General features: G+C 58.3%; 48 protein-coding genes (1 of these 48 running past the window's edge). 23 read left to right on the plus strand and 25 right to left on the minus strand.

All coding sequences use genetic code 11. The features are described from left to right. Window positions 1-298: 298 nt before the first annotated feature. From WCA10_RS20130 to cpaB, 7 genes are all read right to left on the minus strand, one after another. Complete coding sequence (locus WCA10_RS20130; RefSeq protein WP_472824312.1) at window positions 299-493, minus strand: Flp family type IVb pilin; 195 nt, start codon at window positions 491-493, stop codon at window positions 299-301. A gap of 269 nt (window positions 494-762) precedes the next feature. Then, the gene (locus WCA10_RS20135; RefSeq protein WP_472824313.1) at window positions 763-1701 is read right to left on the minus strand and encodes a phosphatase PAP2 family protein; all 939 of its coding nucleotides are present in this window, start codon (window positions 1699-1701) and stop codon (window positions 763-765) included. Window positions 1702-1795: 94 nt separating this feature from the next. Then, a complete protein-coding gene (locus WCA10_RS20140) occupies window positions 1796-3151 on the minus strand; it encodes a glycosyltransferase family 87 protein (RefSeq protein WP_472824314.1) in 1356 nt (451 codons plus the stop codon). A 54-nt stretch (window positions 3152-3205) separates the two neighbouring features. Beyond that, the gene (locus WCA10_RS20145) at window positions 3206-4354 is read right to left on the minus strand and encodes a glycosyltransferase family 87 protein (RefSeq protein WP_472824315.1); all 1149 of its coding nucleotides are present in this window, start codon (window positions 4352-4354) and stop codon (window positions 3206-3208) included. Window positions 4355-4445: 91 nt separating this feature from the next. After that, entirely contained in the window at window positions 4446-4868 is a 423-nt protein-coding gene (locus tag WCA10_RS20150) for a DUF192 domain-containing protein (RefSeq protein WP_472824316.1), read from the minus strand. A 185-nt stretch (window positions 4869-5053) separates the two neighbouring features. After that, a complete protein-coding gene (locus WCA10_RS20155) occupies window positions 5054-6601 on the minus strand; it encodes a type II and III secretion system protein family protein (RefSeq protein ID WP_472824317.1) in 1548 nt (515 codons plus the stop codon). Continuing rightward, the gene (gene cpaB / locus WCA10_RS20160; RefSeq protein ID WP_472824318.1) at window positions 6598-7464 is read right to left on the minus strand and encodes a Flp pilus assembly protein CpaB; all 867 of its coding nucleotides are present in this window, start codon (window positions 7462-7464) and stop codon (window positions 6598-6600) included. The genes WCA10_RS20155 and cpaB overlap by 4 nt, the downstream gene beginning before the upstream one ends. 616 nt (window positions 7465-8080) lie before the next feature. Between cpaB and WCA10_RS20165 the strand changes: the two genes are divergently transcribed. Next, a complete protein-coding gene (locus tag WCA10_RS20165; protein WP_472824319.1) occupies window positions 8081-9589 on the plus strand; it encodes a hypothetical protein in 1509 nt (502 codons plus the stop codon). Window positions 9590-9727: 138 nt separating this feature from the next. Here WCA10_RS20165 and WCA10_RS20170 read toward each other — a convergent pair whose 3' ends face one another. The 6 genes from WCA10_RS20170 to WCA10_RS20195 all read right to left on the minus strand — a co-directional run bounded on the left by WCA10_RS20170 (window position 9728) and on the right by WCA10_RS20195 (window position 16207). After that, window positions 9728-10690: a PilZ domain-containing protein gene (locus WCA10_RS20170; RefSeq protein ID WP_472824320.1), complete on the minus strand. Its 963-nt coding sequence runs from the start codon at window positions 10688-10690 to the stop codon at window positions 9728-9730. Between the two features lie 455 nt (window positions 10691-11145). Continuing rightward, entirely contained in the window at window positions 11146-12057 is a 912-nt protein-coding gene (locus WCA10_RS20175; protein WP_472824321.1) for a type II secretion system F family protein, read from the minus strand. 9 nt (window positions 12058-12066) lie between these two features. Continuing rightward, window positions 12067-13038, minus strand: coding sequence for a type II secretion system F family protein (locus WCA10_RS20180; protein ID WP_472824322.1), 972 nt, complete (start codon window positions 13036-13038; stop codon window positions 12067-12069). Between the two features lie 24 nt (window positions 13039-13062). Further along, a complete protein-coding gene (locus WCA10_RS20185) occupies window positions 13063-14334 on the minus strand; it encodes a CpaF family protein (protein ID WP_472824360.1) in 1272 nt (423 codons plus the stop codon). Window positions 14335-14386: 52 nt separating this feature from the next. Next, complete coding sequence (locus tag WCA10_RS20190; RefSeq protein ID WP_472824323.1) at window positions 14387-15586, minus strand: AAA family ATPase; 1200 nt, start codon at window positions 15584-15586, stop codon at window positions 14387-14389. A gap of 93 nt (window positions 15587-15679) precedes the next feature. Next, entirely contained in the window at window positions 15680-16207 is a 528-nt protein-coding gene (locus WCA10_RS20195; RefSeq protein ID WP_472824324.1) for an A24 family peptidase, read from the minus strand. Window positions 16208-16663: 456 nt separating this feature from the next. Between WCA10_RS20195 and WCA10_RS20200 the strand changes: the two genes are divergently transcribed. The 13 genes from WCA10_RS20200 (at window position 16664) to WCA10_RS20260 (ending at window position 29069) form a co-directional block, all read left to right on the plus strand. Beyond that, on the plus strand, window positions 16664-17593 hold the full coding sequence (locus WCA10_RS20200) for a hypothetical protein (protein ID WP_472824325.1): 930 nt from the start codon (window positions 16664-16666) through the stop codon (window positions 17591-17593). A 127-nt stretch (window positions 17594-17720) separates the two neighbouring features. Further along, on the plus strand, window positions 17721-18623 hold the full coding sequence (locus WCA10_RS20205; protein WP_472824326.1) for an ABC transporter ATP-binding protein: 903 nt from the start codon (window positions 17721-17723) through the stop codon (window positions 18621-18623). Beyond that, window positions 18616-19863 carry an ABC transporter permease gene (locus WCA10_RS20210; protein ID WP_472824327.1) on the plus strand — a complete coding sequence of 416 codons (1248 nt, stop codon included), beginning with the start codon at window positions 18616-18618 and terminating at the stop codon, window positions 19861-19863. The genes WCA10_RS20205 and WCA10_RS20210 overlap by 8 nt, the downstream gene beginning before the upstream one ends. Before the next feature lie 449 nt (window positions 19864-20312). After that, window positions 20313-21008: a lysophospholipid acyltransferase family protein gene (locus WCA10_RS20215; protein WP_472824328.1), complete on the plus strand. Its 696-nt coding sequence runs from the start codon at window positions 20313-20315 to the stop codon at window positions 21006-21008. Further along, the gene (gene queA, locus WCA10_RS20220; protein WP_472824329.1) at window positions 21005-22081 is read left to right on the plus strand and encodes a tRNA preQ1(34) S-adenosylmethionine ribosyltransferase-isomerase QueA; all 1077 of its coding nucleotides are present in this window, start codon (window positions 21005-21007) and stop codon (window positions 22079-22081) included. Before WCA10_RS20215 ends, queA begins: the two co-directional genes overlap by 4 nt. Before the next feature lie 207 nt (window positions 22082-22288). Continuing rightward, window positions 22289-23377, plus strand: coding sequence for a dTDP-glucose 4,6-dehydratase (gene rfbB / locus WCA10_RS20225; RefSeq protein ID WP_472824330.1), 1089 nt, complete (start codon window positions 22289-22291; stop codon window positions 23375-23377). Further along, window positions 23374-24270 (plus strand): glucose-1-phosphate thymidylyltransferase RfbA, encoded by an 897-nt coding sequence (gene rfbA / locus WCA10_RS20230; protein WP_472824331.1) that lies wholly within the window; start codon window positions 23374-23376, stop codon window positions 24268-24270. The genes rfbB and rfbA overlap by 4 nt, the downstream gene beginning before the upstream one ends. Next, the gene (gene rfbC, locus WCA10_RS20235) at window positions 24267-24812 is read left to right on the plus strand and encodes a dTDP-4-dehydrorhamnose 3,5-epimerase (protein WP_472824332.1); all 546 of its coding nucleotides are present in this window, start codon (window positions 24267-24269) and stop codon (window positions 24810-24812) included. The genes rfbA and rfbC overlap by 4 nt, the downstream gene beginning before the upstream one ends. Continuing rightward, entirely contained in the window at window positions 24809-25720 is a 912-nt protein-coding gene (gene rfbD / locus WCA10_RS20240) for a dTDP-4-dehydrorhamnose reductase (protein ID WP_472824333.1), read from the plus strand. The genes rfbC and rfbD overlap by 4 nt, the downstream gene beginning before the upstream one ends. Before the next feature lie 61 nt (window positions 25721-25781). Next, window positions 25782-26684 carry a Nif3-like dinuclear metal center hexameric protein gene (locus WCA10_RS20245; RefSeq protein WP_472824334.1) on the plus strand — a complete coding sequence of 301 codons (903 nt, stop codon included), beginning with the start codon at window positions 25782-25784 and terminating at the stop codon, window positions 26682-26684. A gap of 91 nt (window positions 26685-26775) precedes the next feature. After that, complete coding sequence (locus WCA10_RS20250) at window positions 26776-28356, plus strand: hypothetical protein (protein ID WP_472824335.1); 1581 nt, start codon at window positions 26776-26778, stop codon at window positions 28354-28356. Then, window positions 28337-28549 carry a hypothetical protein gene (locus WCA10_RS20255; RefSeq protein ID WP_472824336.1) on the plus strand — a complete coding sequence of 71 codons (213 nt, stop codon included), beginning with the start codon at window positions 28337-28339 and terminating at the stop codon, window positions 28547-28549. The genes WCA10_RS20250 and WCA10_RS20255 overlap by 20 nt, the downstream gene beginning before the upstream one ends. 76 nt (window positions 28550-28625) lie before the next feature. Next, window positions 28626-29069 (plus strand): Crp/Fnr family transcriptional regulator, encoded by a 444-nt coding sequence (locus WCA10_RS20260; protein WP_472824337.1) that lies wholly within the window; start codon window positions 28626-28628, stop codon window positions 29067-29069. A gap of 20 nt (window positions 29070-29089) precedes the next feature. Here the strand turns inward: WCA10_RS20260 and WCA10_RS20265 are convergent, their stop codons facing one another. Continuing rightward, entirely contained in the window at window positions 29090-29806 is a 717-nt protein-coding gene (locus WCA10_RS20265) for a DNA alkylation repair protein (RefSeq protein WP_472824338.1), read from the minus strand. A gap of 122 nt (window positions 29807-29928) precedes the next feature. Between WCA10_RS20265 and recG the strand changes: the two genes are divergently transcribed. Continuing rightward, window positions 29929-32244 (plus strand): ATP-dependent DNA helicase RecG, encoded by a 2316-nt coding sequence (recG, locus tag WCA10_RS20270; protein WP_472824339.1) that lies wholly within the window; start codon window positions 29929-29931, stop codon window positions 32242-32244. A gap of 5 nt (window positions 32245-32249) precedes the next feature. On the opposite strand, the gene WCA10_RS20275 is transcribed toward recG, so the two are convergent. Further along, on the minus strand, window positions 32250-32654 hold the full coding sequence (locus WCA10_RS20275) for a hypothetical protein (RefSeq protein ID WP_472824340.1): 405 nt from the start codon (window positions 32652-32654) through the stop codon (window positions 32250-32252). Window positions 32655-32796: 142 nt separating this feature from the next. Between WCA10_RS20275 and acpS the strand changes: the two genes are divergently transcribed. From acpS to WCA10_RS20290, 3 genes are all read left to right on the plus strand, one after another. Further along, window positions 32797-33192 carry a holo-ACP synthase gene (gene acpS, locus WCA10_RS20280; protein ID WP_472824341.1) on the plus strand — a complete coding sequence of 132 codons (396 nt, stop codon included), beginning with the start codon at window positions 32797-32799 and terminating at the stop codon, window positions 33190-33192. Between the two features lie 214 nt (window positions 33193-33406). Further along, window positions 33407-34483, plus strand: a complete 1077-nt coding sequence (locus WCA10_RS20285) for an MlaD family protein (RefSeq protein WP_472824342.1) — start codon at window positions 33407-33409, stop codon at window positions 34481-34483. A gap of 81 nt (window positions 34484-34564) precedes the next feature. Then, window positions 34565-35203 (plus strand): cytochrome P460 family protein, encoded by a 639-nt coding sequence (locus WCA10_RS20290; protein ID WP_472824343.1) that lies wholly within the window; start codon window positions 34565-34567, stop codon window positions 35201-35203. A 55-nt stretch (window positions 35204-35258) separates the two neighbouring features. Here the strand turns inward: WCA10_RS20290 and WCA10_RS20295 are convergent, their stop codons facing one another. From WCA10_RS20295 to WCA10_RS20315, 5 genes are all read right to left on the minus strand, one after another. Then, window positions 35259-36173 (minus strand): hypothetical protein, encoded by a 915-nt coding sequence (locus WCA10_RS20295; protein WP_472824344.1) that lies wholly within the window; start codon window positions 36171-36173, stop codon window positions 35259-35261. Window positions 36174-36189: 16 nt separating this feature from the next. Beyond that, window positions 36190-38745: a leucine--tRNA ligase gene (gene leuS, locus WCA10_RS20300; protein ID WP_472824345.1), complete on the minus strand. Its 2556-nt coding sequence runs from the start codon at window positions 38743-38745 to the stop codon at window positions 36190-36192. 57 nt (window positions 38746-38802) lie between these two features. Then, on the minus strand, window positions 38803-39663 hold the full coding sequence (locus WCA10_RS20305) for a deoxyribonuclease IV (RefSeq protein ID WP_472824346.1): 861 nt from the start codon (window positions 39661-39663) through the stop codon (window positions 38803-38805). 107 nt (window positions 39664-39770) lie between these two features. Further along, window positions 39771-41039, minus strand: coding sequence for a Gfo/Idh/MocA family protein (locus WCA10_RS20310; protein WP_472824347.1), 1269 nt, complete (start codon window positions 41037-41039; stop codon window positions 39771-39773). A gap of 222 nt (window positions 41040-41261) precedes the next feature. Further along, entirely contained in the window at window positions 41262-44090 is a 2829-nt protein-coding gene (locus tag WCA10_RS20315; RefSeq protein WP_472824348.1) for a beta-propeller fold lactonase family protein, read from the minus strand. A gap of 119 nt (window positions 44091-44209) precedes the next feature. Here WCA10_RS20315 and nagA point away from each other — a divergent pair, with 119 nt between their 5' ends. Further along, window positions 44210-45367 (plus strand): N-acetylglucosamine-6-phosphate deacetylase, encoded by a 1158-nt coding sequence (nagA, locus tag WCA10_RS20320; RefSeq protein WP_472824349.1) that lies wholly within the window; start codon window positions 44210-44212, stop codon window positions 45365-45367. Window positions 45368-45393: 26 nt separating this feature from the next. Here nagA and WCA10_RS20325 read toward each other — a convergent pair whose 3' ends face one another. From WCA10_RS20325 to WCA10_RS20335, 3 genes are read right to left on the minus strand one after another with little or no spacing between them, the layout of a single operon-like run. After that, window positions 45394-47274: a VWA domain-containing protein gene (locus WCA10_RS20325; RefSeq protein ID WP_472824350.1), complete on the minus strand. Its 1881-nt coding sequence runs from the start codon at window positions 47272-47274 to the stop codon at window positions 45394-45396. A 59-nt stretch (window positions 47275-47333) separates the two neighbouring features. Continuing rightward, window positions 47334-48251: an N-acetylglucosamine kinase gene (locus WCA10_RS20330; RefSeq protein WP_472824351.1), complete on the minus strand. Its 918-nt coding sequence runs from the start codon at window positions 48249-48251 to the stop codon at window positions 47334-47336. Between the two features lie 7 nt (window positions 48252-48258). Further along, window positions 48259-49608 (minus strand): alkaline phosphatase family protein, encoded by a 1350-nt coding sequence (locus tag WCA10_RS20335; protein ID WP_472824352.1) that lies wholly within the window; start codon window positions 49606-49608, stop codon window positions 48259-48261. Window positions 49609-49691: 83 nt separating this feature from the next. Here WCA10_RS20335 and WCA10_RS20340 point away from each other — a divergent pair, with 83 nt between their 5' ends. Continuing rightward, on the plus strand, window positions 49692-50129 hold the full coding sequence (locus WCA10_RS20340; protein ID WP_472824353.1) for a VOC family protein: 438 nt from the start codon (window positions 49692-49694) through the stop codon (window positions 50127-50129). Window positions 50130-50195: 66 nt separating this feature from the next. Here the strand turns inward: WCA10_RS20340 and WCA10_RS20345 are convergent, their stop codons facing one another. Further along, window positions 50196-50714, minus strand: coding sequence for a c-type cytochrome (locus tag WCA10_RS20345; protein WP_472824354.1), 519 nt, complete (start codon window positions 50712-50714; stop codon window positions 50196-50198). Between the two features lie 187 nt (window positions 50715-50901). Here WCA10_RS20345 and WCA10_RS20350 point away from each other — a divergent pair, with 187 nt between their 5' ends. Both WCA10_RS20350 and WCA10_RS20355 read left to right on the plus strand, forming a co-directional pair. Further along, entirely contained in the window at window positions 50902-52278 is a 1377-nt protein-coding gene (locus WCA10_RS20350; protein WP_472824355.1) for a glycoside hydrolase family 27 protein, read from the plus strand. 215 nt (window positions 52279-52493) lie between these two features. Continuing rightward, window positions 52494-53420, plus strand: coding sequence for a proline dehydrogenase family protein (locus WCA10_RS20355; RefSeq protein ID WP_472824356.1), 927 nt, complete (start codon window positions 52494-52496; stop codon window positions 53418-53420). Between the two features lie 790 nt (window positions 53421-54210). Here WCA10_RS20355 and WCA10_RS20360 read toward each other — a convergent pair. Then, the gene (locus WCA10_RS20360) at window positions 54211-56226 is read right to left on the minus strand and encodes a PP2C family protein-serine/threonine phosphatase (protein ID WP_472824357.1); all 2016 of its coding nucleotides are present in this window, start codon (window positions 56224-56226) and stop codon (window positions 54211-54213) included. A gap of 333 nt (window positions 56227-56559) precedes the next feature. Between WCA10_RS20360 and WCA10_RS20365 the strand changes: the two genes are divergently transcribed. Beyond that, window positions 56560-57671, plus strand: the 5' portion of a protein-coding gene (locus WCA10_RS20365; RefSeq protein ID WP_472824358.1) for an ankyrin repeat domain-containing protein. 352 nt of this gene lie beyond the right edge of the window; 1112 of the gene's 1464 nt are visible here — the first part of the coding sequence; the start codon lies at window positions 56560-56562; its stop codon lies beyond the right edge, outside the window.

Consider the following 57671-nt stretch of genomic DNA (forward strand, 5'->3'; position numbering starts at 1 on the left):
CAGGAGGGGATGAGATGGACATGAGAGCGATACCGAGATTATAGGAGAAGTGTCCGGAAAAGTTCACTTTTGCAATTTCAGCAGTCGTGCAACAGGTTGTGACAGTCGAAACGATGAAAATTGATGAGTAAAGAGGAATTTCTTTTAACCGACTGAGCTAGAATCGGATGCGGTCACCCTCTTCGTCTCTCCGCGAAAACAAAACTCGTAAACAGAGTGCTTTTCGCGCCCTGTTTACGAGTTTAGCTTCGTATCTGATTTGACAGGATCCCTCAGACTGACGAGAGATCACCCCGAACTAGATGTTGGCGCTGAGGGTAACTGCGATGTTAGAGAACGCGTTGTTGAGGCCTTTGGCAAGAAAACCCATGCCGGTGATCGCACCGAAGGCAATCAGAGCAACGACGAGCGCATACTCGACGAGGTCCTGACCTTCTTCACGCTCGATCAACATCTTTGCGGATACATACATCTTGATCATCAGATCGTTCATTCGTGATTCTCCATTTCCTGGGTTGGGTTCCAGTCAGTGACTGGTGGTAGTGCATAGTGAGCAGGTGTTGTGCCATTGTTTTTAGCACTTGGATTCATTAGAAGTCAATCACTTGTAAAAGTGCATACCACGAAAGACGTAACCTTTGGTACCTCCCGGGCGCTTGACAAAAACTTGCCCATCCCTGTAACACGAAAGTGCTATTCACAAATCTGCGATGGTAGGAAATTGATTAACTCCTAGGCGAAAATGCTCAATTCCGTTCTCATTTACAGGGGAAAACGGAACCTGCCGCCGATAATCGCTTCCGCGAGAACCGTACATACAGCCATCATGAGAAGCCCGGCAATCACATCAACGCCATAATGCCAACCGGTCGTCATGGTCGAAATCGTGATTAGAGCGGCCACCAACGCGGCAGGATAGCGCAGAAAGCGGAATGAGTACAGGGCGTGGGCAGAGACTACCGCCCAAAACACGTGAAACGAAGGCAGACAAACGATACCGCCAAAACTGTTTTTGATGGTCAGCGACCCCTGTCGCAGGGCGTAGATGGTTGCTTCACAGGACTGTTGCAATTTGTCGGGCGGAAAACTCCAGCCAACCCAAGGTCCGACCGCCGGCAGAAACAGCATGAGGGGCAAAGCCAGAACAAAGCCAAATGCATTCACCAGCACGAATCTCTGCGCAACTTCCCTCTTGCCGAACAGTACGGGAAGGAATATTGCACACAATATAAGCGGGTCTAAGCTAAATGCATACGCATCGAAGAGGAGAGTTTTAGCGGCCGGATAACGTGCGGCGAGGGCCATGATGGCCGGAATGTTGATTCCAAGATGCCCGTCGAGACTTCGCCAAAGACCATCCTTTAAAGGAAACGCGAACGTAGCCGTAGTGAGCGCCGCTTGCACGATGAGGAGAGCTATCACGAGGACCCAGGGAAGCGTCAAAATGGCATCCCGACGATCCCATTTCTTCCGTTCATGTAACATCGCAGCCGGAACCAGCAGTGGCCCTGTCAACAGCGCCGCGGTCAGAAGGAGAGGGAGTGCCTCCTTCATGGCGCCCTTTGGCGCAGCTAGAACGCAGAAGGCAAGCAAAGCCGCACTGCAGCAGACCAAGGCGGTATGCACGCGCATTGACGAAGAACTGGCAGACTCGACTGCCGCCTTGCCGACAATGGATTCTGCGATGGCCGCGGGATGCATGGATGCTTTCTCAATATAACAAAGAGGCAACCCAGCCGTGAACATGCATGGATTTGACAGGTTACCTTGGTGCCGCATCCTGGTCTGAAGGGATCTATTTCAACTGGGGCACTGAGTCGGGCGTTTCAAAGCCAGGCGTAACGGCGGCGTCGGCTCGCTTATCTCTCAAATACCTGACGTAAGCCCATAGGTAAAAGATACTCGTAGCCAGCAGGACCAGTGCCGCTGGCCGGGTCGTCAAGACCAAGAGTAGTTCACCCTTGATCCCGGTCGCCGCCGGGAGCGCAGATTGATGCATTCTCAACAGTGCCAGAGGTAGGTCTGATGTTACCAGTATTCCCGCACCGGTAAACGCAAGTGCCATCCATGCGATGGATCCTCCTTCGGCCCATAATGCAGCACATGCCGGCAGGGTGAGCAGCAGGATCTTCGCATCATGAGGTCGATGGTAGAGCGGCAACAGTGAGAGCGCGGCAATTGCCGCCAATCCCAGCCATGTTCCCTTTTGCGTTCTCCGGTTACGCACGGTTACGAACACCCAGACAAGAAAGAGCGGCGCACAGATTGCATACGCAGCGAAATTGTAGAAGCGCGCATCGCCTCGAAAGACTGCTATCACCGCTTGCAGGTTAACCATCATACCGGCGGTGCTCCCTGCCGGGTCGTTGGTGGATCCATTCGTTGAATATCTAACCAGATTTGCGCGCATTTCCTGAATCCAGTGCGGCGACACCTGCGAGATCCAGGCGACCGCAGCGATTCCCAAGATCGCAACGACCATGAGGGACTGGATGGCACGCTTTCGAATCGCACCGCCGACAAGAAACAGATAGAGCCAGACGAGACCGCTATCGTGAGGCTTGATTGCCAGACTGGCAGCCATGCAAAGCATCCCGATGGTGAGGTATCGCTCATGGAAGATGCACCAGACGCTGATAACACAGAGGCTCACTGCAATGCCAGCAGGATTGGCACCGGAAAACAAAATGCCGCTGTTGATGAGTACGATGCACGCCAGATAGAACGGCAGATCGCATGCGTACGGCCGCGCAGCGTCCCACATCAGAAAGGCCGCGAGCGTCATCAAACCGCAGGTCAGACTGGCCCAAAGAGCGTAAGCAGACCGCCAAGGCAGCAGTGCGAAAGGTGCGAAAAATAATTCGGCCGTGGGAGGATAGATTTGCTGGGCAGCCACATAATGAAGGCTACGTCCGTCTTGCGCCGAGGGGACACGCACTCCTCCTTCCGCCACGTAGACACTCATCACGTCTGCTTCGCTATAGAGATCGCAGTGTCGAATTAGACAACGGGCGCCTATATACACTATCCGGTAGTCGAGAATGATGCCGCGAGCAGAGTGCGCCTGGACAAGGCCCCCAAAAAGCGCGATTCCGCTTACGAACGTGAGCATAAGAAGAATCGAGAAGTGGCGTTTGGTCGTCTCCAGCATCGGCGCGCCCACAGATAGAATGATCCTGATTATTCTATGACGCACTAACCTCAATCATGCTCTCGATACGCTGTTGGAGATTGTCGCAGGCTCACGCAGTCTCGGTTTCAGGGCAAAGAAGAAAGTAATGAGCCACCCGCTTCCTGTCCATGCCAGAAACATGTAGTTGAAGCCCAAACGTCCTGCGATATTGAAAAGGTAGAGCGCATAACCGAGGTTGGTTGCGATAAAACACAGCAGGAATACGCGTCGATTCCCCGTCGCATACGCTGCTATCAATGCTGGGAGTACCAGTATTTCATCGTAAGGAAAACTGTAATAGCTGCATACAACGGAAACGATCAATACAGTCATGCCCTCCTTTTTCCAGTCCCAGGCGGAACGATGCTTTCGCCAGAAGAGGAGGAGCCATACCAGCCCGATAAACATGGGCAGAAATCCAAGGATGTGTGACCCCTGAATACAATCGATGATTCCCCCAAGATTTGAATAACGCTGCGTCTCGCGCCCATACTCTCTAGTTCGCTCCAGGAACTCGGCAAAGATATGCGGATTGATCGCCAAAACAGAGATGGAAGAAGCCGCAGTTGCCAACAGGCTTGACCACAAGATCGTCCATCTCCGGGATCGGACTATCCACAAAGCCATGGCAAGAAGAAACAGGACTACAACGTGTGGCTTCGTCAGGATCAGTAACGTTGATGCGCCAGCCGCCCAATCCTGCCTCCTCTCAGCCATAACGAGGAAGAGGGTGATTCCAACCAACACCAGTGCGTCGAGCTGACCCAGCATGAGCAGCACAATCGTTGGACCAAAACACAAGGGCAAGAACAAAGCCGCCGATGAAGGAGGAGAGTAAAGGTTCCAAATAGCACGCGCACAGACCAAAATCGCGACCACTTCGAAAACCAGCCACAACGCAAACGCGATTTCGTAATTGAACGGGGAAAGAGGAAGAAGGAAAAGAAGAGTCCATGGCGGATTCTTGATGATTGCGGGATCGGCGGTGAAAATACCGCGAGACCTATCAAAGGCCGTAACAAGCGGGAGAGAATATGGATTCCTCGAAGCTAGGTGTGCTGCAGACCAAAACCCCGTAAAGTCCTGCTTCGGTAGTGCGAGAGAAGCAAGATACGCGGCAAAGAAGAGCGTTCCACCTACAAAAGCCAACAAAGCAATGGTTGAGGTCTTCTTCGCGATCATTAGAATCTGGCACCAGGCACGATTGATTCTCCTATTTGAAATGGGAGTACGTCCAAGCGTTCGTTATTCTGCCCATCCACAACATTTGTGTTTATATCCGGTTTGTTATCTCCAGAGTGTCGCCGCACTCAGTCTGCGTGTTTCGGATGGTCCCGGCAGGAAGTTCGATCACCGAATGAGCGGTCAGGCAAGCCGAAATTCGCCAGGGACGAACGCTATCTCTTATTTTTTTGATCCTGAGTTTACGGTCGAGATAGACTAGATCGATTGAAAACTGCATGAAAAATGTGTGCACCGCCTCGCAAGGGATGATCCACATACCCTCTCCGCGCCCGAGACCTGCGCGGCCCAGCAGGCCTTTCGAGCGATTCGGTCCGCTGTGCGCCAACTCCGCGTGATCGGCGAGTTCCGTCGACCGCGTCCGATTACGAATCACGATACGTGGTTGTTTTGAGGATTTGAGCGCGCCATCCAATGCACTCATCGCGGTTCCCGACGGACTAGAAGAATTCATTTCTGCTCAAGCTGTCTCAACAGACCCTATTAGCGTCGCGGTTCGTATCCCTTGCGTCGGATTGACAATTGAACCAACTTTGAACTTGGTTCAGTATCCCCTTACCCTGGCGCCCCAGCGTGCGTTGCACACTGGGGGCTTGCCCTGAACTCGACATACTTCGAGTTGACGAGTCCCGCTCTAAACTACTGCGGGGCTGGTTGACTTGAAGCAGAACTGCCACCACCACCGCCACCAACACCCATTCCACCTGAAACGACAAGCGGTACCTCTGGTTTCTGACTCTCGATCAGCTTCTCCACGGGAATTGTTGCCGGCGGAGGTGGAGGCGCGGTTCCAGCAACCTTGGTGTCCGGTGTGTGCATTGGAATCGGCGAATTGGGAGGCAGGAATCCTTCCGGATACTTCAACTCAGGAAGAGGCGTACTGGCGTCGATCGGATTCACGATTTCGGGAGTAACAATGACAATGAGCTCCGAATTCGATTTGGTCCTTTGCATTGTTTGAAAGAACCTGCCCAAAATCGGGATATCGCCAAGGAATGGAATCTTCTCAAAATTGTCTGTTTCGCGATTATCGAGCAGACCACCGATCACAAAACTCTGTCCATCGGCGAGTTCGACCTCCGTATTCACACGGCGAATCGTGAGAGCCGGGACACTGGCGCCGCCAATGTTAACCGAGTTTGCATAATCAAGAGCGCTCACTTCCGGTGCAACCTGGAGCCGGATCGTGCCGCGATTTGTAATCGTTGGTAAAAAGGCGAGCACAATGCCGTATTGCTTGTATTGAATGGTAATCGGTGCAGCGGCGCCGCCTGTGGCTCCCGTTTGCGCGACCGGATAGGGATATTCACCGCCAGCCAGGAAGCTGGCCTGATGTCCATTCTTGGCAAGAACATTTGGCTCGGCAAGAACCTCCGCCAGACCCTTCTGCTCGAGGGCTTGGATTGTCGCACCGAGATTGATCCCAGGGTAAAACGCAAACAGGTTCAACGGGTTGACAGAACCAACAGTTCCGGTGCTCCCACTGATTGTTGGAATTGTCGGAGCGTACTGGTTGGTCGAAGCCGAGAAAATCGTGTTGCCGAATCCTGTACTGAAAATGTTGATACCGAGCTGCTTCTCCTTTGTTCGGTCGATACTGGCAAAGCGGACCTTGAGAAGTATCTGCGGCTCGGCTGCCGGCACATTCACGTTGAGCAGGTTCACGACCTTGCCTGCAGTCGAAGCAATCATCACAGCACGTTCGGAACTATTCAGATTGGTTACCGTACCGCGCAGGAAAATTACTCCGTTATCCTGAGAGACCCTGACGTTCTGGCCTGGCAACTCCGCCCTCAACTCCCGGCGGAGACCCTCCAGCGTGTCATTTGAAGCAAAATTGCTTGGCCGTACCGAAACGTTGAAGAATTGCCTGCCGCCGCTTTGATCCCAAATGATCAGGCTGGTTTCACCGGGGGCTTTCCCACTGAGCAGAATCTGCGTCGGACTCACGGCCTGCGCCATGGCATAATCACCCAAACCAACAACGATGCGCGTAACAGGCCGAGCGAGATCAAGCACAACGGATTTACCCACCGCGAGCGACAAGTCGTTTGTCGAATCTTGACTGTTCGATGCCGCCGGCTGGGCTCCCGGCGGGGGCGCCTGGGCCAAGATGGCCGCTTCGGCACAGAATACGAGTGTCAAAGCGCTGACACTGGCGATAAAGATCCCAGCTTTAGCTTTCACTGTTTCCCCCCAGGCGCTGCAAATTTATCTTCGGTTTTGGTGGTCCCATTGATGACGGTAACCGTAAACGTCTCCTCCGCCGCTTTCTTGCGGGGCGCAACGCGGCCAGTCAGCTTGGGTTTGGTTGCCGGTGCATTCTGATCCAGAAACAGATTCGTCATAGCCGTTCCCTCTACGGGGGCAACTTTCGTGTCGAGGGGATTGCGGAGCACAAGCTGAATGCGGGTCTCATTGCTGGCGAGCGCCAGCACCTGCGCCTGCTCAGGTGTTACGAGCAAATTCACAACCTGCACTTGCTGGGGCTTACCTTCGGCGTCTTTCTGAATATCCGTGCCTGCCGAAAGAACTTCGATATTCTGCAGCACGGTTCTTACTTGGGTGTTGTTGCCTCCTCCCCCTCCTCCCGCGCTGGCGGTCGGAGGAACACCGGAGATGAGAACATCGACACGCATTCCCGGAAGCACGAATCCGGCGACGCCAACAACCTGGTCGACTCGAACTGCGATTGCGCGCATACCGTCTTTGATGGTTGCGGCCAGGCCGCCTCCGGAGCCCATGGGAGCGAGGCGATCATCCAGTATCGGTTCGCCGGCATAGATGGACGAAGTTACGCCACGCCCGATTGCGTTTTTTGCATCCAGAATCGCGCTCTTCGGCACCGTGCCCATGATTTGAATCGTGGTCAAATCGGGAGCGCTCAAGACCGTGCCGATTTTGATGTCTCTGGCGGCGGCAACCACGCGAGTGGATGGTTGCGGTTTAGCTGCAGCAATGCGCAGGCCGACCAACCGGTAGACGAGCACAGAGCACAGTGCCGCTACAACAAATGCAGCAAGGAGGATGGTTACCAGTCTTCGGTTCATCAGAATCCTGTCTTCGCGAGGTGAAAAGTGCTGATTTCTACTTCCTATGCCATCGACTGCAAAAGCACAAAAAGAACCGGCCTCTTCACACAGAGTTAGTGGTCGAAATGGTGAACTTCCTGCACGGGTGAATGCCGCTAGAGTATAGCATTATGTGGCATTTCGAGTGCATCGAAATTAGTCCCTCCAAACCGAAGTACCTAGTAAGCTACTTAACGAAATGACAGCGCAAGGCTTGGGCTTGCGCTGTTCGGTTGATTCGGTTTGGTCACCGTATCTCCTCATGGCTGGGGATTGCTGTCAACGGTACCAATGTGTTCCAAAAACGATTTGTAAAACGGTCCAGTTTGACAGCATGATCAGGAGGATTTCCCAACTTACGAAAGTGTTTCTTTTAATCGAAATGACCTTGTCGAGTGAATCATCTACGCGCATACTTGGAACTACGTTTGCCCTGCCGATCATAAGCCCAGACGGCTGTAATCATTCTGCGTGTAACTTCGCCGCTCTGTAGGTCAGGAGTGCCTCGAGGATCAACACTCAACCAGAAACTTGCACCTGTTCCCCGTGTAAAGTACGAGCAGATCATCAAAAGGAGAGGGGATCACCCCGGCGGATGAGGTCTTCGCGCACGATTACCCTATTTTCGCTGCAGCCGGAACCCCGCCGAAGTCCCTCGGCGCTGGTGGCGTCTGTCGTCGTGCACGGCGCGGCGATCTCCCTGATACTCTCTGCCTTTCTCTTCACTCCCCAGTTCCGGCTCAATACGCCAAACGTCTACATGATGCAGCACGTCGCTCTCGATATGCCGTATCCGCCGATTCCGAAAGCCGGCGGAAGCGGGAGCACGAACCCAAAGTCTTCCTCTTCGGCTGCGGAATCGTCAGCTCATGAAGAGCTTGCTGCCCCGGCGTCGAGCCGAGTCCGATTCATGCGCCGCAAACTGGCTGCCCAAACACTCATCGATCCCGATGTCGACCCGAACAAAATGCTGCCGAAGGAGACCCCGCTTCCTGCGATGTTGCTCTGGTCTGGCCATCGGCCCAAGGTCCAGGTTCTCACTCCTCCGAAGCCGCAGCCGCCATCGGTTACGCTTGACAAGCCAAAGCTGAACTTCCCCAACAAGGAAGTCCAGATTGCCGACCTGAACGTATCATCGACCAGCTTTCAGTCGAAGCTCCCGATGCCTATGCCGGCTAATTCGTCTCCTGTCGTACTGAAACGTGAACTGGAGGTGCAGCGAGTTCCAGAGACGAGTTCCGTATCTTCGATCGATCCCACACCAGCCGCAATACTTTCCGCTTCCGACCTTCATATGAACCAGGGCACTGTCACCATGCCCGGCGCAAACCAATCCGCCGAAGGTTCAGACCAGGGCGGACTGGGAACCGGCAAGACACCGAATGCCCTCCAAAATGGCTCAGGAAACGCCGCCACGAACGGCACGGCAAAGGGCTCCGGAAATGGACAAAGCGCAAGTGGTGGCAAGTCCACCGGGCCAGGCAACGGTAGCGCCCAAAAAGGCGCCGGAAACGGCACTGCGGGAAACGGTTTGCAGGCGGGCGATGGGGGCGGCAAAGGCACGGGCCACAACCCCGGTGCAGGCGCAGGATCATCGATTGGCCATGGTTCAGGGGACAGCGACAATGGTGCAGTCACCCGCATCAGCGTGCCTAAGAACGGCCAATTCGGAGTCGTTGTGGTCGGATCGTCTCTTGACGAGCAATACCCCGAAACCCAGGATGTCTGGAAGGGGCGACTAGCCTACTCGGTCTACTTGCATGTCGGGCTGGAGAAGAGTTGGATCCTTCAGTATTCGCTTCCGCGTGCCTCCGACTCTGCCAGCGCGGGAAGCGCTCGCCTTGCAGCCCCGTGGCCGTACTACATTGTCCGCCCGAACTTGAATCCCGACGATGCCGACTCGGATGCGGTGATGGTTCACGGGTTCGTGGATGAGTCCGGTCACTTTGAAAAGCTGTCGATCGTGTTTCCGACAGATCTCGGCTATGCCCGCGAGCAACTCGTTCTGGGTGCGCTTCAGCAATGGCATTTCCGCGCCGGCACCAATGACGGCCAGGTTGCTAAACTCGAAGTGCTTTTAATCATTCCGGAAATCAATCAGTAGCCGTGCAAACGGCCATCGACGTGATTGCCGCGGAATCCTGATAAGCGGAATCCTGATAACTCGCCTGTGGCTGGGATAAGCCGCGAGAACACCGCAAGCTCTCAAGCTCTGGAAGACTTCCTCGTTGAAGCCGTTGGCTCAGGATGGTTCCTGTACGCGCTGAATGAAGCGGTGCAGCGCCTTTCTGCCCACTCCTGTTTCAGGCAAGGGCTCTCCGCTGTTCAGATCGACAGTATTCGACGGAACAAAGGAAAGGCCAACTCCGTCTGTACCCCAGCGGATCACCTTGGTCAGAACCGAGATGAAATCATCAGGATCATCGCCATCGGTATTGGTCCGCTGCAGCGTCATGAGGATCATTGTTCCCGGAAACCATCGTTCGTCGGTCAGAAGGTATAAACCGTTCATGCTGATGTCCGAGATATGAAAGGCCTGCGGAGCGCCGCCTGTCCAATAGTAGGCAACCAGGCCAGGCAACGGATGGCGTTTGGAACCGCGCCGATCTGTCGAAAGCCAGCGAAGAAACCGAATGAACCACGATGCTTTTTGGACTGCATCGGCGTCGGCGCTGTCCTTTTGCGCGAGGCGCCGCTGGGCACTCTGCAGTTCAGCTGCCTGGTCGATCTCTGCAGACGGTTCCTCTACAGCCGCTGTTGAAAACTTTGCCGATGCGGAGCCCGAGGCCATGGCATTGAAACCTGCACCGTTTGAGGAGCGAGCCAGGCGCTCTTCCATCTCATCCGCGGCGCAGATAAGGAGCACATCGCCTGGTTGCGTCTGGGTTGAAAAAATAGTGTGCCCTGCAAGCACAAGGGCGCTTGCAGGCTGCTCCCGCGCCGGCTCGATCGCATGATTCGGAAAGGATTCGATCGCCTGAATGACCCGGTTGTCATCGTCAAGGTAGATCAGATCGACAGGGGTGAGACCCTTCGTCGCCGGAACCCCCCTGAAAGGCGTCAGCCACAAGCCCGCGTCGGCTTGGATGGAGAGGCTGTCCATGAGAACCTTCAGTTGCTTGGCCGCGGTATCTGCAACACTTACGCCCAAACTCAGGAAGCTCTCGCGCGTTTGGTTGTACACACAATACTTGCGGGTTTGCATGATCTGCGCCTCTTCAGAAAGCTGCCTGGATAGAGGTCGGCACAAATGTGGACCAATTCGCACCGAACTCCAAAATTTGCCAGGAGACGCCGCGGATTCGCCTCCGTCAATGTCACCCCGAATGAGATCCACTCAATTGACCAACAGCATTCGATCGCTCGAAGAGGAAAAGCCAGTTGAAGCCTATCATTGGAATCTGTCGGCGCAGACGATACAGCCTTAGCCTCGCCGCAACACCACGGCGCTCTGCGAGGCAAGGGTGCCGGCATGAAAAGACGGAGTTCGCCTACCACGTCTTGTGCCGGCACCCTAGAAGCGGACCAGGTTACTTAACCCGTGTGCGACGACGCTGAATCAGAATGACCAGCACGATAACAAAAAGCACTCCGGCTACGACCCGGATAATCGTGGTTGAGTCCATATCGATTCTCTCCCTTCATGGAATGGTTTAATAACTAATGACCAAAAAACTCTTTGAACGAATCCATCATGACCAGCATTGCCGGTCCCAACACGACCACGAACAGGGATGGGAAGATGAACAAAACCAGGGGAAACAGGAGTTTCACCGAAAGCTTTGCCGCTTTTTCCTCAATCTCCTGAATGCGTTTCGTGCGCAGTGTATCGGAGTGGACGCGAAGCGTCTTGCCGATGCTGGTTCCGAATTGCTCGGCCTGCACCAGCATCGAAACCAGGTTACGGATCACGTCAACGTCAGTGCGTTCCGCCATGTGCTTCCACGAGTCAGACCGCGCCCGCCCTGCGCGTTGTTCGAGCGCAACAATTCCAAGCTCATCGCTGAGCGCAGGTTGTGCTCTGCTCAATTCAGCCGCCGTACGCGCCGTCGCCTGGTCAAGGCTGAGTCCCGCCTCAACACAGATTACGAGCAGATCGAGAACGTCGGGCAAACCCTTTCTGATTTCCGCCTGCCGGTTTGAGATCTTGCGCCCCAGCCAGAAGTCCGGTGCCAGGAACCCGAGAACCGCCGCGAGGGTCAGAATGAAGAACGGGCTGAAGTGCATCAAACCGGTGACCCACGACAGCAGGATCAGGAAGAGGGGCGTCATCACTTTGGCGCCATAGAACATTTTCAGAGCGTTGTCAGAACGCAATCCCGCGCGAACCAGCCGCTGCTGCACGACCGAAATCTCGGCCTGGCTGCGGGGAAGGATCTTCTCGAAATGTTCAACCACGCCGCCAATCACATGGCGCGTTTCTTCCAGCGTGGTGGTCATCGTTTTCTTACTGGCGCGCGGATAGAGCGCGGACGAGATGCGCTCCTGGATCGTGTCGCGATAGAAGATCAACAGGCCGCCGCTGGCAATCAGAAGAAACGCGATGATGAATGAAACGACTGCAAATGTCATATGTCCTCGCTAGACGTCCATGTTCACGATCTTGCGAATGATCAAACCGCCGATGACGATCATCGACCCAGCCGCATAGAGGAGTTTGATTCCAAGATCCTTCTTCCATAGGTTACTCATCAATTCGGGATTGACGAGATAAAGCAGGAATCCCAGAACCACCGGAAGCAACGTCAGAATCCATCCCGTCAAACGTCCCTGTGCCGTATGGGTTGCAACCTGCCGCCTCAAGCGGAATCGCTCGCGGATCACCTGTGCCGTCTTATCCAGCACCTCGGCAAGGTTACCGCCGCTTTCGCGCTGGATCAGAACTGCCGTCGTAACAATCTTCACATCCTGCAGAGGCACGCGCGTAGTCAGGTTGTCCAGCGCCGATTTCAACTCCAGACCGTAGTTCATCTCATCAAAAGTGAGCCTGAATTCCCCGGCAACAGGTTCCGCGCACTCACGCGACACCAGGCCCATGGCGGCGTTGAGACTGTGGCCGACCCGCAGAGCGCTCACAATAAGGTCAATCGCTTCGGGCAACCCCTGCTCAAACTTGCCCAGACGCATCTTGCGTTTCTGGTAAACCCAGAACACAGGCCCCGCTCCGGTCACCAGCCCAATCACAAAACTGAGGATCACCACTCCGGTGCGCCAGTAAACCAGGTAAGCCGGCACAATGAAGCAAACGGCACATAACAGACTCAGTCCGCCAACCGTCCACTTCACATTCGCCTGGTACAGGAAGCGGCGAATACGAGGTGCGAGTTCGAGCTTTGAGAGGTAGCGATCGAGCCAGGGAATCGAACTCATCAATTCGTTCTTGCGAACGTCAACGACGAGGTCTGCCATATCAGGCTTGCCGACGGCGATCGCCGACTCAAGCCTGGTCATCATTGCACGGGTCTGCTCTGTCGCTCCGGACCCACTCGCGGCCGCGATCAGAACAACTACCCCGAAAACTCCCAGGAACACGAGTACGACAATAATTCCCATATTTACCTCCGCGAACGCTTCGGCTCAGTTCACTTCCGTTACTTTCTCAAACAAGCTGGGTGGCAGGAAGATGCCGGCAGTACGTAGCTGTTCGAGGAACTTTGGACGGATGCGACTGGGCACGAATGCGCCCTGCACTCTGCCGTTTGGCCCTATGCCCTTCTTTTGGAACGAGAAGATTTCCTGCATACTGATGACGTTCTCTTCCATGCCCGTGATTTCATGAATGCTCACGCACTTGCGCGAGCCGTCGCTCAAACGCGATGCCTGCACCACAATGGTGAGAGCCGAAGCGATCTGCGCCCGAACCGTCTTTTCAGGCAGATTCAGGTTGGTCATCGCCACCATCGATTCCAGACGGGTCAACGCATCGCGCGCCGTGTTGGCGTGGACTGTGGTCATCGACCCTTCGTGACCGGTGTTCATCGCCTGGAGCATGTCAAACGCTTCCTCGCCACGGCACTCACCGATGATGATGCGGTCGGGACGCATACGAAGACAGTTGATAAGCAGTTGCCTCTGTCGAATCGCGCCCTGTCCTTCAACGTTGGGCGGCCGCGTTTCCAGGCGAACAATGTTCTCCTGCGCAAGCTGCAATTCCGCGGCGTCCTCGATCGTGATGACGCGCTCATTTTGCGGAATGTATTGCGACAGAATATTCAGGAAGGTCGTTTTGCCGGCGCCCGTTCCGCCCGAGATCAGAATGCTGAGGCGAGCCCGGACAGCGGCCGACAGCAGCTCCATCATCTCCGCGGAAATACTCTTCAACTGGACCAGTTGATTGGCCGCCAGCGGACCGGTGCCGAATCGGCGGATCGACATCGAAGGGCCGTCAAGCGCGAGCGGAGGAATGATCGCATTAACACGCGAACCGTCAGGCAAGCGCGCGTCCACCATCGGCGAGGACTCGTCAACGCGGCGTCCTACACGCGACACGATGCGGTCAATGATCTGCAGCAGGTGCCGGTCGTCGCGGAACGAAGCATCCGCGCGCGTCAGCAGGCCGCCCTTTTCAATGAACACATGGTCCTTGTCATTGACCATGATGTCGGAGATCTTCTGGTCCTTGAGCAGCGGTTCCAGAGGCCCGAGACCGAACACTTCATCCAGCAGATCGGTCTGGATTTTCTCCTGCTCATCGAAACTTAACGGCACCCGCCGATCGCTGATGATCTCGCTGATAATGCTCGAGACTGCCTGCCGCGCTTGACTGGAGTTGATGCGCGAGAGCTTCTCCAGATCGAGCTTCGACAGCAGCGTACGGTGTACCTCTGCTTTGAAGTTTTCCAGATTCATTGATTCCACGATGCGCCGTCCTCAATTGCGAATTCCGTCAAATAACGGGGGATCATTTGAAAAGGCTGAAGCCTTTTCGCTTTTCCGGCTTGGGTGGCATCCCGCAAGCCGCTCGGGCCATGTCCTGGAGTACTCTTGCAATGGTTGAATCTTCGAGGGCCAGCGGCACTGCCTCGTTTTGCATCCGCCGGACGTTGTAGTAGTCGCTGGGAATTTTCCACGCGATAGGTTTGGTGAGCGCCTTCTCGATATGTTCTTCATCCACTCCCATGGAGCTCTTCATATATCGATTCAGCACGATTTCGAGTTTGGGAGTCCCTGACTTGAAAAATTCCGATATCAGCCGGTGCGAATTGCGCAGTTCGGGAATGCCCGCCTGCATCACCAGGTAAGCTGTATCGGCCTGTTCGAACCACGTTGCGTCCGTCAGGTCGAATCGCGACCCGGCATCGATCACCACAAAGGAGAATTCCTGCCGGGCCACGGTCAGCATCTTGTCGATCGCGTCGTTGCTCGCCTGGACCTGCGGAAACCTCCCCGGCGCCGCCAATACCGGGAGACCGGAGGTGTGGGTTGTAAGGAGCTTGGTAAAGAAGTTCGTGTCCATGCGGTCCGCGTTCTGCAACGCATCCGCCGTGGAGAACTGCGTGGTCAGTCCGAGACTGAGGGCAGCGTCGCCCAGGGGCAGATCGAGGTCGATCAGGACTGCGGTCTGCTGGCATTCCTGCACCAGCGCGACGGCAAAATTGCAGGCCACCGTCGTGACGCCGGAGCCGCCTTTTCCGCCAAGGAATACCAGGATCTTTCCGCCCGTCTTCTTTGAGGACTTGCCACCCTGGCGGCGACCGGACGCCCGGATCAGCGCATCCGAGAGAGCGCCCGAGTCGATCGGATCCGATAGAAATTCGCGAGCCCCGGCACGCATCGAGCGAACCATCAGGTTCGGATCCAGCCGAGACGTATACACCATCACCGTGGTCGTCGTGCTTGAAGCAACAAACTCCACCAGTTCCAGGGCATATTCAACGTCAGATTCAAGGTCAATGATGACCGCGTCAAACGCTTTTTCGCCCAGCATCCTGGGCATCTCTTTCAGCGTCGGGGGATAAGAGGAGTATTCCCGCACAATCGCGGCATGCGAGTTATTCAATGCACTCGCAATTGTCCTCCTGCGCTGCTCACTGGGGCAGACCAGCGCGATGGACAGTATATTGCCGCCCAGGGGATCGGAGTCGTGCGTGTTGTCAGTCACAGAATCAAAACTCCCAAGTTCTTGCGCCAGAGTTGCACATCGATCGGATTCGGAGCGTTGTCAGCATACTCTAGTCGTTTTTCAAACTCGCTCTCAATGAGAAAAGAAGGAAAGAAGAGTACCAATAGCAATCGCCGGAGCATAAGGCATCTTCCGTGCCTTTGGATTGGAGAGCTTCAAGTCTTCAGGCGCATGCAAACCGCGCTTCTTCCAACCGAAAAGCAAATCCCCCGCCCCTGTAAACATTTCTCCCATGAAGCCCCCGACGAGCGCCCATCCAAGGGCCATGATTCCGCCGGCTACTGCGATGAATACCAATGCGAAAACCAGTTGCTTCCACCAAATCCAGGCTCCGATTGCGGCGCAAAGCTTTACATCGCCCATCCCCATGCCGCCCATCATCGCCAGTAATCCGTAAATCAGGCCCCCGAGCAGCATCCCCCCAAGACTCTGTCCCAGGCCATGCCACCCTGCGACCCATGTCGATACCACCAGCCCGCCTAACAAAAACGGAAATACCAGCCAGTTTGGAATCCGCCGGCTGCGAATGTCAGTAACGGTCGCCACAACAACCACGGCCAGGGTCGGCCACCAGGCATACGGGTGCTGCAAATGCTGCAAACTTCCTCCTTCTCCGCTTCCCGCTGAGATGGCTTTCCGATAGAGCAATTCTGCCCCCATTTTCGCGCATGTCAACTCTCGCTGAATTCAATGCGTTACGTTGGGGGTATCGAGGCAAGTGTACACGGAAGTGCACATCGGGAGTACCCCTGTGCAATAACGGGTATACACCGGAGTAATGCCTACTTGCGGTTATGTGCAAGGCAAGAAAACAGGTTGGTCCCATTCTTTCATTTCCCGGCGTTCGTTCCCTGTGAGCCGGAACCCCTGCAACCGGGCAGGCTGAGATCATTCGACTACTCTCTCCGGGCAACGATTGGCCCGCTTTGACCGCTCCAGCGGGGACCAATTGGGATCGATCGACCGGCGGCACTTCGTCGGCTTCCTGTTTGCTATCTGCATTCGAACTCAACGGTAACCGGCAGTTTCTCCCTGGACCGTTGTATTCTTCTTCTAATGTTCAGGCGACTCGCTTTTCTTTTTCTGATCCTGGCGTGCGGACTGTCGCCTGCTTTCAGTCACGCCCAGTCTGATTCCGATTCAGCACCACGGCCAGTCACTGCCACGCCGAAACCGGCGCAGGCTGCACCAAGAGCCAGTACCGGAGGCCCCTCCAAGCCCGCCTCCGCGGGACTCACCCAATCCACGCCCAGCGCCCCGGACCCCGACCAACCTACGTCCGGCGCCCCTCCCCAGATTGTCGTTACTTCTCCGACAACGCAGCCTTCCGCCTGGACCTGGCACGATAAGGTGCTCTGGGGAGCGCTGCTTGTACTGGTGATTCTGGGCTACATCGGCGTTGTTCTGGCTTTCAAGATCCTTCAGAACATTCAGCGGCAGACCGAATTCGGGGTGGCCGCGGCGCAGGCAGCGCTGCAATGTGCAAATGCCGCACTCGAGAGCTCCCAGGCAATCGTCGACTCCGGTCGGCCCTGGATCGTCATCACCATCGAACCTTTTCTCACGGTCGAACACGGTTTCAAGGTCATGGCTACGAATCGCGGCCGCACGCCGGCTCGCATCCTGGCCAAGGCCGACTGCGTCAAGATCGCGACCGATGAGACAAAACTGCCTTCCACTCCTGACTACGACAGCGGAAAATCGGCCACCCCGTTTGAACCCATCATCCTGCTCCCCGGAGAGTCCGCGGGTATCCGCCCCTTCCGCCGCGCAGACGTTCGATCCTATTGCGCCTCCGATGACCAGTTCAAACGCGTTGAAAAATGGGAGGAAAAGGTCTTTATCTATGGCCGTGTAATCTACCGCGACCTGATTTCTCCCCTTGACCAGCCAAACCATGAGACCGATTGGTGCTGCTGGTACGTATACAGAGACAAAGATGCACTCGTGATAGCCGGTCCCCCGGAATACAACAAGCACAACTAGGACCCGTTCCGTTGAACCAACGTCTCCTGCAATCCGTAAAGCAATGAAGTCGTGGCAAAGCTACGTTCGGTACACTTCAGGGGGACCCGCCCCGGGGTCCCGCGAAACCCAAACTCCAGGAGTAGGAATGCCAGTCGTCGAACTCGCAGGAGTCACCAAGGCCTACGAGAGCAAGGTTGCGGTGCGCAATCTGAGCCTCTCCATCGATGCGGGACAGATGTTCGGGCTCCTGGGACCGAACGGCGCCGGCAAAACCAGTTCCATCCGCATGATGATGGGCATCACCATGCCCGACTCAGGAACGATTAGCCTATTTGGCAAGCCATTTGAGCGTGCGAGCCTGGAGCGCGTCGGCTACCTGCCCGAAGAACGCGGCCTCTACAAGAAAATGAAGGTCATCGAGCAGCTTGTCTTCTTCGGCGAGTTGCATGGGCTTGCCGCTGCCGAAGCACGCAAGCGCGCAACCGACTGGGCAAAACGCCTCGACATTGACGAGGCACTCCCCAAGAAGACCGAGGAGCTATCCAAAGGAATGCAGCAGAAGATCCAATTCATCGGTTCCCTGCTCCACGATCCCGGCCTGATCGTGATGGACGAACCCTTCAGCGGCCTCGATCCCGTCAATGCGAAATTGCTGGAACAGACCCTTCTGCAATTGAAGGACGAGGGCAAAGCGATCATCTTCTCGACCCACCGGATGGATCAGGTAGAAAAGCTCTGCGACTCCATCTGCCTTATCAACAAAGGCGAGTCCGTACTTTCCGGCCGTGTGCGCGAGATCAAATCGCGCTACGAGCGCAATCACATCATCGTAGAGTTTGAGGGAAGTGCCGACTTTCTCAAAAGCACGGAGATCGCCGAAGCCAAAAACTTCTCAGGACACGCCGAGATCCGCCTCAGGGAGCATGGCGACGCCCAAAAGCTGTTGCGCGAAGCCTCGGCAAACGCGCGGATCTACCGCTTTGAAATGGTCGAGCCTTCGCTCGAAGAAATTTTCATTCAGACAGTTGGAGGCAAGGTCGATGCGTAACATCTGGCTGGTTGCGAGACGCGAGTACCTGGAACAAGTGCGTGGGCGCGCCTTCAAAATGACCACATTCGGCGTGCCTGCGATTTTTGCCGTGCTCATCGGAATCGGTTACCTCTCCAATCTCGGCCTTGGATCAGGAAGGCATCTTGCGGTCGCTTCGAACGACCCGGTCCTCGCAAACGAAATCAAGTCTCAATTGCTGGGCGACAAGGACGCAAAAACCCGGGTTGATATCGTGGCGCCGGCTTCCGCTGCCGAACACGACGCACTTGTCAGCGAAGTCCACGCCAAGACGATCGACGGCTTTCTTTGGGTCGAGACGCCTGCGGGACAGACGCCTACCGCGACCTATACATCCTCCTCTTCCGGCGATTTCATCACCGGCGGACGCCTTCACGACGCGGTCAATCATGCCATTCTCGATGCCCGGCTCACTTCAGCGGGAACCCCACACGATGCCGCCGACAAACTTGTGGATGGGGTGCATCTTGAGACCTACCAGGTGAAGAAAGACGGCAGCGTAGTCAAAAGCAATGCCGCCGCTTCTTTTTGGAAGGGCTACGTCATGGCGATCTTGCTGTCGATGACGACCATGATTTACGGCATGAATGTCGCCCGGTCCATTATCCAGGAAAAGACGTCGCGCATCTTTGAAGTCATGCTTGCGATCGCCAAGCCTACTGACATGCTCGCAGGAAAGCTGATAGGTGTGGGTGCCGTCGGACTCACGCAGGTCGGGATCTGGCTGGTTGCGGGCGCAATCCTTCTCGGTACCCCCATTGCCGCCACCGTACTTTCCGGCGACTACGCGGTGCACGTCTCCGCCTTCGAAGCGATCCTGTTTCCCGTTTATTTCGTGCTGGGTTACCTGCTCTACAGTTCGCTCTTTGCGGGCCTCGCCGCTTCCTGCGAAACGGAACAGGAACTCCAGATGTACATGCCCCTGGCAGCGGCGCCCACCTGGCTAAGCTTCTCATTGATCGTGGTGGTCATGAATGACTCGAATTCGGTATGGGCGATTGCCGGCTCGCTTTTCCCGCCAACCGCGCCGATCATCATGTTCCTGCGCATGGCTTCGCAGGTTCCGCCGATGTGGCAATTCGCGGTCTCCATCGGGCTTCTGCTTGTCAGCATCTGGGTGGTTCTATGGATATCGGCAAAGCTCTACCGCGTCGGCATCCTGATGTATGGCAAGCGCGCCACGCTGCCCGAGCTGGTCCGCTGGCTGCGCTATAGCTGAGAATTCCTCCTGCTCAATTTGCGCGCGGGTCGACCAGTACGGCTGGCACATTTCCCTCCGCTTGACGAGTGTCCATTTTCCTCACGTCGAAGTAATTCTCGAGCGCAATAGTCACCGTCTGGGGAAAGCTCTCACCCCATTCGTTTTTGCCACTAACCCCTTCGTGTGATTGAATCTGCGGCCCAGAACTCTATGATGGCCATGACTTAGGTAATGGCTGCCGATTGCGGATTTGGTCTTCGCATTGGACTTTAGTTAGCACTGTCTCGACGTTAGCTGCCGGGCCAGAAGTAAGGGGCGGCTATCCTACAGGTTGCGTGAAATCCTCCAGAGGGCTCGCAACCTGTAGCTTAATTTTCCACACTGTCCTGATAGCCGGGTTTTGAGCATACTCCAGTGCTCAGGCTTATGGCCGCGAAGTAGAACGTAGGGCGCGTAGAATCAGGGCAATGAGCCATCAGGACAGGACCAAATTCACCGTGGGCCAGCGGATTGTGCTGGCGGTTGTTCCGCGGATCGTTTGGGCGGTCCTGTGGCTCGTGGGTCTGACCTGGCGCTTCGAAGTAATCGCGGAAGAGGGCGTAACCCCGGTCGTCTTCGGCCAGAAGGCAGGGCCGGAAATTTACTGCTTCTGGCATCAATGCGTTCTGCCTTGCACCATGTATTTCCGCCACTCCCGAGCCGTGATTCTCATCAGCCGCAGCTTTGACGGCGAGCTGATTACGCGGGTTCTTCGGCTGTTTGGCTTCGACGCGGTGCGTGGATCAAGTTCGCGAGGCGCGCGCGAGGGGTTGCTGGGCCTGAAGAGCGTGATCGAAGCGGGGCGCACGGCGATTTTTACAGCCGATGGTCCGCGCGGGCCGATCTATGAAACCAAACTCGGACCGATCAAACTGGCGCAAGCCACTGGCGCACCGATCGGCGCATTCCACCTGCAGCCCGAACATGCCTGGACTCTGAATTCGTGGGATCGATTTCTCATTCCCAAGCCGTTCACGCGCATCGTCGTGAGCTGGGCCCAGTGGACCCGCGTGCCCGCCAATCTTCCTGCCGCGCAATTTCAAGTCATGCGCCGGGAACTGAACGCCGCCATCGAGCGCGCACGGCTGCGGGCGCTCGCGCACCTGGGGCAGAATGCATCATGACGGATCTGCGCGTCTCCGATTTCGATTTTGTGCTTCCCGAAGAATTGATTGCCCAGCAACCGCCTGCCGAACGCGGCCAGAGCCGGATGTTGACAATGGACCGCATCAGCGGCCAGCTGCACGACAGCCACTTCAGCGACTTCCCTTCCCTGTTGCGCGAAGGCGATCTTCTCGTACTCAACGACAGCCACGTGATCCCAGCGCGACTCTATGCACGGCGAACCCTGCGCCGCGAAAAGGAGAAGCCCACCGGCCGCATCGAAGTGATGCTCACCGAACCCATGGGCGACAACCGGTGGCACGCACTGGTGCGCCCCGGCCGCAAGATCGCCATCGGCGAGCGCCTCGTCTTTCCCGACCCGGACGGCCAGATTGCGCTCGAAGCCGAAGTGCTGGAGCGGGGAGAATTCGGCGACCGCCTGATCGAATTTGCCCCCGTCCAGGACTTCTTCTTAATCCTCGACCGCATCGGGCACGTCCCCCTGCCGCCCTACATCCATCGCGAAGACCAGTCGACCGATCACGACCGCTACCAGACCGTTTTTTCGCGCGAGCGCGGCTCCGTTGCCGCGCCCACGGCCGGGCTGCACTTTACGCCGCAGATGCTCGAACGCATCGCCGCGGATGGAGTTGAGATTGCCCGCGTGACGCTGCACGTCGGCCTCGGCACATTTGCGCCGTTGCGCGTCGAACGCGTCGACGATGTCCGCCTCCATCGCGAGCGTTACAGCATCTCCGCCGAGACGGCCGAGGCCGTGAATCGTGCACGGCGCGAACAGCGCCGCATCGTCGCGGTCGGCACAACCGTAGTGCGCACCCTGGAGGCTGCAGCCCGTCGAGCCGGATCGGCGTTACTCGCCGCTCACTCCGCGGAGACGAATATCTTCATTGCGCCAGGCTTCGAATTTCAATTGGCCGGTGCTTTATTGACGAACTTCCATCTCCCGCAGTCAAGCCTGCTGATGCTGGTGAGCGCGTTTGCAGGCAGGGAGAACGTGCTGGCCGCCTATCGCCACGCTGTGGAAAGTCGCTACCGATTTTTCAGCTATGGCGACTGTATGTTCCTCGCCTAGGTGCATCCAACTCTATGCAGGAATAACCGCTGGAAGCGCCTTTTCACAACGTAGTTTTGCTGGAATCTCGAAAAAAACCTATCCTACGAAATACGATAGACTTACGCGGTGTAGTGGCACGGGCCCAAACATGGAACGGCCGGTCATGTCTGCCAAAGCCCGATAGGCCGTCCGCTCACTCCCTCACACTAAAGGAACGCTTCGTTGATGACTGACACTCAAAACACGATTCTCGTGACAGGCGGCGCCGGATTCATTGGTTCAAATTTTGTGCTGCGCTGGATCGAGACGGTGGGCACGCCGGTCGTGAATCTCGATCTGCTGACCTACGCCGGCAACCTCGAAAATCTCGCAGCGCTCGAAGACGACAAGCGCTACCAACTGGTGCGCGCCGACATCTGCGATGCCGAGGCGGTTGCTGCCGCGCTCAATAGGCATCGACCACGCGCCATCGTACACTTTGCTGCTGAAAGCCATGTCGATCGTTCCATCGTCGACCCCGGCGCCTTCATCCACACCAACGTGCAAGGTACCTACACGCTGCTCGAACAGGCGCGCCGCTACTGGACTGCACTCGACGATGCGGCAAAAGCGGATTTCCGCTTTCTGCATGTTTCCACCGACGAAGTTTACGGAACGCTTTCCCCTGAGGCTCCAGCGTTTTCCGAGACGACTCCGTATGCACCCAACAGCCCCTATGCGGCTTCCAAGGCAGCTTCCGATCACCTCGCACGCGCCTACTTCCATACGTTCAAGCTTCCCGTGCTCACCACCAACTGCTCCAACAACTATGGCCCTTTCCAGTTTCCCGAAAAGCTCATCCCGCTCATGATCATGAACGCACTCGAAGGCAAGGCGCTGCCGGTTTACGGCGATGGGCAGAACGTACGCGACTGGCTCTTCGTTGACGATCACTGCTCTGCTATCCGCGCCGTGCTCGCGCGCGGCAAGCCGGGCGAAACCTATAACGTGGGCGGCAACAGCGAACGCAACAATCTGCACGTCGTGAATACGATCTGCGACCTTGTCGACGAGCTGCGCCCCAACGCAAACCTCGGTCCGCGCCGCAGTCTCATCAAGTTTGTCGCAGACCGGCCCGGTCACGATCGCCGCTATGCGATCGATGCGCGCAAAATCGAGCGCGAACTCGGTTGGACGCCCTCTGTTGATTTCGAGCACGGTCTGCGCAACACCGTCGAGTGGTATCTCCATCACGCATCCTGGATCGAGAATGTGCGCAGCGGCGCCTATCTCACGTGGATCAAGCAGAACTACGAGGAGAGGATTGCGCAATGAAGGGGATCATTCTTGCCGGCGGCTCGGGAACACGTCTCTATCCGGTTACGCACGTAGTTTCAAAGCAACTCTTGCCTGTTTACGACAAGCCGATGATCTACTACCCGCTGAGCACATTGATGCTCGCCGGCCTGCGCGACATCTTGATCATTTCCACGCCCGAGGATACCCATCGCTTCGCTGATCTGCTCGGCGACGGCAAGCGCTGGGGCATCAACCTTAGCTACGCTGTGCAGCCCAGCCCCGACGGCCTCGCCCAGGCCTTCACCATCGGACGCGAATTCATCGGCAACGATACGTGTTCGCTCATCCTCGGCGACAACATCTTCTACGGACAATCGTTCTCGCGCGACCTTCAGCGTGCAGCGCAGTTGAAAACCGGCGCACTGGTCTTCGCATATCCGGTGCACGATCCCGAGCGTTACGGCGTTGTTGAATTCGATGACGCGGGCAAGGCCATTAGCATTGAAGAGAAGCCCAAACAGCCGAAGTCGCGCTACGCAGTAACGGGACTGTATTTCTACGACAACGACGTTGCGAAACTCGCCACCGGCCTCAAGCCCTCGGCGCGCGGCGAACTCGAAATCACCGACCTCAACCGCATCTATCTCGAAGCCGGCAAGCTCAAGGTGCAGGTGATGAGCCGCGGCATGGCGTGGCTCGACACCGGCACGCACGATTCGCTCTTCGAGGCCGGCCTCTACATTCAAACCATCGAACGGAGGCAGGGGCTCATGATCGCCTGCCCGGAAGAGATTGCCTATCACTTCGGTTACATCAATGCCGACCAACTCGAAGAGCTTGCCAAGCCCGTAGCAAAAAGCGGATACGGACAGTACCTCCTCGCGCTGCGCAACGAGCGGCAAATTCCCGCAGGAATCAGCGAGTTATGAAGATTGAAGAAACCTCCCTCCCTGGCGTGCTGCTGATTATGCCGAGGATTCACAGCGACAATCGCGGCACCTTCTGGGAAACCTGGAATCACAAGGCATTCGAGTCGACAGGCCTGCCATGCACCTGGGTGCAGGACAATTTTTCCGTCTCGAAGAAAAATGTCATCCGCGGGATTCACTACCAGACCATCAACCCACAGGGGAAGCTGGTCCGCACCACGCACGGCGCCGTGCTCGATGTTGCCGTCGATCTGCGCCGCCATTCGCCCTGTTTTGGCGATCATGTCGCCGTCGAATTGACCGGCGAAAACGGCCGCATGCTCTGGATCCCCGAGGGCTTTGGGCATGCGTTCCTGGTGCTCAGCGACGTTGCCGGGTTTGCCTATAAGGTCACCGATTCTTACAACCCCCAAGGCGAGCGCACCATTGTGTGGAACGATCCGGAACTCGCGATCGCCTGGCCGGTTGTGCCGGAGGAAGCGATCGTGTCAGAGAAGGACGCGAATGGGGCAACGCTCGAAACCGCGGAGGTATTCGCGTGAGCATCTGGCCACGCGTTCTCATCACCGGTGCCGACGGCCAGGTAGGGCGGGCGCTGCTCACCAGCTTTGCCGGATCAGCTGAAGTGATCGGTTGCAACCGCGCCTCTCTCGATCTCGCCAACGCCGACCAGATCCGCAAAAAAGTGCGCGCAGTTGCTCCCGATATCATCGTCAATGCCGGCGCTTATACCGCGGTCGATCACGCCGAAAGCGAGCGTGATCTCTCCTTCGCTATCAATGGCCGCGCTCCCGGCATCCTCGCGGAAGAAGCGCAGCGCGCCAGCGCCCTCCTCATCCACTACTCCACCGATTACGTCTTTAACGGTTCCAAGAAAGGGCCGTGGGTGGAAGACGACGCGACCGATCCGCTCAGCGTTTATGGCGCCAGCAAGCTCGCGGGCGAAGAAGCGATTCGCAATGTAGGCGGGCGGCATCTGATCTTCCGCACCAGTTGGGTCTATGCGCCTGAAGGAAAGAACTTCGTCCTCACCATGCTGCGCCTCGGCCGCGAACGCGACTCCCTGAATGTAGTCGACGATCAGGTGGGCGCTCCCACAACAGCCGGGGAATTGGCACGGGCAACTCATGCCATCGCCACAGGGATACTTGAAAAGAAATTTGGTGCCGATCGCACCTTGTCCGGCGTTTACCACATGACCTGCTCCGGCAGCGTGTCGTGGTGCGGCTTCGCCCGCGCTATCTTCAAGCGCGCACACAAGCTTCTTGGCGACAAGACTCCCAAAGTCAATCCGATCGCGACCAGTGACTATCCCACCCTCGCAAAGCGCCCCCACAATTCGGTGCTCTCTAACGACAAGCTGCAGCGCACCTTCAACATGCGCCTTGCTCCCTGGCAATCCGCGCTCGATGAAGTTCTGGCAGCGATCGCCGCATATCCGAGGCCTTGATCACAGCCCCTCGCGCGCAGGCCATGTAGACTTCCTCCGAACGAAATTCCTTGGAGGCGTTGTGACCCGAATCGGAAAACTTCACACTCCGTTTGTGGTTTCGCTGATGTTTCTTCTGCCCGCCTGCCTCGGGTCGCAAACCCCCGCCAAGGGCCTCACTGCGGCCGAAGTGATGCAGCGCGTCATCGCAGCAACCGGGGCAACGCCGCCGGCCGATACCGTTGACACGCTCAAGGCCGGCGACCCAAGCACCGTGGTCACCGGCATCGTCACCACGTTCATGGATACATATCCTGTACTCGAAAAAACCGTGGCCAACGGCAAGAACCTCATCATCACGCACGAGCCCACCTTCTATAACCATCTCGACCAGCAGTCGCAGTTCGCCACTGATCCCGTGTACCAGCAAAAGCTCGCCTACATTCGCGAACACCGCCTCGTCGTTTACCGGTTCCACGACACGTGGCACATGCGCCAGCCCGACGGAATCCTCGTCGGCATGGTCAACCAGTTCGGATGGAAGAAATACCAGAACACTGCGAATCCCGACCTCTTCACGATTCCCTCCACGACGGTCGGGCAGATTGCCGCCTCGCTTCAGAAGAGTACCGGTGCTCGCGCCATCCGCATCGTAGGAGACCCTGCGATGACGGTCACGCGGATCGCGCTGATGCCGGGCGCATCAGGATCCGATGAGCAAATCAAGGTGCTGGAGAAGGATGACGTCCAGCTTCTCGTCGCCGGCGAGTCGCGCGAGTGGGAGACCGTTCCGTACGTCGTCGACGCCGTCGCTGAAGGCCGAATCAAGGCCCTCATCCTGCTCGGCCACGAAGTCTCAGAAGAAGCCGGCATGGACGAGTGCGCTCGCTGGCTGCGGTCCGTCTTTCCGGGAATGCCCATTCAATTCATCCCTGCGGGTGAACCCTTTCACACGGTTCCACACACCTCCATTCAGAAAGAGTGATCGAGATCGGACGGGTCCGACAGTACCACCGTGTGTACTTTCCCCGCAGTTGCACTTTCCCGTCTCATCGCCCGGCAGGTAACGTAGAACAATGGACTCCACCTCCGCCATTGAGAGCCCCGCGCACGACGAGGACGCGCCGGTTACGCCAGCCAACCCGATGCTGCGCATCTTCAACCGCATCTTCAACCGGCACTTGATGAACATCGCTGTCCTCATGGTGCTTCCAGTCATCTTCACCAATTCGCTCAATCCCGCTCTCGAATCCGTGCGCGACCCCGACATCTGGTGGCATCTGGCGGATGCCCGTCAGCTTACGTCGACGCATCATTTCATGACTACCGAGACCAACTCCTTTACCGTCGGCGGACAGCCGTGGGTGAATCCGGAATGGCTCGCCGAACTTCCCTACTGGTTCAGCTACCAGGCTCTCCACCTGCGCGGCATCTATCTCTTTGAATGGCTGGTGACCTGCGCCAACCTTGTCTTCATGTACTGGCGTGGCTGCCGCCGATCAGGTCACGCCGGCGCAGCATGGTGGGCAGCGCTAATGGCGTTCGTCCTCATCTCTGTAAACTCCGGCCCCCGCACCATCGCCATGGCCTACATCGCCATGTCCGCCGAGCTTGCGATCCTTGAAGCCGCAGAACGCGGAAAGACGCGCGCTCTCTGGCTGCTGCCGCCGCTCTTCTGCATCTGGGTCAATCTGCACGGCAGCTGGCTCATTGGCCTTGCTCTCCTTTTCCTGTACGTCCTCTGCGGGGCATTCGGAGTGAGGAAGGGCATGATCGAGCAGGTAGCCTTCACGCATGCCGAACGGAATCGCTTTCTCGCCGTTCTCGGTCTTTCCATCGGTGCACTGTTCATCAATCCCTATGGGTGGCGCCTGGTTTGGAACCCCATCGACATGATGTTCAACCAGAAATTGAACATCGCCAACGTGATGGAATGGAAGCCCCTGGACCTCACCACTATCGCCGGAGCAGCAGCATTCGCAGCCATGTGTCTTATGGTGGTTTGCAACGCGATCCAGGGCCGCAAATGGCGGGTCTACGAATTGGCTTTCGTGTTCTTCGCCTGGTACGCGGCGTTGGTCCACATGCGCTTCCTCTTCATGGCCGCAGTGCTCACCACGCCCTTTCTCGCGGTCGATCTTCGCCGGGCTTTCAATCTAGGGTCGGATGAAAAGACTATTCCTGCGGCAAACGCCGTCATGGCCACCGCTGCCGCACTCGTTTTCATTTTCATCTTCCCCAGCGAAAAGAAACTGGACGCCAAGCTGGGCACCTTCTTCCCGATGCAGACGCTGGCGTCGATTCAACCCTCGTGGCGCACCTTCAACTCCGACTTTGTCGGCGGCATGATGACCTTCGAGTCCAAGCCGGACTTTATTGATTCGCGATTCGACATCTTTGAGCATCGCGGCGTTCTGGCTGCCTACCTTCAGGTGATGTACCTGGTACGTCCGCTTGAACTCCTCGATCAATACAAGATCGACCACGTTTTTGTGACCGACACCATGCCAGTCGCCTACCTGTTGAAGCACACGCCGGGTTGGACCCAGGTTGAACGGGAAACGACTGGGAAAGACATTTACGTCATGTTCGCCCGGACGCCGGGAACTCCCGCGGGTTCAATGGCCATGAATTCTGTTGAGCCAGCAAAAAGGTGAAGTTCATCTCCTTGAGCCAATGAAAATAAATGCGGCGCACAACTCCATCGAACCTGTTGAATACCTTGCCGCCTCTGTAACTCCGAGGATCATCAGTATCGATAACCCTCATCATCGCATGATGATACGGCCGAATATTGAAGCTGATATTCGTGACGGCGATCTTCCGATCGAGGTTCGAAAACCGATTTAACCACCCGCATGTGACTAGCATCACAGGTGGGCGCCTCAATCCATGGAATCATTCACTGAACAGGTTTGAGATCGACATGGCTACGCACACATTCTGGAGCGCCTCAGTGAATTTTGATTCTTCTTCGTTCGTTGCCGAAAAGGAACTGATCGAAGCTCTCGAAAGGCGCTCCTCGACCGTGGTGTGCACGGAACCGCGCTGCCTTTTCACGCAAGGAGGCGCTCCGGCCGGCCTCTTCATTCTCCGCAAAGGTGCTGCGCGCCTCACCATGCAATCGCCCACCGGTGGAAGCCTGCTGTCGATCGGCCTTCACGCCGGCTCGCTGCTGGGTTTGCCGGCTCTTGTTGCAAATGAACCGTACACCCTGACAGCCAATGCCGAAAAGGATGCGGAACTCGGCTTCGTGACCAAAGAGGACTTCAACAGCCTCATGCTCGCCGATCCGTCGCTTGCACTCAGAGTGCTGCGAGTGCTCGCAGCAGAAGTGCGCACAGCGCGGCACGCAATTTCCGAGTTCTAGAGCGCATTCAGCCCAAGCCATCAGCAGCGCAGCGTCTTGCGCTTCTTTCCCACCCGCCCCATCTTTTCGATCTTCTCGATATACGCTGTTGCTACCGGCACTTTGCACTCTGTCTCGCCCATATCGACCTTAACTGTGCCAAGCTGTTTCGCAATCGCCTTGGCCTGCGACAACAGAGGTTTGACGTAGCTTCCCACGGCGATCACGAAATAGTTCATCGTGTACTTCACACGGTTGGGCACAGAGCCTATTTCTTTCGGGACCCTGCCAAGCAGCGCTTCAATCTCCTTGAGATCTAAATCTTCGTCGGCTTTCATCGACAAAAGTCCCGCGTACGTGCACCAGCCGCATGCCGCAACGGCATCGTCTTTCGCTTTCATCCACCCCAGCGCCAGCTCGTGCGCCGACGCATTTTCGACCGCAAGCCACGGCACCGTGTACTCCGAGATCATCTGCAGACCGACCGCGCTTTTCGCCCATCTATTCAGTTGGGCTTTGCTCAGTCTGGATCCATCGGCCACCATGCCAGCGAGGTACATCGCGTCCATGATTCCGGTTTCGTACAGCTCGCACGCCAAAGCCTGATCTCCGCTGATGGTCTTTGCGATCACCTTCATATCGGCAACACTGACGCCATACAGGCGTTCCGGATCCATCCCATGACGCGCATAAATCTTGCGTGTCTGTTCTTTACCTTTCTTTCTTAATTCCGACATGATTGCGGAAATGGTGGGCATTGGCTTCTCCTGTCTCGCGTCCATCGTATGAGGTTTGCCGAGGATTATCCGATGTAGCCGCCCAGAGCGCAACACCTTCCTGGAACCTCCAGGCTCGTTGCCTCCCGACGCGGGATGCCGACATGGGATGGTCTGCCCCGGAATGCGTTAGCATCCAGAATGTGCCCGGCCTCGATAGTGAAATCCAGTTTGTGCGCGGTGTCGGTCCGCAGCTCTCAAAGATGCTGGCTGAGAAAGGCATCCGCACCGCCGAGGATCTGCTCTATCACCTCCCTTTTCGCTACGAAGACCGCCGGAACCCCCGCAGCCTCGACGAGCTCAAGCCCGGCGAAACCGCCAGCGTAATCGCCGAAGTGCGCGGCGCTGCGTTGCTGCGCACGCGCCGCATGCCGCTCTTCGAGTTGACCGTAGGCCAGGGCCGCCACGTGCTCAAGTGCATCTGGTTCCATGCCACCTGGCTCGACGGCAAATTCCGCGCCGGACAGACCGTCGCACTTTACGGCAAGGTCGAGCCTTCTCGCTCATCCAGCAACTTCAAGATGATGCAGCCGCAATTCGAGATCCTGCCCGACTCGAGCGACGACGCTGAAACGCAACTGCTCGAAGTCGGCCGCATCACGCCCGTATACGAGTCACTCGGTGGCGCGCGACTTGCTTCCCGCTGGCAACGTAAGGTGATCTTCAATCTGCTTGAAAACATGCGCGGCAATGTGCCGGAGTGCCTGCCGGGAGCAATGCTTGCGCGCCTCGACATGCCGGACCGCGAAGCCTCGCTCCGCGAAGTGCACTTTCCACCCGAAGGCACATCGCTCACACAACTGCAATCCTGGGCCACGCCGGCACATCGCCGCCTCATCTTCGAAGAACTTTTCTTCCTCGAGCTGGGCCTCGAACTGAAGCGCCGCCGCATGCGCGAACGCGCAGGAATCGCCTTCGAGACCAGCGATAAGGTCCGCAATGCCATCCGCGAAGTCCTGCCGTTTCATCCTACCGCCGCACAAAAGCGATCCCTCGGCGAGATCGTTGCCGACATGCGTGCGCCCAGTCCCATGCGGCGGCTGCTGCAAGGCGATGTCGGATCGGGTAAGACCATCGTCGCCCTCCAGGCCATGCTGGTGGCCATCGAAAACGGCTATCAGGCAGCGCTCATGGCGCCTACCGAAATTCTCGCCACGCAGCATTTCCTCGCCGCCCGCAAGCTGCTCGAGCGCTCCTCGCGCCGCTATCGGATCGTCCTGCTCACCGGCTCGCTCGATGACGACCGAAAGCGCACTAACCGCGGCCTCATCAATCGAGGCGAAGCGCAGTTGGTCATCGGCACCCACGCCCTGATCGAAGAAAAAGTCGAATTCGATCGCCTGGGCCTGGTGGTCGTCGATGAACAGCACCGCTTCGGCGTGCTCCAGCGCTTCAAACTGATGAAGAAGCCGAATCAGCCTGAACCCGACGTGCTTGTCATGACCGCAACGCCGATTCCGCGGACGCTCGCCCTTTCCCTCTATGGCGATCTCGACGTCAGCGTCCTCGACGAATTGCCGCCCGGCCGCACGCCCATCGTCACGCGGCGCGTGCCTGAAGAACGCGCCGACGATGTGTGGGACTTCGTGCGCAAGCAGGTCGCGCAAAAGCGCCAGGCATACATCGTCTACCCCGTCATTGAAGGCAGCAGCGACGATCAGCCCGAACTCGACTTCTCTCACGACGAATCGACGGCAACGATCTCAGAGCCCGCAATTCAACCGGCGAAGAAGATACGCAGGGGCAAAACCGCTGACCTCTTCTCGGGCGTCTCCAGCCAGAAACCCACTCCAAAAAGTAAAGGGGCGGAGCTCAAGTCTGCCGTGGCCATGCACGAAAAGCTTCGCACCGGGCCGCTTGCCGGGCTGCGCGTCGGCTTGCTCCACGGCCGCCTTGATGCCGATGAAAAAGAGATCATCATGCGCCGCTTTCAGCACGGTGAAATCGATGTCCTCGTCGCCACCACGGTCGTTGAAGTTGGAGTAGACGTTCCCAACGCCACCGTCATGGTGGTCGAGCACGCCGAGCGCTTCGGCCTCGCGCAGTTACATCAGTTGCGCGGCCGCGTTGGCCGCGGCGCGGCCAAAAGCTATTGCATCCTCATCACCGGTTCCCGCGTCTCCGAGCAAGGGGAAGAACGCCTCAGCGCAATGGTCCGCACGCAGGACGGCTTCGAGCTGGCGGAACTCGACCTGTCCATGCGCGGCCCCGGCGAATCTTTTGGCACCCGCCAGGCCGGTTTGCCCGATTTTCGCGTCGCCAACCTCGTCCGCGACCGAGCCCTCCTGGAACTCGCCAAGCGCGAAGCCGCGCACTTCGTCGCAACTCCTGACGCATACCCCAAAGTTGATCAGGAACGCATCAAAGTTCGCCTCAAAGAAGCATGGCAGCGCCGCTACGGATTGGTCGAAGCCGGCTAAAAGCCTTACTGCGGCGACACTAGACAGCCGTCCCTCGCTGCAGATTGCGGCGACGTCTGCACCTCCAGATCGATGCTGACAATTTCTCCCTGACAATCCTTCCGCACCATCCGTGTGCATTGGCAGAGCTCGGTAAAGCGGATGTGGGCACTCTGGCTGAGCTCCAGTCCCGCGGCAATCAGAATGCTGTAGATTTCAAGACACGAGCGCCGCTCAAATTCAAACAGGATTTCGATCTGGCCCGTTTCGCTCGCGCTCCGGCTCAGGACCCAGCCGCCGCATGCGAGAATCGCGCCGGTCAGAGATTTGACCATCCGGACCGGCTCCTGCCGCGAGATTGCCCTCATCTGCAATGCCCACGGAATCGCGCCTGTCGGTAACGGATCGCCGAATCCTTGTGCCTGTCTCATATCCGCTTTATCGGCGGAGACGATGGAATGATAACGCTGTGCCGTAGCGAGTCAGTCGGCCGCCTCGGATTCCCCCAGTCCAACTGCGCGTTTTCATCTCAACAGTTCCCTGGGTCCCGGATGTTAGGTCCCGGATGTTAGGTTGATAGACAGCATGATCGTCGGCAGCGGCACTGACCTGGTTGAAATTGCGCGCATTCAGCAATCGCTTGAGCGCTACGGAAAGCGCTTTCTGAGTCGCGTCTTCACGCCCGCCGAGCAGGCCTACTGTTTGCGCAAACGCAACGCCGCCGAAAGTCTGGCCGCTCGATTTGCCGCCAAAGAGGCTGCCGCCAAGGCCCTCGGAACCGGCATAAGCCGGGGCGTGAATTGGCTCGAAATTGAAGTGGTGCGGGAACCCGGCGGTCGCCCCAATCTCCGCTTCCATGGCCGCGCCGCTGAGATTGCCGCGCAACTGGGCGTGGCTCACGCCGCGCTTTCCATCACGCATACGTCAAGCCTCTCCCTGGCCAACGTAATCCTGGAAAACCAGGGCTGAAATCCCCGCGTCGGCAAATACGACCAGGCCACCCAATCGGCCGGCTGAGGCTAAATGTCAGAATTGAAACGCTAAAAGTCGTTGTTTGCGCTGCGGCACATCCCAAGGGTCGCTGCCTTGAAACCACGCCAAACTGCTCGGTAACCCCTGCCCTTTCTGCTATTCTCAAGGCGATGACGCAGTCCGGTCGGGTCAGCATCTTCATGAGGTAGGCGTGCCAAGCCGCAAAGAGATTCAGTGGTCCCAGCTGAGAGTCGGCGCATTGGTCCTGGCGGCCATGGCTGTTCTGGTGCTCGTTATTATCCTCATGTCCTCCTCCGAAGGGGGCCTGTTCTCTGCCAAGCTCACCCTTCGCACCTATTTCGACAATGCAGGCGGTTTGAAATCAGGCGCTCCTGTAACACTCGAGGGCGTCACAATTGGAAACATTATCCATATCCGCGTCGTGCCTGAGCGCAGCCCCAAACCCGTCGAGGTCACCATGCGAGTTGGCGGCAAATTTATTCAGGATCTGCACGTTGACTCGACGACCTCGATTGCCCAGGCGGGCGTCCTGGGCGACAGCTATGTCGATATCTCATCGCAGCACGCCAGGGGGCCGCAGCCGTCAAACAATGCCGAACTCGCCTCAAACGAAGCTTCCAGTCTGCAGGGCGTCATCAGCGCCAGCCAGACCTCGATCGAAGAAGTGACCAGGCTGATGCGCAACTCAAACAAGCTGGTCGATACGCTGAATTCAAGGCGCGGCACCCTCGGCGGGCTCATCAACGACCCGGCCTTTTATGACAAGCTGAACCGCATTGCCGACAACCTCGACAAGTTGACAGCTGCCATCGGCAATGGGCACGGAACCCTGGGTAAACTCGTCAATGACGACACGCTCTATACCCACGCCACTTCCGTGATCGATAAGCTCGACCAGATTGCAAGCGGCATTCAGGATGGTCAGGGCACGGCCGGCAAGCTGGTGAAGGACGACACGCTTTATAAGAACCTCAACTCCACGGTCGCCAATGCCAACCAGCTTCTCGCCGACGTCAATTCTGGAAAGGGCGCTCTGGGCAAGCTCGCCAAGGACCCGGAATTCGCCAAAAAACTGGATGACACCGTGACTCGCCTGGATGGCATGCTGACCAGCATCGACGAAGGCAAGGGCACCATCGGCCAGCTGATGCAGAACCGCTCTCTCTACGACCACACTGACCAGACCATGGACCAGTCTCAAAAACTTATCCAGGCCATTCGTCAGGACCCGAAGAAATACTTTGTGATTCGTCTGAAGCTCTTCTAGCACAGGATTGCAGGAACGACAAACACCTACTCTTTGCGGAATTTCCGCTGGCGTAAACGCGTTCTCACGTCGGAGGTCAACGTGTTCCCTGGAGTTCGATTCACGGCAATCGTGGTCTGTCTTCTGTCCCTCGCAACGGTCGTTTCTCTCTGCAGGCATCCTGGCGCCATTGCTCACGCCGCGACGGCTGGCGTCCCCGCATATGCCGCCAACGGCGACCTGCTGCCGCCCCGCGACTATCGCGAATGGATTTATCTGACCTCCGGCATCGACATGAGCTATGCGCCCAAAGCGATGGCGATGCCCGATCACTCCATGTTCGACAACGTCTTTGTGAATCCCGCCGCCTGGCGCAGCTTTATGGCCACCGGGACCTGGCCGGATAAAACCGTCCTGGTCCTCGAAGTGCGCGGAGCGAAAACCAAGGGTTCAATCAACCAGCGCGGCCATTTCCAGGACACCGAGATCATGGGATTCGAAGTCCACGTCAAGGATGAAGCGCGCTTCCCCGGCAAATGGGCATTTTTTGACTTCGATTCACCTGAAAAGAATGGCGCCCTGATTCCCAGCGGCGCTCCCTGCTATACCTGTCACGCGGCCCATGCCGCGGTTGACACAACTTTTGTTCAGTTCTACCCGACACTGCTGCCCGTGGCCAAAGCAAAAGGGACACTCGCTGCCGGCTATTTGAAAGAAGAAGCCGCAGCAGGCTCGAAATAAATTGAGGTCATTCCCGCGTCGGAAAGAACCATGCAAGCGCCTGGCGCGGATGTCGCTAACCATCTTCGCCGCCGCGGAAGATCTGCCAGAAGCGCACAAAACACTTCAGCCGCACCAACTGAAAGTAGTCGTGCGCGATCAGGTAAAACACCGTCGCCCCGGCCCACACGACGTGCAGCGTGTCGCCGCCGAGTTGATCGCTGAAGGGCAGTGGCGCGGCCGACAGCACCATCGCCACAACCATCAGCGCCAGGTTCACGATCCCCATCACCATCCCGATCTCGAACAACTCTGACGTGAAAGGCTTGCCGAGTTTCATGCCTTCAGTGAGTGCAGACATGGGAGAGCGAGATTCCATCAGCATCAGCACCGGTGCCACCGAAACGATCCATCCCACCAGCGCCCACAGCGTGAAGAACCCCAGCGAAAGAAAGATCAGCCAGATCGAAAACCCGACCAGATCCGGCTCGGCGTCTGCTGGAAAATGCGCCGCAGCAGCCCAGCCGACAGAGCGGTACCAGCCCCAGCAGATGCCTCCAAACAAAATCAGCCACACAGTCTGGAGCACCATCATCGACGGCGGGCGAAAGCGCAACCCGGGCTGCATGAGCCGGAACGTAAGGCTGCGTCCGAATCCCGAGATCACGATCCATGCCACTGCTGCGATCGGCAGCAGCCATCGCAGTTCGTGTGCAATCAGCGGATCGTATTTCGTCACCGCGCGGCTGAATGCCCCGGCTGCGAGCCACGGATTCGAGGGATCGATATTGCTTAATCCGGATTCCTCTGGCGTGAGCACCGCGAAGACGTGCCGCAGACGCAACCAGCAAACCAGCAGAAACGGCACACCGAAAAGCCATCGCCAGCCCACTTCCACGGCGACAATCAAGGGGCGCTTCAGCATCCAGCCCATCTTATCGACCAGCGTTTGTGTGCCTCGGATTTGCTCCGCTCGACTGCCTGTGATCACTCCACCACCAATGAAATCACTTGACGACCAGATTGACCGCGCGACCAGGCACAACAATAATCTTGACCACCGTCTTTCCGGCAATCCGAGCCTTTACCTTCTCCTCTTCGAGAGCGGCCGCTTCCATCACTTTGGAATCGGAACCCGCAGGCACGCGAATCACGCTCACCAGCTTTCCGTTGATCTGCACTGGGATCTCGACCTCATCTTCCTTCGCCAGTCCGGGATCGCTCTTCGGCCAAGGCTGCCGGAGCACCGCGCCTTCCCCGCCAAGCTCTTCCCACAACTCCGCCGCAAGATACGGCGCAAACGGCGCGAGCAGCAGCACCAGCGTCTCGAGCAGTTCATGCATCACCGGCGCAGGCACCTCGCCCGCCGCCAGTTGCGCATCCGCCGCCTGGATCTCGTTCACCAGTTCCATGATCGCCGCAACGCATGTATTGAAGTGCCAGCGCCCCTCGAAATCCTGCGTAATCTTCGCCGTCGTCTGGTGCAGTTTGCGCAATAACTTCAGCGCGACGGCTCCTCCGTCTTGTGTTTGGGACTGACCTCGCGCGGCCGATCGACAGAGAGGTGCATACTTCGTCACGAGCCGCCACACACGGCCCAAAAACCGGGTCACGCCGGCAACGCCCTCTTCCTGCCAGTCAAGATCGCGATCAGGCGGTGCAGCAAACAGGGAGTACATGCGTGCAGCATCGGCGCCGAAGCGCGCCACCATCTCGTCAGGCGAAACCACGTTGCCCTTGTTCTTTGACATTTTGGCGCCGTCTTTCAGCACCATCCCCTGCGTGAACAGGCGCTCGACCGGCTCGTCATTCGTGATCAGCCCCAGGTCGCGCATCACCTTCGTCCAGAAGCGCGAATAGATCAGGTGCAGAATCGCGTGCTCCACGCCCCCGATGTACTGATCGATGGGGAACCAGTACTGCACCGTCGCTGAATCGAACGGAGCCTCCGCATTCTTCGCATCCGTATAGCGATAGAAATACCAGCTCGAATCGACGAAGGTATCCATCGTGTCGGTTTCGCGCTTTGCCGGCCCCTTGCACTTCGGACACGTAACGTTCACAAAATCCGGCACGCGCGCCAGCGGCGAGCCGCCCTGCTGCGTGATTTCGACCTTCTCCGGCAGCAGCACAGGCAACTGATCGTCGGGCACCGGCACAATGCCGTCGCGCTCGCAGTGAATCATCGGAATCGGCGTACCCCAGTAGCGCTGGCGGCTTACGCCCCAATCCTTCAAGCGAAACGTGACCTTGGCCTCGCCAAAGTTCTTGCGCGCCGCAAGCTCCTGCAGCTTCTTTTGCGCATCGTGGCAACTCAACCCATTGAACTCGCCAGAATTCACCAGCACACCATCTTCCGAGAGGTATGGCAGCTCCAGCTCTTCCGCATTGGCGTCAGTCGGCACAATCACGCGGCGAATCGGAATCGCATACTTCTTCGCGAATTCAAAATCGCGCGCATCGTGGCCCGGCACGCTCATGATGGCGCCTGTGCCGTAATCGCTCAGCACATAATTCGCCACCCAGATCGGCACCATTTCACCGCTGTAAGGATTGATCGCGAACTTGCCCGTCGGAATCCCATGCTTCTCAATCTCGCCGATATCGCCAGCCTCACGCGCTTTCTTCTGCTCCTCAAGCAGCTTCGCAACCTGCTCGCGCAAACCCGCATCGCTGGCAGAGAGCGTTGTGATAAGCGGATGCTCGGGCGCAAGCTGCAAGCTGGTTGCCCCGAAGATCGTGTCCACGCGCGTCGTAAAAACGCGAATGCGCATACCGGCTGGAACAGTCTTCCTGTATTCGTCCACCCGCTCCACGCTGATTCCATCTTCCGCCAGAAAGAAATCAACCTCCGTGCCTTCGCTGCGCCCGATCCAGTTGCGCTGCATGGTGCGCACTTTCTCCGGCCAGCCTTCCAACTTATCCAGCCCGTCCAGCAGTTCCTGCGCATACGCTGTAATCTTCAGGAACCATTGCACCAGGTCGCGCAGCTCCACAATCGTGTCTTCGTGCCGCCAGCAGCGCCCGTCAATCACCTGCTCATTTGCCAGCACCGTCGCGCACTCCCGGCACCAGTTCACCTTGCTCTTCTTGCGATACGCCAGCCCCTTCTCGTACATGCGCAGAAAGAACCACTGGTTCCACTTGTAGTAGTCGGGCATGCACGTTGTAACTTCGGTCGCCCAGTCGAATCCCATGCCGAGGCGGTCGAACTGGCGCTTCATCGCCGCGATATTGCTCAGAGTCCACTCGCGCGGCGGCGTATTGTTTTTGAGCGCGGCATTTTCCGCCGGCAGCCCAAACGCGTCCCACCCCATGGGGTGCATCACGTTGTAGCCACGCATCCACATGTGCCGCGCCAGCGCGTCGCCGATGGAGTAGTTGCGCACGTGCCCCATGTGAAGCTGGCCGCTCGGATAGGGCAACATCTCCAGCACGTAGTACTTGGGCTTGCCACAGGAATGGGATTCAGCCGCGTACATCCCAGGGTCCGCCGCCCACCGCGCCTGCCATTTTGTCTCAATTGTCGCCGGGTCGTAACGAAGTTCTCTATCTTCCGCCATCACTCTTCAGTGTAAATGGGCCGGCGGCCGAGCCTTTCGATGCGCGCATCAAGGCGCTTACTTCGATTGCGCCAGGCTCTTCAGAACGCGAACATTCCGCTCCTCGTCCCCATCTTCATCCACCGGCGTTTCCGCAATAAACGCGCAATCCGCAAACCGCGGATCATGGAGCAGCCAGCGAAACGGCTCCACGCCGATATTCCCCTGCCCGATATGCTCATGTCGATCGAGCTTCGATCCGCGCGCGGCCTTGGCATCGTTGCAATGCCACACCCGCACTGCATCCACGCCAAACGTAATGTCGGCCTGCGTAATGGTATCGGCGTAGCCTTCGGCGGTGACGATGTCGTAGCCCGAAACATGCGTATGGCAAGTGTCCAGGCAAACGCCCACCGGCGCATGCGTTTTCAGGCGCTCCACAAGCTCGGCCACCTGTTCAAAATTGCCGCCCAGCGAGCATTCCGACCCCGCCGTATTCTCAATCAGGATTGAGAAGTCCGTGCCCTGCCACGGCAGTCCGTCGATGGCCTTCGCGATCGACTCCGCCGCCAGCTTCAGCCCCTCGTTGCGCGTCAGCCCTTTCCATGAGCCCGGATGAAGCACCAGGTACTCCGCGCCCAGCGTCAGCGCACGCTCAATCTCCCCGCGAAATGCCGCCACACTCTTCTCGCGAACATCCGCCGTCTGGCTGCAGACATTCACCAGATAGCTGGTATGGATCACCAGCGGCCCGACGTCGAGCTTTGCGCGCAGCGTCCGCATCCGCTCGGCCTGTGCGGGGTCGATCTTCGGAGCACGCCACATTCGCGGGCTCGACGAAAAAATCTGAAATGTATTTGCCCCAATTTCCTTCGCGCGCTCCACCGCATTCGAGGCGCCGCCCGCGGTCCCCAGGTGCACTCCGATCCGCTGTTTCATTCCACGATTCTAAATTGGCGAAGGAGGTTTGCCTGGACATCCCGGCCGGGTGCCCCATTCATGCCGCAGTTTTATCGCGGCATGAGTGGGATGGAATCCAGACTCGATCACGACAGCAGCTTCATCGCATCCGGATCCCAGCGCATAATCTGCTTCCGCTCGATGCTCAAATTGCTCAGCAACGCAGCCCCCGCAGCGCGATATCCGAACACCGCATCCTCCACCGCCGGCTTGCGCGACCGCACCGAGGCGAAGAAATTTTTGAAGTGATCGTACTGGTCGCTGTAGCCAGGCGGCGCGACATACTTCTCATAGCCAACAGGCGCCTGCCCCTCAGGATGCTTGCGCGGATACTTTTTCGCGTAGTCCGCCTCGATCCGCGCCTGCATCGCTTTCGGAAACGTATCGACGGTTAGCCCCGGCTCCTTTTCGCGCGGAACCCGGTTCACGGCCAACCATGTCCAGCCAATCTCCATCGTCCCTTCATCGCCGGTGAAAATCAGGCTTTCGCTTTCGTCGCCGCCATCCACAAAATTCACGCGCAGGCTCAGGTTGAATCCCTCGCGATAATCGAAGAGCCCCAGCACCACGTCATCCGCGTCGCGTCCATCCTTCCAGTACCGGATCGCGCCAGTCGCCATGCCCTGCGTCGGCCCGTTCGTGCCCGTCACAAAGTGTGTTCCGCTGAAGAGGTGAACGAACAGGTCGCCAGCCACACCGCTGCCGTAGTCCTTCCACTTGCGCCATTGGAAAAATCGCTCCGCACTGAACGGAATCTTCGGCGCCGTACCTTCGAATCGCGGCCAGTCGCACGTCTCCGGCGAAGCATCCGGCGGAATCGTATAGTTCCACGCGCCCATCGACGAGTTGCGATCCCAGTACGCCGTCACCATGTTCAGCTTGCCGATCGCGCCCGAAGCCAGCACCTCCTTCGCTTTCGCATAGAGGATCGAACTCACGCGCTGGCTGCCGATCTGGATGATGCGATTCGTCGCTTTCGCCGTCTCGATCATCTCCGGCCCGTCTTTGTAGAGATGGATCATCGGCTTTTCGCAATACACGTCTTTGCCGGCTTTCATCGCATCCACCGAGGCCTGCTTGTGCCAGTGGTCCGGCGTCCCGATAATGACGGCGTCGATATCCCTGCGCGCCAGGATTTCGTTGTAGTCGCGCGTCGTAAAGACGTCGTCGCCCCAGACTTCCTTACTGCGCGCGAGCCGCCCGTCGTAGCAGTCGGCGACGGCCACCAGCTTCACGCCCGGCACCTGCACGGCAGAGCGCGTGTCGCCCATGCCCTGGCCGCCCGCTCCAATCAACGCGATTTGAATATGATCGTTTGCCGCCACCGGCCGTGCAGGCTCGTCCTGAGTGCTCAACGTGAAGACTCGCTTTCCCGTCTCCGCACTTGCGCGCGACGCCCCCGCCAGCGACGCGGCTGATACTGCTCCCGCTACCTTAAGAAAATTTCGACGATTCCAGATCTGCACGACTCACCCCGGCACGGAAGATTTCCGCCGCATATAACCATACACGGGCCAGCCGGGGGCCTCGCACGATTGCCAGCGCGTCGGCGTTTGAGCACGCTCAAGACTCGCGACCTAATCGTCGTCATCCTTCCGCAGCTTCCGCTTCTCCGTCAGCATCGCCGGTACCGGCTTCGAGCCCATCGTGTCCTTCCACAAAATCACATTCAGCTTCTGCGTCGGCGCTCGATCAGCGTGTTTGAAGTCCATCTTCATGCTCTCTTCCGCTCCCACCGCTTTCTTCGGATTCGCCGCATAGATCAGCCCATTGTCGCGATTCGCAAAATCCGCCGAATACGCCTGCTGATCGCCCGGCCCGCTGAACAAGGTCGAGATCAACGAACTGAATGCATCGTTGTTATTCATCGGCGGCAAACCCAGCAGCGTCTCCATCGTCCGAATCACGCTGACGGTTGAATAGAACCGGCTGTCCACAACCGCGCCGCCATCCTTCCCATGCGGCGCATATTTGCTCACCACCAGCGCAACACTGCGATGCGCGTCCACGTGATCCGCGCCTGCCTGCGCATCGTCTTCGAGAATGAAGAACGCCGTATCGTTCCAGAACGGCGAATGCGAAATGGCATCGACTGCGCGCCCCACCGCCAGATCGTTGTCAGACACGCTGGCCTTGGGCGTCGGTTTGAATGGCGCCGTTCCATTGGTGTGATCGTCAGGCAGGCGAAGCTGGATGAAGTTCGGCATCGTATCCTTGCCATTCTTCAAATCAGCTTCCCACTGCTTCAGATGCCGCAGGAAAACCTCCACGCGAATCTGATCCGGAATCGCAAGATTGAAGTCCGGCGACTCCTTCGCGAAATGCCCCACAAGTTCCGGTTTCGTCGCTGTATTCGATGCAATCAGCGGAACGGGCCAAGGCCACTTATTCACGCCGCCGCCCCACTCCGCCGGAAACTCCTCGCCCGGCGCAATCGCCTTCTTCTTGCAGGCCGAGCCTTCCAGCATCGGCCCCTGCTGCGGATTCGCGGTCTTCTTCTCGTCGCAGAAGATGCTCGAAATGAACTCACCAAAGTGGTAGTACGTCTTTCCGTGCGCAGCCAGGTTGCCCCAGAGATACCCGCTCGAAGGCTCATTCACGTCTGGAATCTTCTGCTCGAGCGGCAATCCTTCCGCGACAACGCCCTCGAAATCGTACGTCCGCTCTCCACCGCGATAGGCCTGCTGCCACGTCTTTTCCAGGTAATCCGTCCCGATCGCCGCATTCGACCACACGTGCCCGTCGCCCGAAACTTCGCCCGAATCATAGAAGTTGTCGAGCACCCCAAACTGCAACGCCAATTTATGCTCGTTCGGCGTCACATCCGCGCCAAACATCGTCAGGCTCTTGTCGCCGTTGCCTACGGGCTTTCCATCCTGCTCCAGGTCGCCAAGAATCTGATCGTAGGTGCGGTTCTCCTTGATGATGTAGATCACGTGCTTGATGCGATTGTGCGAACCGTCGCCAAACGTGATCTTTTCCGCCGCTGCCTTCATCCGGTTTGACTCCAGCACCGTCTGCGTCGATTGCGCAAGATTCTGTTCGATCTCCGACTCGTTCAGCTCCGCAAATGAACCATAGAGAAGGGTCGCAATGTAGTTCGTCTTCTTCGGCATTCCCTCTTCAGGTTTCTGATCCTTCGGAGGGTACGGATTCGCCACAGTGCCCTTGCCCTTGTCCGTCGCCACAAACAGCTTTCCATCCTGATACGCCATCGAGATCGGCATCCACTCCGTCGGAACAAATCCCTCCGGCTCCACCATTCCAGTCTTCGATACCTTCCCGGTCAGCTTCTTCGTATCGATCACCGCAACCGCGTCGGTGGCCATGTTCGCCACATACAGCCGGCTTCCCGACGCATTCAGCGCCAGCGCCACTGGCTCTGCGCCAAAGTAGCTCTGCCCCGGCAGCCGCGTGTCAAAATATCCCCTCGTCGCAAATTGCCCCGCGCCCACATTGACCGCCGCGACAGCATCGCGATTTGCCAGCGCCACGTAAAGCGTTCTGCCATCTCCGCTCAGTGCAAATGCGCAAGGATGGGTTCCCGGCTTCACAGGACTCGCCGGCTTGAGCAGTGCCAGCTTGCGCCCCACCGCGCCTTTGTCGACATCCAACTCCACAATCTCCGACGCATTCCACAGCGCAACAAACGCGCGTCGCCCATCCTTCGATACCTGCAGCGCAACCGGATACGTCGAAGGCACCGCATCGCTCTCCGTCAGATCAAAGCGATGCTCAATCTTCCCCGTTGCCGGATCGATGAGGAGCGCATCGTCGGTCAGATTCTCCGCCACCAGCAGCTTTTCCGCGCCTCCCGTTTCAATCACCGCAATCGCCGCAGGAAACGGCAGCCCCTTGTCTCCTTCAGCCTCGCCAATCAGCTTCGTTTTATGCCCAGGCTGCAATTGTTCGAGCGGAAGATGGATCAGGCGCTCCGGCTCAATCTTGCCGTCGGCGAACCGGTACACCACGATCCCGCTCCCCGTATCCGCTGTTCCCAGAAACGGCGGCAGCTTCCCTTCCGGATCCGTCTCCGATCCGATGCTCGCGTAGAGATGCTTCCCATCGTGACTGAACGCCAGTCCCGAATACAGCGTCTGCCGCGCACGCACCGGCGTACGATTGTCCGGAAAATCAGTCAGCTTCCCCGTCTGCGTATCGAACACCGCCAGCGATTGCTCGTACTTCGATTCGTACGTCCCGTAGCCGGCGTTCACCGTAACCACGTAGCGCCCGTCAGGCGAAATCGCCATCGACATCGGCAGGCTGTTCAAGCGCTGCGGATTGCCCGGCACCGGCTCCATCAGTTGCTTGCTCGTGGGCAGATCGATCGTCTGCGCCCCATTCGTCTGGACTCCAACCGTCAACAAACCGCCAGCCATCACAAACCACGCCGAATTTCGCATGGCAAAACAATAACAAACCACCCTCGCCTCCGCGTTACACTCCGATGACAACCACACGTTCCAAACCGTCGCAAGCACCAATCGCGCATCTCTGCACTCACCTGCAATAATGGATAGCCATGCAAACGGTTGTGACCGCAGAGAGACTTTGGGACGGCACCAGCCTCCATCAGCATCCCCTGATCCTCATTGAAGACGGCAAGATCGACTCCATCGCGACCCACGATTCGGCTCCGATTCCCGCCCGCGCCCAGGTGCACGACTTTCCCGGCGCCACCCTCGGCCCCGCATTTTTCGACGTACACATTCACGGCGCCGCCGGCCACGACTTCATGGAAGCTACGCCCCAGGCACTCGACACCATAGGCACCTTCCTCGCCTCGCACGGCACCAGCGCCTACCTCGCCACCACCGTCACCGCTTCGCTCGATGCCACTCTCCGCGCGCTCGATGGGCTTGCCAACGAAATGGCCAAGCTGCCGCAGCCCGGCCGTGCGCGCCCTCTCGGCATCCACCTCGAAGGCCCCTTTCTCTCCCACGAAAAACGCGGCGTACAACCTGCCGAACATCTCCTGGCCCCAAGCATCGCTACCTTCGATCGCCTCCTCGAAGCTGCCCATGGCCACGTGCGCCTCATGACCCTCGCGCCTGAATTGCCCGGAGCCGTCGAGCTCGCCGCGCATGCCACCAGTCGCGGCGTCCGCGTCTCCGTCGGCCATTCCAATGCCACCGCCGCTGAAACCCGCGCCGCCATTGCCGCAGGCGCCGTCAGCGCCACGCACACCTTCAACGCCATGCGTCCGCTCGACCATCGCGAACCCGGTATCCTCGGCACGGTCCTCACCACCGACACGCTTTTTTCAGAACTCATCTGCGACGGCATCCACACCGAGCCGGAAATTGTCCGCCTCTGGTGGCGCGCCAAGGGCTCCGAACGCGCCATTCTCGTCACCGACGCCATGGCCGCAGCCGGCATGCCCGACGGCGAGTATCAGCTCGGTGGATTTCCCGTGCAGGTCAAGGACGGGCGCGCGACAGCTCGCGGCGTCCTCGCCGGCAGCGTCCTCACGCTCGATCGGGCGCTCGCAAACTTTGTGCGATTCACCGGCGCCACCATCGACCAGGGCCTGCGCCTGCTCTCCACAAATCCCGCCGCAATGACCGGCCTCGCGCATCGCGCAGGCACCCTCGCACCGGGCAAGTCCGCGAATCTTGTCGCAATCGACGCGGCTGGAAATCTCGTCGGCTCGATCGTCGGTGGAATCCAGGCGAGCTGAAATTCTACCCAACCGTATTCCGTAGTTTATTTGCTTTGCGCCACTGCGGTGCTGCCCTCGGGCTTCACCCGATCTACAGCTACTTCAAGCGAGCCGATCCGGTCGTTCACCGTATCGTGCACACCGAGGCGTAGAAAGTAATTCCCTTTTGCCGGTACGGCGATCTCGTGATGCTCGATCAACCCATGCGCCAGCAGGTCCTGGTACTGCGCGTCGTCGATGTCCATGTTGATCGTAGTCAGCCGGGAGTTTACGTTCTGCGCCATCTGATCGTAGACCACGCTCACAAACGCAATGCTCCCGTGCCGCAACCCGTCCGATCCCTTCACCAGTTGCAATGTCTTCGCATCCACGCTGAATTCCACAGTGTAGGTGTGGAACGGCATGAACTTCCAGTCCGCTGCCAGGTAGTTGTCCTTCGGCCGCGCGTCTTCCTTTTTCAGTTGCTCAACCTTTTCGTTCTCGGTCACGTGAGCTTTGAAGACAATTTCCGCAGCCGGAACGGCTCCAAGGAGCATCGCGTCGTTAAAGCCATCCTTGGGAGGTCCGGAATTGCTTGCAGTCGCGGGCGGGGCGGCACTCTTCTCCAGCTTCGCCGTCTCTTCCGTACTTGCCTCGGCTTGTACCTGATCCTCGGAGTTCTGCTCGCCTGCAGGCTCATTCTCCGCATGCTGAGCCCTCTTCAACTTATCCAGTTGTGTCTGTTCCTGCTTCGTGCGATCGACCGCGTAGTAGCCCTGCCGATACTGCAGTTTCACATGCGGCTGGTTCACTTCAATTCGAATGTGCCGCAGCTCTCCGTTCCAATCCTTGTTATTTGTTGCATAGGTAAGCGTGTAGTAACTTGATCCGTTATTTTCGATCTCGGCGACCTTGGCCCCTAATCCGTTGGAACTGTAGAAGGCTCTTCCGCCCGTTGCTTCGGCGATCAAATCAAGATTGGTGTGCTGAAACCCCTGTCCGTTCTCAAAGTGAAGCGTCGTATTCGACAGCGGCGGCCGATTCGATGCCGCTTCATATTGCGGCGCGACCTGCAATGACCGGGCATCAATCGGATAGACGGCGACGCGGCTCAACGTCAGCGCCGCCGTCAACTCGTGAGGGTCGCCTTCCAGTATCCTGAAGTCGTCGTTGAATGGATCGCTCATCGGCTCCGGCATATTCGATTGCGGCAATGCCCCTGTGATCCAGATCAGGTTCTTGCGCCCCGGGAACGCCGCCAGGTAACGCCCCAACAGCTGAAAACCCATTGTCGCTTCGTCGAGTTTGTACACCAGGTACTCTTCCCGCGTTCCCCGCACCAGCTTCAGCAACTCCGGGTTATTACGCTCGCTCTCAGCCGCCGCCAGCAGCACCCCCGGATCCGAAGTAAATCCCTGCACCAGGTGCATCTGCGTATCACGCTCGAAAATCGCCACCGGAGGCCCCGGCTGCATCTTCTTCAGATATTTGATGAGAGCCAGCCGCAACGACATCTGGTCGTCCAGCCGCGTGTTCAGCGCATCCAGCAGAATCACCGTGTACGCATTGGTATTTGCTGCCGGTACATAATTCGTAAAGGTGTTCGAAGGCAACGCTGGAAATGGCGCTGTCTGCGCACTCATCGCCACTGTCATCGGCCTGTGCTCTTCCAGGCTCGCAACCACCTGCGGCTTGCCTTCTTCTAGCACCGTAAAGTCGGATGCCTTCAGTCCCCTCACCGCGCGTCCATCATCCGTCACGACAACGTCAAGCAAAACCTCATGCGTAGTAACCGAAAGGACGGGCGGCGTCTGTTGCGACTGATTCTGCGCAGCGTGGGTAGAGTCCTGCGCTATTGCCGAGGCGCACAGAAATAGAACACTCAGGATTGCAGTGGAAGCAAGATTTGAATACGGAACCCGAGCCGAAAATCGGAAGCATCGCATCGAAATCCCCCCTCAGGACAGAGATTGTAATCCGCGCGCAGGCTTTCAGCGTGTGACGATTATCCCGCCGACTTGGCCAGTTGCTGGGCGCGCCAAACCGCACCTTCAATTCCCGCAACTTCGGTTTTTCCGACCGGCATCTCCGGCGCCGCACGATGCAATCCCGCGAAGAACTGCTCCCGAACCAGACGGGACTTCCCGATCACGCTGCCGATCCATGCCACCGGAACTTCTCCTGCCGGATTATGTTTCCTCCGCAGCTTCGCGCGCACCAGCAGCACGCTGTCGACAAGATCCGTAGCAGCCTGCTGCAAAACGCCAAGAGCCACCGCATCACCCTCTTCGGCAAGCTCGCTGATCGCCGGCGCGAGCGCCGCAAAATCGGGTCCCGGTGTGCTGTCGCCCAGGTTCACCAACTCCTCAATCGTCTTCGTTCCCCACAGGACGCCCACCGTCTCGAGAATCCGCGTCGGCTCCTCGCGATCCAGCGCTCTCAGGCCCCGCCTCACCGCGTGCAATCCGATCCAATACCCTGAACCCTCATCGCCTAATCGCGAACTCCATCCGCCGGCGCTTTCGCGTCCGCCATCCGGCGCGCGGCCAATGCAATTCGAGCCCGTCCCCGCAATCTGCAGAATGCCTGGTCCGCCCTTGAAGGCTCCATCCAGCGCGATCACTTCGTCGCCCACAACTTCGGATCGCTCCACGCCAAAGTCGTCGAATACGCCGGTGACCCACTCCTTCACGCCGGGCATCGTTGCGCTCGCCACGCCCGCCGACGCGGCCTTCACGCCACGCAAACCCGCCTGCGCAAAAACGTCTTTCAGCACCGCGCGCAGATTCTCCTCTGCCACGTCCGCGCCCACGCGAAGCCTCTTGATCGAACCGCTCTCCCCAAACGCCAGCACCCGCTCGCCATCGACGATGGAGGCACGCGTTCTTGTACCTCCGCCGTCAATTCCCAACACTGCGCTCATTGTGTCCTTACTCCTGTTTCGATTCGCCGTCCCTCGATGTCTCTCCGCCGTTATCGCGCAGCGTTCCCGCCAGCACGTTCAGGCTGCCATCGGTCTTTCCGGGTTGCAATCCCAGCATGTGGGCGATCCACGGGTAGAGGTTCACATTCTCGAAGGGCGCCACCGTTTTTCCAGCGACAATATCCGGTCCGATGGCAAAGAAGCTCGCCTTCATCTCCAGAATTCTGTGCGGGTCGAATCCGTGCATGCCCGGTTCCGGTGGATTATCCGGCCGGTCACCCTGCGGTTTATGGGCGCGAATTGGATACGGCCCCGTCGCAATCACCACCGGATCGCCCTCGCGGGGGTTCTGGTTATAGTCGAGCCCTGCCGGGACGTCCTTTCGCCGATACGCCACAAACTGCGAAGAAGCATGCTTCAGCTTGTCGTACGCTTGAACGCGATCTTCTTCGGTCTTGCCGTACAACAGCGGACCGGCAGTTTCAAAGTCGCTCAGATCGGCGAAATCACCCAGGTTAATCCAGCCACCCTGCTCCTTCACCATGCCGTGATCGCTCACCACGACCAGGTCGATCGGCAGCTTTGTCGCGTCCAGCGCCTTCTTCAACTTGCCAACCATCGCGTCCATCTTCAACACCGCCGCTTTCGTCTGCGGCGCATCCGGCCCGAATTCGTGCCCTTCATGATCGGGCTCGGAATAATAGATCGTGATGAAGTGCGGCCGCTCCGCTTCCGGCATCTTCAAAAGAGCAACGGCGTCATCGATGCGCGCCTGCTCGACCGCATCGGTAGCCTGCGTCTTGTTGTCGAATACCGCATACCACGTCGGCCGGTGCCCCGCGATCTCCGCCTCCGAACCCGGCCAGAAGAGGCACGCTGCAGTCATCCCCTGGCTCTCTGCCAGGCTCCACAACGGCACACCGCCATACCAGCTTCCGTCCCGTACGGCCTTCGCATCGGAGATCCCATAACGCGCCTGCTTGGCAGGATCGTAAAAGCTGTTGGCCACAAGCCCGTGATGCTCGGGATAAAGCCCCGTCACAATCGTGAAGTGATTTGGAAATGTGAGCGAGGGATAGCTCGGCAACATCCCTTCCGGAGCCCAGACGCCTTTCTTCCCCAACGCCAGCAAGTTCACCGCACCATCATGCTTCGCATAATCCCAGCGAAAACCATCGAGTGAAACCAGCACTACATAATGCGCCTTCTGGACCGCAGCCGAGTTGATGCCGTTATCCACGTACACCAGCGGAAGCGCCGGATTGCCGCCTGGGATTGGCTGCGCCTGCTGCGCAAACAACGGCAGCGCCAAAGCCAGGCACACCGTAGCGCCCCGCTTGAAGACACTGAGAAACATCTTGGTTCTCCTGGATCAGCTTACCGTACAGACGCGGCAAGTCTGGAGTTGATGGAGAAATCCGGCGGGCGTATCTTCTTGCCATGTTCAAGAATCGCTCTGTTCCCGTCGATACCGTGCTTCCTCACCTCACCTATACGAACCTTGCCCAGGCAATCGATTGGCTCTGCGCAACCTTCGGTTTTGTTGAGCATTATCGCTACGGCGAGCCGGTTCAGGGTGCGCAGCTGCACATCGGAAGCGCCTTCATCATGGTCAATTCCGCGCGCGCGGGCAGGTCAAGCCCCGCCCAACTCGACAGCGCAACGCAAAGCCTCACCATCTTCATTGAAGACGTAGAAGCCCACTACGCACGTGCCCGCGCCGTAGCCCGAATCGTCGAAGAACCTCACGAAACCGCGTACGGGGAATTCCAATATGGGGTGCTGGACCTCGAGGGCCACCATTGGCTCTTTGCACGTCACGCACGCGACGTAAGCCCGGATGCCTGGGGCGCAACCATCACCAACCCGCTCCCATAAAGCAGCACCGATCCGGAGCGACCCTGTCTTGTGGCTTCGTTCGTCGACACGGATCGGTGCCCAGATCTATTTGCTCGGAGAAGTAGCTGGCGGCGGCGTTGCAGGGGACGTCGCCGGAGCGGGCGTCTCCGCAGGAGCGGGAGTCGCGCCCGGAGCGGGAGTTGCGACCGGTTGCGCCGTCGCAGGAGCAGGCTGGTTGCTCGCCAGTTTGCGAATATAGACCACCAGTCCCCGCACTTCGTCGTTCGTGGCCCGCCCTGTGTCCTCAGGCGGCATCTTTCCCTTGCCCTTGCGAATAACGTTTATAAGCGCCTCGTCCGACTGCGTCGCAAGTGCCTTGGGGTCCGTCCAGTCATCCAGCGTCAACTGCATGTCCTTCGCTATGTCCGTCTTGCCATCACCCGTCGCGCCGTGGCAAAGTGCGCAGTCCATGTTGTAGACCCTCTTCGCCTTAGCCAGCTGTTCGGGATTCACTTTCTTGGAGGCTGCACCCTGGCCTGACTCTTGCGGCGGACGAGCGGGGGCGGATGCGGCTGCAGTCACTAGCAAGACAACCGCCGTGAAGAGCAAGAACGACTTGAGCATATTGTCTTCTCCTCAGTTGCAGGTGTCGGGGGATTGGCATCGTGCAGCTGTTCTCTTTTGATTCGACAGCATTATAGGCGCATTTGAAAGTGAGGTGCATCACGTCGTCTCGCCGGATCGATCCCCTTCTTCGCCATTCCCCATTGCACATCCCGTTTTCGCTTCCGGTTGTGGTATACGTTTCCACATGTTCCGATCCGGCTCCATCCTGCTGATCTCGCTCGCCCTCCTCACCGGCTCCGCCCGCATTGCTTGCGCCCAGGACCCCGCCCCCACCCCCCCCATGGGCTGGAACAGTTGGGACGCCTACGGCCTCACCATTAGCGAAGCCGACTTCCGCGCCAACACCACCGTCCTCACCGGCATCCGCCAATTCGGCTGGGAATATACCGTCATCGACGAAGGCTGGTATATGCAGGACCCCTTCGGCAGCACCCTCGAAGCCCGCAAATATCTCTGGAACGAGAACGGCATCCTCATTCCCGACCCCGCGCGCTTCCCCGACGCCGCCGATCACGCAGGTTTCAAGCCTCTTGCCGACTGGGTCCACGCCCAGGGCCTCAAATTCGGCATCCACATCGTCCGCGGCATTCCCCGCCAGGTCGTCGCCCAGAACCTCCCCATCGCCGGCTCCAGCTTCCACGCCGCCGACGCCGCCGATACCTCATCCCCCTGTCCGTGGGACAACGGCAACTGGGGCGTCGCCGACAACGCCGCCGGACAGGCCTACTACGACTCCATGCTCAAGCTCTACGCCGACTGGGGACTCGACTACATCAAGGTCGACTGCATCAGCGACCATCCCTACCGGCCCAGTGAAATCCGCCAGATCGCCGAAGCCATCCACAAAACCGGCCGCCCCATCGTCCTGAGCCTTTCCCCCGGCCCCACCCAACTCGATCACGCCGCCGAAGTCGCCAAATACGCCCAGATGTGGCGCATCACCGACGACCACTGGGACGCCTGGTCTTTCCCGCACAAAGCACCATCCGAATACCCCTTTGGCCTCCGCGACGAATTCGACCGCATCGCCAAGTGGGCGCCCTACGTCAAGCCCGGCAACTGGCCCGATCCCGACATGCTCCCGGAAGGCTATCTAGGCCCTCATCCCGGCAAAGACCAGCCCCGACCGTCCAACTACACCCACGACGAGCAGCGCACGGAATTCACCCTGTGGGCCATCTCCCGTTCGCCGCTGATTCTTGGGGCCAATCTCACCAAGCTCGACGACTTCACTCGCTCCCTCATCACCAACAAGGAAGTCGCCGACCTTAACCAGCAGGCCGTCGAATCCGCGCCGGGACTTCTGCCTAAAAATCACTCGGCATCCTTCCCGCAGCGCTACTGGTACGCGCGCACCGGCGGACCAAACCCAAAGCGCTACATCGCCGTCTTCAACCTCGCCGACGCAAAGACCTCATCCAATCTTCCCTGGATGCTCTTCCACCTCGAAAACAAACCCCACGCCATGTTTGACGTCTGGAACCGGAAGCACATCCCCAGCGCGAAGTCACTTCACGTGATCCTTCCCGCACACGGCTGCGCCCTGTTCCGCATCGAGTAGCCATTCACCCTCGTAAGCAAACGACGAACCACCCCTGACAATCCAGACAGTCGCTGAGCGAAGTCGAAGGACCTGCTTTTCTCCGCATCAATCCGCACGACCCTGGGTGCCCCATTCGTTCCGCCGCCCGCTCCGCACCGCTGCCCTGCTGTGCGAAACTGAAGTGTCCCGCGCGAATGCCTCTCCCCACGACGGTCGCCCGGCAAGGTTAACCGATGCCCGTTCTTCGTTCCGCTTTTATCGCACTCTCCCACAATCGCTCTCTCCGCAAATTTGCCGAGCACTCCGCCATCGGCGGCAAACTAAGCTCTCGCTTCGTCGCCGGCCTCGAGATTGAAGACGCCCTCCGCGCATGCGCCCAGGTCAACCGGCAGGGCATGCACGTCACGCTCGACTCGCTCGGCGAAAGCGTCTCCACCGCAGAAGAGGCTCACAAGGCCGCCGACATCTACCACCAGCTTCTCGATCAGATCGCCGCGCGCAAGCTCGACGCCAACATCAGCGTCAAGCTTACCCAGATGGGTCTCGCACTCGATCCTGCTCTCGCCGAAGCCATCGCCACCAGCCTCGCCCAGCATGCGCATGCCACCGGCAACTTCCTCCGCATCGACATGGAAGACTCCCCCGTCACCCAGGTCACGCTCGACATTGTGCGCCGCATCAACGCACAGCCCGAGTTCCGCGGCTCCATCGGCATCGTCATCCAGTCGTATCTCTTCCGCTCGCAGGCCGACATCGAGCAACTCATCGCCGACGGTATCCGCGTCCGCCTCTGTAAGGGCGCCTACAAGGAACCGGCCGAGGTTGCCTTCCCCAAAAAATCCGATGTCGACGCCAACTACGTCAAGCTCGCCAACATGCTGCTGCAAAGCCCCATCTACCACGGCCTGGCCACCCACGACGAAAACATGATCGCGGCGGCAAAGTCATTTGTCGCGCAGCGCAACCTCGAACGCAGCCACTTCGAATTCCAGATGCTCTTCGGCGTGCGCCGCGATCTCCAGCGCAAACTCGTCGCCGAGGGCTACAACGTCCGCGTCTATATCCCCTTCGGCCGCGAGTGGTATCCCTACTTCATGCGCCGCCTGGCCGAACGCCCCGCCAACGTCTTCTTCATCGCCAAGCAAATGTTCCGGCAGTAGCCGCCGCCGCAATTCCTCATTCGTCCCGATACACTGCAACGCTCTGGGGTTGCGAATGCTCCGAGATTGCGAATGCTCCGAGGTTGCGAATGCTCCGAGGTTGCGAATGCGCGGAGGTTGCGAATGCGCGGAGGTTGCGAATACGCGGAGTTGCGAATGCCGGAGTTGCGAATGCTCCGAGGTTGCTAATACGCGGAGGTTGCGAATACGCGGAGGTTGCAATACGCGGAGTTGCGAATGCGCGGAGTTGCGAATGCCGGAGTTGTGATCGCGGAGGGAGCAGCAGCCTTCAGGCTGCTGAAATCATGCGCAAAAAGACACAGGGCCCTTTAGGGCTGGGACGTCGGGTGCACCACAACTCCACCTGCCCGAGAGCAGGTCCACTCATCCACTAAGAATCAATGCAGCGGAACGCAAACACGAGCTGTGCCCCGCTCATCGCGGCTTCATCGCGATGAGCGGGTCTTCAGACAAAATCGCACCGCCGATTGTCCTGAACGAAGACAGCCAGCTCCACCATACGTCAAGAGCGCTCCCCATCGAAGCTGGGTCCCCAGAATCGCAACTAAATCCCACCCGCTCCCGTAAGAAATCCCGCAGCCAACCGATTAAAGGATGCTCGCCCGTTTTCCGGGATTGATTTCTGTTTCCAACCCTCGAAACGTGCATTGGCCTGTTACCGATATTCCAGAGGCGCCGCGATGGATTCGCCAACGTTGATCGTCTTCCCCCGTTGATCGGTTCCTCGAATCTGAAGACCGGGAACCCTTTCGAACTCGGCGCGGATTCCTCAGGCGGGCAAGGTAGCAGGATGCGCTTCAGGATGGCGAAACGTAGCGGATCTTGCCGACGTTTCGCGCGTCACAGTCACCACAGTGATGTCGTCCTCCTGGCCGAAGTGTTGCGCACATGCGGAGATCTGCTCCGCAGATTGCGTACTGATGGCCGTGGTTCGTTCGAACCCAAAGAGTTCGCCACTCTTGTCACGGGCCTCGAGGACCCCGTCTGTAATAAGCGTAAGTTGTACACCTTCTCCGAGCCGGGAAGATGTTTCGGCGTATGGGGAGTCAGGCACAATCCCCAGCGGGAGCCCGGTATCGCCCGCGATCTCGGCGCCATCGATATACGGCATCTGGTGTCCAGCGCTCGCAATGGTCAGCGCGCCGTCGGCGCGGGCGCACAACACAAGGCAGGTTGTGAAGCCACCCTTGGTGCGCCCGATCATGCGCTGGTTCATGGCGGAGAGAATCTCGCCCGGACTTTGGGAGTAGTGGACCAAGGTGCGCAGCGTGCCGACCAGCAGGGAGACGGTCATGGCTGCGGGCATGCCTTTGCCGCTCACATCGCCAATCGCGGCGACCACGCCGCCATCGGGCAAAGGAATCACTTGGAAGAAGTCGCCCCCCACTTCGCTTGCCGGATGGTAGACGCTCTGGATCTTGAAACCGGGTATGGGGGGAATTTCATCCGGCACCAGCACGCTTTGAACGGAGCGGGCCGCCTGCAGTTCGCCGCGGAAGCGCTCCTCCTCGCGCCGCGAATGGACGAAACGAAGCAGCAAAATGACCAGCACCGCCAGCATTTCAATCGTGCTGGTCAGATCGGTAAGGGAAACAGGAAACGGCCATGTGGTCACATGGTTGATCCAACTGACATAGGGCCGCACCCACGAGTGGCCCAACACTACCATTGCGAACCCCAAGCTTTTGGCGGTGCCGCTGAGGTAGAACAAGGCGACAGGCAGGAAGACCAATTGGGAATCGCGGTTTCCGGCGCGCGCGCTCCCAGCCAGCACCAAGAGCACAACGGCATAGAAGAGGATGGTGAGACATGTCCCGATCACGTTGGGGAGTGCCGGGCTCGTCCAGGCGAAGTCGGTGGGAACCACCAGCAGCATCTGCATCGCCATCACTGCGACTCCGAGCCAATACAGCCTTCGTTTGCGGGATCCGGACACAATCATTACAAACTGGAGAAAAGCAAGGCTCGACGCATAGTAGGACAGGTCTCGGACGCTGTTCCAAGAGATCGATACGGAGAAATGATGCGTCCAATCAGCCATCAAGGCATCGAGCGCGGCCAGCAGGTTGGCTGTGCCGAACCAGAAGTACTCGGTCTCGCGCCTGCGCATCGCAAACATCAGCATGCAGCCGGCGCCCACCAGGAGAAAGACTACGAGTTGAAGATTGTTTGCCGAATCGTCCCAGTCCACGTGCTCTGAACGAGACCGCAGCCATTCGTTGAGGGAGCCGGCATCGCCCACCCGCAACGGCTCGTACATGCCGCCGCCGTAGAACCTAGCCCATGCCGGCCAATGCCACACGCGGATGGCAATGACCACGGTTTGCGGCTGCCCCTCAGGAACGCGGGGTAATCGGAATACAAGCGGCTGGGGCTGCACCACGCGCGGATTCGGCAGCATCCCGCCCATCTGTCCTATGAGCGCTCCATCCGCATACACCTGATACGAGGTAAGGAGGAAGGGGACGGCGAGGGCGAGCTGCGGATGATGCGCGGGCACTTGGATTTTGAAGCGGTACCACGCCATGCCGCCGACGTTGGGGTAGCCCTGCCCCGCCCAGTCACGGTCGCCACTGATGAGTTGCCAGCTGGAATCGTCGAACCCCGTGCTCGCCCACCCTAGCCTGCCATCCGAGTCGTCGCCCAGATGAAAGCGCATGGCGCCATTCAGTTCCGCCATCGGCACGCGGTCTCGGTCGAGATCGAAGACCTGGGCGCACGCAGGCGCCGACGCGCAAATGGCGAGCAGAACTGCAAGGAGGGGGAAGCGAATGCGCGCCGGCATAGTGTCCCATCGGTATCATGCGTGGGCAGTCGGGCGCAACAACAATGAACGATCCGTCCAGCCTCGCAGACCCCCTTCATGCAAACCGTAAGCACAGCGTTGCCCCCAATGAGCGCATTATCGCCAATGCGCGCTTCGAGCCTTGTTTCAGTCTGGAAACGTGCTTAGCCGAAATGCGTCAAAGTAGCGGATTATGGTATAAAGAAATCCTGCAATTCAGGTTGCACCCCGTCCGCGGAAAGGGAAGATCCCACCTGAATCAACCTGCAAGTAAACACTCATGACTTCTCTTTTGCCCGTGCAGCGGACACCGGGCCACAAAAGGAGAAGTGTATGTCTCGTGAGCTGCCCGCGAACCCGAGTCTCGAATATCTGAGGAAGCAAGCCAAACAATTACAACGCACAACGTCCCAGGGCAAGCTGGCGGATGCGCAGCGTGCACTGGCTAGGGAGTATGGTTTTGCCGACTGGGCAAGGCTGAAATCGTACGTGATCACCTTGGGCCTACCGCCTGCTGAAGCTTTGACCGTCGCCATACGCGATCAAGATGCGCAGCGGGTTCGCGATCTTCTGGGAAGCCATCCAGAATTGAGAGTGAAGATCAACGAACCGCTGCCAAACTACGGTTTCGGTCAACATGCTCTGTTTGCTGCGGTGCAACGGAGCGATCGGGCAACTATCGACGTTCTTTTGGACGCAGGCGCCAACATTCACAAACGAACCGAGTGGTGGGCTGGCGGCTTCGGCTTGCTCGACGATTGTGATCCAGGCCTGGTGGATTTTCTGGTCGAACGCGGTGCGGTGATCGACGCGCACGCGGCTGCCCGGCTCGGAATGATGTCAACATTGACGGAATTGGTCGCGGCCGATCAGAACGTGGTTCACGCAAAAGGTGGAGACGGGCAGGCGCCACTGCACTTCGCATCGACGGTAGAGATTGCGCGATTCCTTCTCGATCATGGTGCGGAGATCGATGCGCTCGACGTAGATCACGAATCTACCCCAGCTCAATACATGTTACGTGTTGAGCAAAAGCGTCACTATCCCCGTGATCGTCAGGACGTTGCTCGCTATCTTGTAATGCGCGGATGCAGAACCGACCTCCTGATGGCTACCGCACTTGGCGATGTAGCTCTCGCGCGGCATCATCTGGACACCGACCCCGCCTGCATTCGTATGAGCGTTTCGGAAGCGTGGTTTCCAAAGAAAGACCCTCGCGCAGGAGGCACAATTTACATCTGGATGCTGGGGGCAAATCGAACCGCGCACGTGGTCGCGCGCGATTTCGGCCATGAGCAGGTCTTTGAGCTGCTCATGGAGCGGACTCCGGAAGATCTGAAGCTGGCTCTAGCTTGTGAACTGGGCGATGAAAGCACATTTCAGCACTATTTGGCCCGGAATCCGGACGCAACCAAAACGCTGTCGGACGGGGAGCAACTCAAGCT

Source organism: Occallatibacter sp., from assembly GCF_049582745.1.
Lineage (GTDB): Bacteria > Acidobacteriota > Terriglobia > Terriglobales > Acidobacteriaceae > Telmatobacter.

What these genes read in the sequence shown, in the direction of transcription:
- WCA10_RS20130 (WP_472824312.1), bottom strand. Translation starts at nt 493, where the DNA reads ATGAACGATCTGATGATCAAGATGTATGTATCCGCAAAGATGTTGATC.
- WCA10_RS20135 (WP_472824313.1), bottom strand. Translation starts at nt 1,701, where the DNA reads ATGCATCCCGCGGCCATCGCAGAATCCATTGTCGGCAAGGCGGCAGTC.
- WCA10_RS20140 (WP_472824314.1), bottom strand. Translation starts at nt 3,151, where the DNA reads ATGCTGGAGACGACCAAACGCCACTTCTCGATTCTTCTTATGCTCACG.
- WCA10_RS20145 (WP_472824315.1), bottom strand. Translation starts at nt 4,354, where the DNA reads ATGATCGCGAAGAAGACCTCAACCATTGCTTTGTTGGCTTTTGTAGGT.
- WCA10_RS20150 (WP_472824316.1), bottom strand. Translation starts at nt 4,868, where the DNA reads ATGAATTCTTCTAGTCCGTCGGGAACCGCGATGAGTGCATTGGATGGC.
- cpaB (WP_472824318.1), bottom strand. Translation starts at nt 7,464, where the DNA reads ATGAACCGAAGACTGGTAACCATCCTCCTTGCTGCATTTGTTGTAGCG.
- WCA10_RS20165 (WP_472824319.1), top strand. Translation starts at nt 8,081, where the DNA reads ATGAGGTCTTCGCGCACGATTACCCTATTTTCGCTGCAGCCGGAACCC.
- WCA10_RS20170 (WP_472824320.1), bottom strand. Translation starts at nt 10,690, where the DNA reads ATGCAAACCCGCAAGTATTGTGTGTACAACCAAACGCGCGAGAGCTTC.
- WCA10_RS20175 (WP_472824321.1), bottom strand. Translation starts at nt 12,057, where the DNA reads ATGACATTTGCAGTCGTTTCATTCATCATCGCGTTTCTTCTGATTGCC.
- WCA10_RS20180 (WP_472824322.1), bottom strand. Translation starts at nt 13,038, where the DNA reads ATGGGAATTATTGTCGTACTCGTGTTCCTGGGAGTTTTCGGGGTAGTT.
- WCA10_RS20185 (WP_472824360.1), bottom strand. Translation starts at nt 14,334, where the DNA reads ATGAATCTGGAAAACTTCAAAGCAGAGGTACACCGTACGCTGCTGTCG.
- WCA10_RS20200 (WP_472824325.1), top strand. Translation starts at nt 16,664, where the DNA reads ATGTTCAGGCGACTCGCTTTTCTTTTTCTGATCCTGGCGTGCGGACTG.
- WCA10_RS20205 (WP_472824326.1), top strand. Translation starts at nt 17,721, where the DNA reads ATGCCAGTCGTCGAACTCGCAGGAGTCACCAAGGCCTACGAGAGCAAG.
- WCA10_RS20210 (WP_472824327.1), top strand. Translation starts at nt 18,616, where the DNA reads ATGCGTAACATCTGGCTGGTTGCGAGACGCGAGTACCTGGAACAAGTG.
- WCA10_RS20215 (WP_472824328.1), top strand. Translation starts at nt 20,313, where the DNA reads ATGAGCCATCAGGACAGGACCAAATTCACCGTGGGCCAGCGGATTGTG.
- queA (WP_472824329.1), top strand. Translation starts at nt 21,005, where the DNA reads ATGACGGATCTGCGCGTCTCCGATTTCGATTTTGTGCTTCCCGAAGAA.
- rfbB (WP_472824330.1), top strand. Translation starts at nt 22,289, where the DNA reads ATGACTGACACTCAAAACACGATTCTCGTGACAGGCGGCGCCGGATTC.
- rfbA (WP_472824331.1), top strand. Translation starts at nt 23,374, where the DNA reads ATGAAGGGGATCATTCTTGCCGGCGGCTCGGGAACACGTCTCTATCCG.
- rfbC (WP_472824332.1), top strand. Translation starts at nt 24,267, where the DNA reads ATGAAGATTGAAGAAACCTCCCTCCCTGGCGTGCTGCTGATTATGCCG.
- WCA10_RS20250 (WP_472824335.1), top strand. Translation starts at nt 26,776, where the DNA reads ATGGACTCCACCTCCGCCATTGAGAGCCCCGCGCACGACGAGGACGCG.
- WCA10_RS20260 (WP_472824337.1), top strand. Translation starts at nt 28,626, where the DNA reads ATGGCTACGCACACATTCTGGAGCGCCTCAGTGAATTTTGATTCTTCT.
- WCA10_RS20265 (WP_472824338.1), bottom strand. Translation starts at nt 29,806, where the DNA reads ATGCCCACCATTTCCGCAATCATGTCGGAATTAAGAAAGAAAGGTAAA.
- recG (WP_472824339.1), top strand. Translation starts at nt 29,929, where the DNA reads ATGGGATGGTCTGCCCCGGAATGCGTTAGCATCCAGAATGTGCCCGGC.
- WCA10_RS20275 (WP_472824340.1), bottom strand. Translation starts at nt 32,654, where the DNA reads ATGAGACAGGCACAAGGATTCGGCGATCCGTTACCGACAGGCGCGATT.
- leuS (WP_472824345.1), bottom strand. Translation starts at nt 38,745, where the DNA reads ATGGCGGAAGATAGAGAACTTCGTTACGACCCGGCGACAATTGAGACA.
- WCA10_RS20305 (WP_472824346.1), bottom strand. Translation starts at nt 39,663, where the DNA reads ATGAAACAGCGGATCGGAGTGCACCTGGGGACCGCGGGCGGCGCCTCG.
- WCA10_RS20315 (WP_472824348.1), bottom strand. Translation starts at nt 44,090, where the DNA reads ATGCGAAATTCGGCGTGGTTTGTGATGGCTGGCGGTTTGTTGACGGTT.
- nagA (WP_472824349.1), top strand. Translation starts at nt 44,210, where the DNA reads ATGCAAACGGTTGTGACCGCAGAGAGACTTTGGGACGGCACCAGCCTC.
- WCA10_RS20325 (WP_472824350.1), bottom strand. Translation starts at nt 47,274, where the DNA reads ATGCGATGCTTCCGATTTTCGGCTCGGGTTCCGTATTCAAATCTTGCT.
- WCA10_RS20330 (WP_472824351.1), bottom strand. Translation starts at nt 48,251, where the DNA reads ATGAGCGCAGTGTTGGGAATTGACGGCGGAGGTACAAGAACGCGTGCC.
- WCA10_RS20335 (WP_472824352.1), bottom strand. Translation starts at nt 49,608, where the DNA reads ATGTTTCTCAGTGTCTTCAAGCGGGGCGCTACGGTGTGCCTGGCTTTG.
- WCA10_RS20340 (WP_472824353.1), top strand. Translation starts at nt 49,692, where the DNA reads ATGTTCAAGAATCGCTCTGTTCCCGTCGATACCGTGCTTCCTCACCTC.
- WCA10_RS20345 (WP_472824354.1), bottom strand. Translation starts at nt 50,714, where the DNA reads ATGCTCAAGTCGTTCTTGCTCTTCACGGCGGTTGTCTTGCTAGTGACT.
- WCA10_RS20350 (WP_472824355.1), top strand. Translation starts at nt 50,902, where the DNA reads ATGTTCCGATCCGGCTCCATCCTGCTGATCTCGCTCGCCCTCCTCACC.
- WCA10_RS20355 (WP_472824356.1), top strand. Translation starts at nt 52,494, where the DNA reads ATGCCCGTTCTTCGTTCCGCTTTTATCGCACTCTCCCACAATCGCTCT.
- WCA10_RS20360 (WP_472824357.1), bottom strand. Translation starts at nt 56,226, where the DNA reads ATGCCGGCGCGCATTCGCTTCCCCCTCCTTGCAGTTCTGCTCGCCATT.